Origin of the sequence: Alkalibacillus salilacus (genome assembly GCF_030812915.1) — a bacterium.
Lineage (GTDB): Bacteria > Bacillota > Bacilli > Bacillales > Alkalibacillaceae > Alkalibacillus > Alkalibacillus salilacus.
Genome location: NZ_JAUSTQ010000013.1, coordinates 1 through 57,671 on the forward strand (window position 1 = coordinate 1; position 57,671 = coordinate 57,671).

49 protein-coding genes (1 of these 49 running past the window's edge) are annotated in these 57,671 nt (G+C 36.7%); 39 read left to right on the top strand and 10 right to left on the bottom strand.

Features of this window, described 5'->3' with window-relative positions:
- Positions 1–416: 416 nt before the first annotated feature.
- The 10 genes from spoIIID to J2S77_RS12435 all read left to right on the top strand — a co-directional run bounded on the left by spoIIID (position 417) and on the right by J2S77_RS12435 (position 8,733).
- Entirely contained in the window at positions 417–674 is a 258-nt protein-coding gene (gene spoIIID / locus J2S77_RS12390; protein WP_167261951.1) for a sporulation transcriptional regulator SpoIIID, read from the top strand.
- 155 nt (positions 675–829) lie between these two features.
- Entirely contained in the window at positions 830–1,219 is a 390-nt protein-coding gene (locus tag J2S77_RS12395) for a MerR family transcriptional regulator (protein ID WP_306977807.1), read from the top strand.
- Complete coding sequence (locus J2S77_RS12400) at positions 1,216–2,730, top strand: class I adenylate-forming enzyme family protein (RefSeq protein WP_306977809.1); 1,515 nt, start codon at positions 1,216–1,218, stop codon at positions 2,728–2,730. The genes J2S77_RS12395 and J2S77_RS12400 overlap by 4 nt, the downstream gene beginning before the upstream one ends.
- On the top strand, positions 2,727–4,373 hold the full coding sequence (locus J2S77_RS12405) for an acyl-CoA dehydrogenase family protein (protein WP_306977810.1): 1,647 nt from the start codon (positions 2,727–2,729) through the stop codon (positions 4,371–4,373). The genes J2S77_RS12400 and J2S77_RS12405 overlap by 4 nt, the downstream gene beginning before the upstream one ends.
- A 426-nt stretch (positions 4,374–4,799) precedes the next feature.
- Complete coding sequence (locus tag J2S77_RS12410) at positions 4,800–5,801, top strand: rod shape-determining protein (protein ID WP_306977812.1); 1,002 nt, start codon at positions 4,800–4,802, stop codon at positions 5,799–5,801.
- 33 nt (positions 5,802–5,834) lie between these two features.
- Entirely contained in the window at positions 5,835–6,656 is an 822-nt protein-coding gene (locus J2S77_RS12415) for a flagellar hook-basal body protein (protein ID WP_306977813.1), read from the top strand.
- Between the two features lie 27 nt (positions 6,657–6,683).
- The gene (locus tag J2S77_RS12420) at positions 6,684–7,508 is read left to right on the top strand and encodes a flagellar hook-basal body protein (RefSeq protein ID WP_306977815.1); all 825 of its coding nucleotides are present in this window, start codon (positions 6,684–6,686) and stop codon (positions 7,506–7,508) included.
- Positions 7,509–7,529: 21 nt separating this feature from the next.
- Positions 7,530–7,892, top strand: a complete 363-nt coding sequence (locus tag J2S77_RS12425; RefSeq protein WP_306977817.1) for a DNA-directed RNA polymerase subunit beta — start codon at positions 7,530–7,532, stop codon at positions 7,890–7,892.
- A gap of 12 nt (positions 7,893–7,904) precedes the next feature.
- On the top strand, positions 7,905–8,345 hold the full coding sequence (fabZ, locus tag J2S77_RS12430; RefSeq protein ID WP_306977819.1) for a 3-hydroxyacyl-ACP dehydratase FabZ: 441 nt from the start codon (positions 7,905–7,907) through the stop codon (positions 8,343–8,345).
- Positions 8,346–8,469: 124 nt separating this feature from the next.
- On the top strand, positions 8,470–8,733 hold the full coding sequence (locus J2S77_RS12435; protein WP_306977821.1) for a hypothetical protein: 264 nt from the start codon (positions 8,470–8,472) through the stop codon (positions 8,731–8,733).
- 43 nt (positions 8,734–8,776) lie between these two features.
- Here J2S77_RS12435 and J2S77_RS12440 read toward each other — a convergent pair whose 3' ends face one another.
- Positions 8,777–8,962 (bottom strand): YjfB family protein, encoded by a 186-nt coding sequence (locus tag J2S77_RS12440; protein ID WP_306977823.1) that lies wholly within the window; start codon positions 8,960–8,962, stop codon positions 8,777–8,779.
- A gap of 197 nt (positions 8,963–9,159) precedes the next feature.
- Between J2S77_RS12440 and J2S77_RS12445 the strand changes: the two genes are divergently transcribed.
- From J2S77_RS12445 to wecB, 5 genes are all read left to right on the top strand, one after another.
- The gene (locus J2S77_RS12445; protein WP_306977825.1) at positions 9,160–9,648 is read left to right on the top strand and encodes a competence protein ComK; all 489 of its coding nucleotides are present in this window, start codon (positions 9,160–9,162) and stop codon (positions 9,646–9,648) included.
- A 319-nt stretch (positions 9,649–9,967) separates the two neighbouring features.
- Positions 9,968–10,798 carry a TetR/AcrR family transcriptional regulator gene (locus J2S77_RS12450; protein WP_306977827.1) on the top strand — a complete coding sequence of 277 codons (831 nt, stop codon included), beginning with the start codon at positions 9,968–9,970 and terminating at the stop codon, positions 10,796–10,798.
- A gap of 11 nt (positions 10,799–10,809) precedes the next feature.
- Positions 10,810–11,676: an efflux RND transporter periplasmic adaptor subunit gene (locus tag J2S77_RS12455; protein ID WP_306977828.1), complete on the top strand. Its 867-nt coding sequence runs from the start codon at positions 10,810–10,812 to the stop codon at positions 11,674–11,676.
- Between the two features lie 3 nt (positions 11,677–11,679).
- Positions 11,680–14,754 carry an efflux RND transporter permease subunit gene (locus J2S77_RS12460; protein ID WP_306977830.1) on the top strand — a complete coding sequence of 1,025 codons (3,075 nt, stop codon included), beginning with the start codon at positions 11,680–11,682 and terminating at the stop codon, positions 14,752–14,754.
- A gap of 227 nt (positions 14,755–14,981) precedes the next feature.
- Entirely contained in the window at positions 14,982–16,115 is a 1,134-nt protein-coding gene (wecB, locus tag J2S77_RS12465; protein WP_306977832.1) for a non-hydrolyzing UDP-N-acetylglucosamine 2-epimerase, read from the top strand.
- A 33-nt stretch (positions 16,116–16,148) separates the two neighbouring features.
- Here wecB and J2S77_RS12470 read toward each other — a convergent pair whose 3' ends face one another.
- Entirely contained in the window at positions 16,149–17,195 is a 1,047-nt protein-coding gene (locus J2S77_RS12470) for an LCP family protein (protein WP_306977834.1), read from the bottom strand.
- Positions 17,196–17,451: 256 nt separating this feature from the next.
- Between J2S77_RS12470 and J2S77_RS12475 the strand changes: the two genes are divergently transcribed.
- Entirely contained in the window at positions 17,452–18,411 is a 960-nt protein-coding gene (locus J2S77_RS12475) for an LCP family glycopolymer transferase (RefSeq protein WP_306977836.1), read from the top strand.
- 81 nt (positions 18,412–18,492) lie between these two features.
- Positions 18,493–19,593 (top strand): CDP-glycerol glycerophosphotransferase family protein, encoded by a 1,101-nt coding sequence (locus J2S77_RS12480; RefSeq protein ID WP_306977838.1) that lies wholly within the window; start codon positions 18,493–18,495, stop codon positions 19,591–19,593.
- Positions 19,594–19,690: 97 nt separating this feature from the next.
- Here J2S77_RS12480 and J2S77_RS12485 read toward each other — a convergent pair whose 3' ends face one another.
- Both J2S77_RS12485 and tagD read right to left on the bottom strand, forming a co-directional pair.
- The gene (locus tag J2S77_RS12485) at positions 19,691–20,785 is read right to left on the bottom strand and encodes a CDP-glycerol glycerophosphotransferase family protein (RefSeq protein ID WP_306977840.1); all 1,095 of its coding nucleotides are present in this window, start codon (positions 20,783–20,785) and stop codon (positions 19,691–19,693) included.
- Positions 20,786–20,913: 128 nt separating this feature from the next.
- Complete coding sequence (gene tagD, locus J2S77_RS12490) at positions 20,914–21,303, bottom strand: glycerol-3-phosphate cytidylyltransferase (RefSeq protein WP_306977842.1); 390 nt, start codon at positions 21,301–21,303, stop codon at positions 20,914–20,916.
- A gap of 159 nt (positions 21,304–21,462) precedes the next feature.
- On the opposite strand from tagD, the gene J2S77_RS12495 reads away from it, so the two are divergent.
- Entirely contained in the window at positions 21,463–24,198 is a 2,736-nt protein-coding gene (locus J2S77_RS12495) for a CDP-glycerol glycerophosphotransferase family protein (RefSeq protein WP_306977844.1), read from the top strand.
- A 44-nt stretch (positions 24,199–24,242) separates the two neighbouring features.
- Here the strand turns inward: J2S77_RS12495 and J2S77_RS12500 are convergent, their stop codons facing one another.
- Both J2S77_RS12500 and J2S77_RS12505 read right to left on the bottom strand, forming a co-directional pair.
- Positions 24,243–26,780: an SH3 domain-containing protein gene (locus J2S77_RS12500; RefSeq protein WP_306977846.1), complete on the bottom strand. Its 2,538-nt coding sequence runs from the start codon at positions 26,778–26,780 to the stop codon at positions 24,243–24,245.
- A 173-nt stretch (positions 26,781–26,953) separates the two neighbouring features.
- Positions 26,954–28,171 carry an O-antigen ligase family protein gene (locus J2S77_RS12505; RefSeq protein WP_306977848.1) on the bottom strand — a complete coding sequence of 406 codons (1,218 nt, stop codon included), beginning with the start codon at positions 28,169–28,171 and terminating at the stop codon, positions 26,954–26,956.
- Between the two features lie 121 nt (positions 28,172–28,292).
- On the opposite strand from J2S77_RS12505, the gene J2S77_RS12510 reads away from it, so the two are divergent.
- Positions 28,293–29,486 (top strand): CDP-glycerol glycerophosphotransferase family protein, encoded by a 1,194-nt coding sequence (locus J2S77_RS12510; protein ID WP_306977850.1) that lies wholly within the window; start codon positions 28,293–28,295, stop codon positions 29,484–29,486.
- 14 nt (positions 29,487–29,500) lie between these two features.
- Here J2S77_RS12510 and J2S77_RS12515 read toward each other — a convergent pair whose 3' ends face one another.
- From J2S77_RS12515 to J2S77_RS12525, 3 genes are read right to left on the bottom strand one after another with little or no spacing between them, the layout of a single operon-like run.
- A complete protein-coding gene (locus J2S77_RS12515; protein ID WP_306977852.1) occupies positions 29,501–30,655 on the bottom strand; it encodes a glycosyltransferase family 4 protein in 1,155 nt (384 codons plus the stop codon).
- A gap of 2 nt (positions 30,656–30,657) precedes the next feature.
- Complete coding sequence (murJ, locus tag J2S77_RS12520) at positions 30,658–32,148, bottom strand: murein biosynthesis integral membrane protein MurJ (RefSeq protein ID WP_306977854.1); 1,491 nt, start codon at positions 32,146–32,148, stop codon at positions 30,658–30,660.
- Positions 32,141–33,565: an O-antigen ligase family protein gene (locus tag J2S77_RS12525; RefSeq protein ID WP_306977856.1), complete on the bottom strand. Its 1,425-nt coding sequence runs from the start codon at positions 33,563–33,565 to the stop codon at positions 32,141–32,143. Before J2S77_RS12525 ends, murJ begins: the two co-directional genes overlap by 8 nt.
- A gap of 40 nt (positions 33,566–33,605) precedes the next feature.
- On the opposite strand from J2S77_RS12525, the gene J2S77_RS12530 reads away from it, so the two are divergent.
- The 9 genes from J2S77_RS12530 (at position 33,606) to cysQ (ending at position 42,912) form a co-directional block, all read left to right on the top strand.
- The gene (locus J2S77_RS12530) at positions 33,606–34,349 is read left to right on the top strand and encodes a WecB/TagA/CpsF family glycosyltransferase (RefSeq protein WP_306977858.1); all 744 of its coding nucleotides are present in this window, start codon (positions 33,606–33,608) and stop codon (positions 34,347–34,349) included.
- A gap of 6 nt (positions 34,350–34,355) precedes the next feature.
- Entirely contained in the window at positions 34,356–35,459 is a 1,104-nt protein-coding gene (locus J2S77_RS12535) for a glycosyltransferase (protein WP_306977860.1), read from the top strand.
- A gap of 123 nt (positions 35,460–35,582) precedes the next feature.
- Positions 35,583–36,641, top strand: a complete 1,059-nt coding sequence (locus tag J2S77_RS12540; protein ID WP_306977862.1) for a glycosyltransferase family 4 protein — start codon at positions 35,583–35,585, stop codon at positions 36,639–36,641.
- Positions 36,642–36,825: 184 nt separating this feature from the next.
- A complete protein-coding gene (locus tag J2S77_RS12545; protein ID WP_306977865.1) occupies positions 36,826–37,635 on the top strand; it encodes an ABC transporter permease in 810 nt (269 codons plus the stop codon).
- Positions 37,636–37,651: 16 nt separating this feature from the next.
- Positions 37,652–38,449 carry a teichoic acids export ABC transporter ATP-binding subunit TagH gene (gene tagH / locus J2S77_RS12550; protein ID WP_306977867.1) on the top strand — a complete coding sequence of 266 codons (798 nt, stop codon included), beginning with the start codon at positions 37,652–37,654 and terminating at the stop codon, positions 38,447–38,449.
- Between the two features lie 96 nt (positions 38,450–38,545).
- The gene (gene sat / locus J2S77_RS12555) at positions 38,546–39,703 is read left to right on the top strand and encodes a sulfate adenylyltransferase (RefSeq protein ID WP_306977868.1); all 1,158 of its coding nucleotides are present in this window, start codon (positions 38,546–38,548) and stop codon (positions 39,701–39,703) included.
- A gap of 16 nt (positions 39,704–39,719) precedes the next feature.
- Positions 39,720–41,504, top strand: a complete 1,785-nt coding sequence (locus J2S77_RS12560) for an SLC13 family permease (protein WP_306977869.1) — start codon at positions 39,720–39,722, stop codon at positions 41,502–41,504.
- Positions 41,505–41,514: 10 nt separating this feature from the next.
- Positions 41,515–42,120 (top strand): adenylyl-sulfate kinase, encoded by a 606-nt coding sequence (cysC, locus tag J2S77_RS12565; RefSeq protein ID WP_306977871.1) that lies wholly within the window; start codon positions 41,515–41,517, stop codon positions 42,118–42,120.
- 3 nt (positions 42,121–42,123) lie between these two features.
- On the top strand, positions 42,124–42,912 hold the full coding sequence (gene cysQ, locus J2S77_RS12570) for a 3'(2'),5'-bisphosphate nucleotidase CysQ (RefSeq protein ID WP_306977873.1): 789 nt from the start codon (positions 42,124–42,126) through the stop codon (positions 42,910–42,912).
- Between the two features lie 42 nt (positions 42,913–42,954).
- Here the strand turns inward: cysQ and J2S77_RS12575 are convergent, their stop codons facing one another.
- Complete coding sequence (locus J2S77_RS12575) at positions 42,955–43,863, bottom strand: sulfotransferase domain-containing protein (protein WP_306977874.1); 909 nt, start codon at positions 43,861–43,863, stop codon at positions 42,955–42,957.
- A gap of 383 nt (positions 43,864–44,246) precedes the next feature.
- Between J2S77_RS12575 and J2S77_RS12580 the strand changes: the two genes are divergently transcribed.
- The 11 genes from J2S77_RS12580 to J2S77_RS12630 all read left to right on the top strand — a co-directional run.
- A complete protein-coding gene (locus J2S77_RS12580; protein WP_306977875.1) occupies positions 44,247–46,382 on the top strand; it encodes a bifunctional glycosyltransferase/CDP-glycerol:glycerophosphate glycerophosphotransferase in 2,136 nt (711 codons plus the stop codon).
- Between the two features lie 170 nt (positions 46,383–46,552).
- Complete coding sequence (locus J2S77_RS12585; RefSeq protein ID WP_306977876.1) at positions 46,553–47,482, top strand: Wzz/FepE/Etk N-terminal domain-containing protein; 930 nt, start codon at positions 46,553–46,555, stop codon at positions 47,480–47,482.
- 147 nt (positions 47,483–47,629) lie between these two features.
- On the top strand, positions 47,630–49,462 hold the full coding sequence (locus J2S77_RS12590) for a nucleoside-diphosphate sugar epimerase/dehydratase (RefSeq protein ID WP_306977878.1): 1,833 nt from the start codon (positions 47,630–47,632) through the stop codon (positions 49,460–49,462).
- Between the two features lie 12 nt (positions 49,463–49,474).
- A complete protein-coding gene (gene galU / locus J2S77_RS12595; protein ID WP_306977880.1) occupies positions 49,475–50,353 on the top strand; it encodes a UTP--glucose-1-phosphate uridylyltransferase GalU in 879 nt (292 codons plus the stop codon).
- A gap of 356 nt (positions 50,354–50,709) precedes the next feature.
- A complete protein-coding gene (locus J2S77_RS12600) occupies positions 50,710–51,687 on the top strand; it encodes an ATP-grasp domain-containing protein (protein ID WP_306977882.1) in 978 nt (325 codons plus the stop codon).
- A 28-nt stretch (positions 51,688–51,715) separates the two neighbouring features.
- Entirely contained in the window at positions 51,716–52,402 is a 687-nt protein-coding gene (locus J2S77_RS12605) for an HAD-IA family hydrolase (protein WP_306977883.1), read from the top strand.
- A 13-nt stretch (positions 52,403–52,415) separates the two neighbouring features.
- Positions 52,416–53,651: a polysaccharide pyruvyl transferase family protein gene (locus tag J2S77_RS12610; RefSeq protein ID WP_306977886.1), complete on the top strand. Its 1,236-nt coding sequence runs from the start codon at positions 52,416–52,418 to the stop codon at positions 53,649–53,651.
- Between the two features lie 14 nt (positions 53,652–53,665).
- A complete protein-coding gene (locus J2S77_RS12615; RefSeq protein ID WP_306977887.1) occupies positions 53,666–54,301 on the top strand; it encodes a sugar transferase in 636 nt (211 codons plus the stop codon).
- A 79-nt stretch (positions 54,302–54,380) separates the two neighbouring features.
- Entirely contained in the window at positions 54,381–55,592 is a 1,212-nt protein-coding gene (locus tag J2S77_RS12620; RefSeq protein WP_306977888.1) for a glycosyltransferase family 4 protein, read from the top strand.
- A gap of 1 nt (position 55,593) precedes the next feature.
- Entirely contained in the window at positions 55,594–56,613 is a 1,020-nt protein-coding gene (locus J2S77_RS12625) for a nucleoside-diphosphate sugar epimerase/dehydratase (RefSeq protein WP_306977890.1), read from the top strand.
- On the top strand, positions 56,613–57,671 hold the 5' portion of the coding sequence (locus tag J2S77_RS12630; protein ID WP_306977891.1) for a capsular polysaccharide biosynthesis protein CapF. It continues 51 nt past the right edge of the window; only the first 1,059 of its 1,110 coding nucleotides appear in the window; it begins with the start codon at positions 56,613–56,615; its stop codon lies beyond the right edge, outside the window. Before J2S77_RS12625 ends, J2S77_RS12630 begins: the two co-directional genes overlap by 1 nt.

The following is a 57,671-nucleotide window of genomic DNA, read 5'->3' on the forward strand; positions in this document are numbered from 1 at the left end:
TACTCTCCTCCTGGTAATCGTTTTTGTGGTTGAAAACATTGTACCATGTGGAGAGGAAAATGACCCTTTTTACACAATTATATGGACTCTATCCCCCGATGGGAGATTTGCCATCAAGTTAAGGTGCAATACCATCGAGTTGGGCAAGTTTACCATCGAGTTAGGTTGAAATACCATCGAGTGCAAGCAGCATACCATCGAGTTCAGCACAAATACCATCGACCTACAGCTGAATACCATCGACCCGGTTCAAATCCACTCAAAATAATCATCGCCACTTAATTAAATTCACTATCCGAGTCATCCGAGTTACCTGAACCACAGACCAACATGGACCCATTAGCATAATCCCATAAATGCGTGAATAAAATGTACCATCAACACCTTAAGTGTCAACATCTCAGGAGGCGAGTGATGTGCATGATTACATCAAAGAACGAACGATCAAGATCGCTGAGCATTTATTGGAAACACGTCAAACGGTCAGAGTCATTGCGAAATCATTTGGCGTGTCAAAGAGCACCGTCCATAAAGATCTGACTGAGCGTTTACCTACGATTAATCCCGTCCTAGCCAAAGAAGTTGAATACGTGTTGCATTACCATAAGTCAATCAGGCATTTGCGGGGTGGTGAAGCGACGAAAAAGAAGTACAGCGAGAAAAGTAGTGTCTAGTTTCTTGAGCCTGCCATAGTTAGACGAGGCAGGCTCGTTTTATGTTTCATTTTAGGACAACTAGTTTTCGGAAAAATGATTGAGCTTCACGTTAACGTCAATGTTAAACTTTAAATATAAGAATATTTTGAAAACAAAAAGGGAGGGTGATAAACATGACTCGCTATTCGATCTCGGAACTTGCTAACTACTTTAATGTAACGACTAGAACGATTCGCTATTATGAAGAAATCGGTCTACTGAAACCAGAACGGAATGACAGTGGTTACCGGCAATTTACGAAAAAGGAAGTGACCCAGCTTCAGCTCATTTTTCGCGGTAAGAAATATGGTTTCAATCTAGATGAAATCAAAGAAATGGTGCTTTTATTCGACGAAGACCCGACTGGACATGAACAGTTAAAACGCACGATCGAATATGGCGAGGGGAAGATTAGCGAGGTCGACCAACGCATTCATGAACTGCAAGTGATGAAAGGTGAAATGGAATCCTTAATGCAAGTGTTTTACGACGAATTAAATCAATTGGAGGAGGATGAATTATGAATCTATCTGAACTATTGGCGTATCAAGCGCGCAAATATCCGGAGCACGAGGCTTTGGTCACGCAACAGGCTCGTTTTTCTTATGCACAGTGGGATGATTCGGTGAATGCGATTGCGAACACATTATCACAATTAGGGTTTCAATCAGGTGACAAATTAATGATTCATATGCCGAATGTTCCTGAATTTATGATGCTATACATGGCAGTTGTCCGTTTGAAAGGTATTGTGATTCCGGTTAATGCCAAACTCACCCAGCCCGAAATGCAGTATATTATCGACCATAGTGAAGCGACGTATTTTGCGACGCATGAATTATTATTTGATGAAGCGAAAGGCCTTGCGGATGATAATTCGTTAACGTGGATTAAAACGGGTGAAGCGCAAGACGAATGGATGAGTTTTGCCGAATTATTAGAAGGTGATCCAACGCCGGTAACCTGTGATGCGATGGAAGATGATCAAGCATCGATTTTGTACACTTCAGGTACCACAGGGAATCCAAAAGGGGTTGTGTTTACGCATCGTAGCATTTTAACAGTCGCAACAATGATTTGTATTGAGATGCCGATGAATAAAGACAGTCGCGTGTTGCACATGATGCCACTTAGTCATTCTGCGCCTCTTCATCTATTTATGGCGGCTGGTTTATATGTTGGAGCGACGCATGTTTTAGCGCCGACGTTTACACCAGATTTACTCTTGCAAACGGTTTCACAAGAGAAGGTGACCCATTTCTTTGGTGCGCCAGTGGCTTATCTGATGACGGCGAAACATCCTGACGTGAATCAATACGATTTATCCTCGATGGAATACTGGGTTTACGGCGGAGCGCCTCTTGGAGCAAATGAAGTACGATTCGTGCAAAAGGCGTTTGATACCGACCGGCTCATGTGCGTTTATGGCTTAACTGAAGCGGGACCGAATGGCACTTTATTATTACCTGAAGAACATGCTGAAAAATCCGGAAGTATTGGCTCGCGCGCAGCGTTAAACTGCGAGATTCGTTTAGTTGATGAAAATGGCCAAGACGTTCAGAGAGGTGAGCCAGGTGAAATTATTTTGCGCGGAGAAGGGACGATGCAGGCTTATTATAAAGCACCTGAGAAAACAGCTGAAACGCTAGTTGACGGTTGGCTTTATACAGGTGATATTGGCATGCAAGATGAGGACGGTTATTTCTGGGTGATTGACCGTAAGAAAGACGTGATTATATCAGGTGGTGTGAACGTTTTCCCAACTGAAATTGAAAAGGTGATCATGCAACATCCGAATGTCGATGATGTTGCGGTAATCGGCGTGCCTCATGCTGAATGGGGCGAAACGGTCAAAGCATTTGTCGTGACGAAGGAAGATGATCCAGCGATCGAAACGAGTCTAACCGAATTTTTACAAGCTCAAGTCGCAAGCTATAAAATACCAAAACTCTATCAAGTAGTCGAAGCAGTGCCACGTAATGCAACAGGTAAACTACTTAGACAACATTTGCGCGAGGAGGTTTCAACATCATGACCCAACCGAATTTTTACCATGACGACCCTGTCTTACAATCGATTTTACGAAAACAACTACCAGAAAAATTCTATCAATACGCAGATGAAGCGTTAGCGGAATTTGGTGAACGGGTCGCGACCGATATTGACGAACGCGCAGCACATACCGATAGAACCGGGCAGCCACAATTAATCAAATATGACAAATGGGGGAATGACGTTAGTCGGATCTGGGTGAATGAAGGCTATCGTCAAACCGTTGATGAAACTTACAGAACAGGAATCGTCGGTTATGTGCATAAACCGATTCCTGAGATTGGTCAAAATGGAAATTACGCTTATTCGTTTGCGCAAGGCTACTTGTTATCACAGGCCGAACCTGGTTTTTATTGTCCAGTCACTTTAACGCAAGCGACCGCTTATTTAATCGATCAATATGCAGATGATGACGTACGTGAGCGCTTTTTACCGCATGTGATTGCAACAAGTGACACAGAACTTTATGAGGGCGCGACATTTTTAACTGAACGTCAGGGTGGGTCGGATGTTGGCGCGAATGTCGTTGAAGCGGTTCGAGAAGGCGATCATTATCGAATTACCGGTGAAAAATATTTTGCTAGTAACGCGGGCATGTGTGGTGTGGCCATGGTGCTCGCCCGAATCGAAGGCGCTGAATATGGGACGAAGGGATTAAGTTTGTTTTGCGTGCCTTGGGAAGAAAATCGTGAAGCGGGCAGGCTGTCTGTGCGCCGCTTAAAAGACAAACTCGGTGTACGCGCGGTACCGTCAGCGGAAGTGGAATTCGACGGGGCGACAGCTTATCTGGTCGGCGATGCCTCGCAAGGTTTTAAATATATGATGGAGGCCCTAAATTTATCGCGCGTTTGTAATATGGTGGCTTCACTTGGCATCATGCGCCGTGCATACCGTGAAGCGCGAGATTATGCGTTTTCCCGAGAAGCGTTTGGCGGTAGACTCGTGGATTATCCAATGGTCCAAGAAACCCTCGTGAATTTAGCGGCAAAATGGGAAGTCGAGATGCGCGCGTCATTCGAAATGATCCAGTTATTCGACCGAGTGATGCCAAAAGGATCTGATCCGAGTGAACATGACCAAGCGATGCTCCGCCTGTATATTGCTTTATTGAAAAAAGAAACCGCTGATCAATCAATTGCTTTTGCTCATGAAGCGATTGAGATGCACGGCGGAAACGGCTATATAGAAGACTTTGTCACACCAAGATTACTGCGCGATGCCCAAGTGTTAACGGTTTGGGAAGGAACAGCGAATATTTTAGGATTAGAAGTCTTGCGTTTAATGAAAAAATACCGTGTGCACGAGACATTTTTGCGAGAGATGAGTGAACGATTAACTGCTATGACAGGTGATGTGGCAGAGGTTGCTGAACCTGTCATCAAAGCGGTAGAGCAGCTTCAAGCAAAACTTGGAACGCTTGCAGAGAGTGATGACACGCTGATGCTTAAATATCCGAAGCAAATAGCAGATGAGATGACGCGGATTTATGAAGCCGTTGTCGCGCTTGAAGCGGCGGGCGATGCGCGTGGTTTGGCTGTTGCGGAAGTTTATGTGCATAACACGTTCCAGCCTGATGACGTGACGGATCTCCATTTGCGTCATTTTAAAACAATTGTAGGTGAATGATACAGCGAATTTGACGCTCTTACAGCAATTTTCTGCTCGATTAGGCGATTAGAACAAGTATCATACAGCGAAATATTGTGCTTATACAGCGATTTAGAACCATGATACAGCGAAAATCTGTCAATATACAGCGATTTCTTTACTTCATACAGCGAAAAAGTGCCTCGATACAGCGAAAATGCGTCTCGATACAGCGAAACACGACCATCATACGGCGCAATCCCAATTTCGATTTTGATCAGAAGCACCTCCTAATCAGAGGTGCTTCTGATTATTTAATGACTGAAACGATCACCGCCAAGTAAATTGTCACAATGATACGAAAAAGGGCATGACATGATAGGAAAATAGTGATAAAATGATAAAATAGAATTATTGTATATAAAACGTGAATATATAGGATAAAAGCAGGGGGAGCGAGGTTACATGTTTGCAAGAGATATCGGGATTGACTTAGGAACGGCGAACGTATTGATTCATGTCAAAGGTAAAGGGATCGTGTTAGACGAGCCATCTGTTGTCGCAATGGACAGAAACACGGGTAAAGTCTTAGAAGTCGGTGAAGAGGCGCGTAAAATGGTCGGTCGTACACCGGGTAATATTGAAGCGATTCGTCCACTCAAAGATGGGGTGATCGCTGATTTTGACGTAACTGAAGCGATGTTACGCCACTTTATCGAAAAGATTAATGTACGCGGTATGTTCTCAAAACCGCGCATTTTAGTGTGCTGCCCAACGAACATAACGAAAGTCGAACAAAAAGCGATTAAAGAAGCTGCTGAGAAATCAGGCGGTAAGAAGATCTACTTAGAAGAAGAACCGAAAGTTGCGGCAGTTGGCTCTGGTATGGATATTTTCCAACCAAGCGGAAACATGGTCGTCGATATCGGTGGCGGTACGACGGATGTTGCAGTCCTCAGTATGGGTGATATTGTCACATCTCAGTCAATTAAGATGGCTGGTGACACATTTGACCATGAAATTTTACAGTATATCAAACGCAAATATAAATTATTAATCGGTGACCGAACTGCTGAAGATATTAAGATCAATGTAGGCACGGTTTTCCCAGGTAATCGTAATGAATCCATGGACATTCGCGGACGTGATTTAGTCTCAGGCTTACCGAGAACAATTACGGTTCACTCCGAAGAAATCGAAGAAGCGTTACGTGAATCTGTATCCATGATTGTCCAAGCAACGAAAACCGTACTTGAAACAACTCCACCAGAATTGTCAGCTGATATTATTGATCGCGGTGTCATTATTACAGGTGGTGGTGCGTTAACAGACGGTATTGACCAGCTACTAGCAGAAGAATTAAAAGTTCCTGTTTTTGTTGCGGAAGAACCAATGAACTGTGTCGCACAAGGAACAGGCATTATGCTTGAGAATATTGATAAGTTACCGAAAGACAAAATTGTTTAATCTTAATCAAGATTTTCTTAGAGGAGGAACACCATGCTAAGAGGGTTTAATGCAGCCGGAGCTGGTATGATGGCTAACCAACGTCATCAAGATTCACTAAGTAATAATATGTCAAACGCCTTGACACCTGGTTTCAAACAAGACCGCTCAACGTTTAGAGCGTTTCCAGAAATGTTAATTCAAAATGTAGAATCTCGTGATGTTCCGACTGAAAATGGCTTACAACTACCATTTCAGAATACGGTCGGCAATATTAACTCTGGCGTTTATATGCAGGAAGATGTTCCACTACAGACGCAAGGTGACATTCGTGAGACAGGTCTATCAACGGATTTAGCGATTCAAAATGGTGATATGCCAGATGAAAACGGGTCAGTCTTTTTTGAAATTCAAAACGAGGAAGGCGATGTTCGTTATACACGAAATGGTAATTTCACAGTTGATGGCGAAGGCTTTTTGACGACGAACCAAGGTCATTATGTCTTAGATGAAGATGGCGATACCATTCAAACAGGGACGGATCAATTCGAGGTAACAGAAGATGGTGAAGTGGTTTCACCTTTTGATAACACATTAATCGGTATGGCTTACCATGAGAATACGAATGATTTTGTGAAAGAAGGCGATAACCTGTTTGCCAATGAAGGTGATGTAGCAGCCGTGGAAGCTCGTGGGGCTGGAGGTGTCGGCTTTCAAATTCAACAAAACCATTTAGAAGAGTCGAATGTGGATGAACAACAAGTCATGGCTGATATGACACGAGCTCATCGTATGTTTGATATGAACCAACAAGTTGTGAAAACTTTCGATCAAAGTATGGAGTTAGCAGCGAACCAAATCGGTCGTTTACGCTAATCGCCAGTAGAGGAGGCGTTTTCAACCATGCGTAACATGTATAATGCAGCATCAACAATGAATCAGCTGCAACAACGAATGGATTTAACATCGAATAACTTAGCTAATATGGATAATACAGGTTATAAAGCACGCCAAGCCGAATTTTCATCACTCTTACATAATCAAGTTGATAACATCGCGGGTCACGATGCTGATTCACCTCGATTAACACCAGATGGCATACGTGTTGGCTCTGGTGCAGGTCTAGGCAATATCAATATGAACATGGATTCGAGTTCGATTGAAGATAGTGGTCGAGCGTTAGACGTCGCGATTCAAGACGATAACCGTTTTTTCGTTATTAACGGTCCTGGTGAAGAAGGCGGCGTGGAAGAACGCTTTACACGCGCGGGTAATTTTTATTTGTCTGAACAAGAAAACGGTGATATGATGTTAACGACAAATGCAGGTTACCCTGCGAATGGTGAAGATGGCGCCGTCGTTCTCGATGGTGGTTTTGATGATGTTTCAATTAACGAAAATGGCGAAGTTGAAGTCACACGTGATGGTGATACAGCTGTAGAAGACACAATTGAAGTAGTCGATATTGCTAATTCACGTGTGTTAGAACCTGTTGATGAGAACTCGTTTTCCATTAATGAAGCAGAACTTGGCCAACCGATTGAAGATGTCGTCGCAGCAGTCGCACCAGATGAAGCGAACTTGATGACCCGTTCTTTAGAAACATCAAATGTCAATATGGGTCAGGAAATGACACAAATGCTTGAGGCGCAGCGAGCTTATCAGTTTAACGCAAAATCACTGACGATTGGTGATCAAATGATGAGTTCGATTAGTAATATGAGATAGAGTGAGAATTGAGGTAGGCTTATGGCTTCAGAAGAAAAAGATCAACAACAGTCCAGGCAAATTAAAGGGACTAAAAAGTATAATCCTAAACCTAAACAGACGAATGAAGATCAGCATGTGAAAGAAGATCAAACGAATAATCAAGAAAAGTCACAACGCAAAGCAGCCAAAGAAGAAAAAAAGAAAAACAAGAAGAAACGTAAAGGCCGTGTACGTTACTTACCTGTCTGGCTTCGCTTTTTACTTGTGATTATCTTAGCGATTGTTGCGACGATTTTAGGCCTTATGGTAGGTTATGGCGTAGTTGGTGAAGGTGATGACCCAAGCAGCGTCCTAGATCCAGACTTATGGCAGAACATGTATGATTACATTCGCGGAAAGTAAGAGGAGGCCATTATGTTAGATATTGAACAAATTAAACGTATTCTCCCGCATCGTTACCCTTTTTTATTAGTCGACCAAGTGACTGAACTGTCTGAAGGTGAACGAGCTGTTGGGTATAAAAATGTGACTGCAAACGAACCATTTTTCCAAGGACATTTTCCGAATTACATGGTCATGCCAGGTGTGTTAGTCGTTGAAGCACTAGCCCAAGTTGGTGCTGTTGCGATTTTAAATCTTGAGCAAAACCAAGGTAAACTCGGTATGTTTACAGGCATCGATAAATGCCGTTTTAAGCGTCAAGTTAAACCAGGTGATACGCTGAAATTGGAAGTTGATCTTGTGAAATTGAAAGGCCCAGTCGGAAAAGGAAAAGCCGTCGCATCAGTTGACGGTGAAGTCGCTTGTGAAGCGGAAATTATGTTTGCGATTGTCGATCCAGAAGAAGAATCGTAATTTTAATGACTTAAACCACCATGATGAGCATGGTGGTTTTTAATTTAACAAAAATCCTTATTTTATAAATAATTTCCTATCGTTTACACATACTACCCTTAAAATGTTTATGGGAGGTTTATGTATGGAAAAACAATGGAAGCTATTATTGGTTTGTATCATGTCGATTTTTCTATTTACGGCGTGTGGAGAGTCAGAAGATGAACAAAATGGTGGAACAGATGCACCTGAAGAAGAGTCAGACATGCAGCAAGAAGGCGAAAATGATGACGAGAATAAGGATCAAAATGAAAATGGAAACGGAAATGGTCAGGATAACCAAAATGGTGGACAAGATGAATCTGATCAAATGCAAGACGAGATGGATGGAGAAGACGAAGAAGAATAAACGAAAAGGTCCGAAGCTAATGCTCCGGACCTTTTCTACTTCATTAACCTTTTAAGTCAATACTCTGACCTAAATTAGGGTGAGAAGGGACTTGGCTTGACTCAACCAGCTTGTTGAACGCTTCACCTTGTTGTTCCATCTGGTCTTTCATTTTACCAGCCAATCCAACGTCAAATTGTTGTTTTGCTTGCATCGTGCTCATTGCAATTGATGCTCCAGCTACATCCATAAACTCACCTCACATTTCTTATACATAATATCGGACAATTTGTAGAAAAATTGAAGTCGACAAAATAATTGTTTTATTTTGACAACTTTCGTCGAAAAACTTCATTTTTTAAAATAGTATAGTAATATAAGGTTGTTTTTACCATTTGTTATCGTTTTTTGCTTAACAAGTCGAAATAAACCATGAAGGGAACAAGCATGATGAATAATATCAAAAAATTGAATCAATACATTATTAACGAAAATACTATGGTTATAAAACATTTCGCTGACCAAACTTATAAAAGTTGGATATACGAGAGCAATGCCGAATACCTATGTCAGCAATCGCCTGAGGATATCTTAGATGAATCGTGCATACGTAAAGGTCTTACAACCTATGAAGGTCGCAAAAGAGCAGTCGCAGAGCTCTTACATAAGAAGACCCGCCTTCCCATTCCAATTGAAACCGATTTACGTAGCATTTTTGTACCAACAACGATGAAGAAACGGGAACGCGCTGATTGGTTTTCTTATCATTACGCCTTAGACATCAAATCAAGCGCAAAAGGTGACTTTTTCAAGACCATCACCCTAACTAACCGAAAGCAAGTCGACTTAGAAATCACACCAGCCATCTATCACAAACAAATGCTTTATGCCAGCTTTTTAATCGGTTATTTTATCAAAAAAGACGACATTAACTAATATTAATTTAAGACGAATTAAACAAAAACGATAACAATATTATGAAATGCGACGGATTGTAGAGCAACCGTCGCGTTTTTAATTGTTGATACTTTTATGAATAGAGTAAGCCGAAATAAATGATCGAGTCACAGCATAAATGAGCGCTCTCCAAACTAATTGAGCGAGCACCCACCCAATTAAATGAATGCCATCCCAAACAACAACTCTCGTTCAATTGTCATAATTTAATCAAGACTTTAGTCTTGTTTCTATATCATGTATTTGGTAAAGTGAAGAGGTGACTGACTGGTCATTCTATAGTAAAAGGGATGATAGGATGCAAGAGAAAAAGAGGTTGATTATTGAGGCGAGTATTGATCTGTTCGCGGAACGTGGCTTTCATGAGACGTCTGTGCAGCAGATTGTTGACGAGGCTCAGGTTGCGAAAGGTTCGTTTTATAATTATTTCACATCCAAAAATGATTTATTACGTGCGATTTATGATTATTATTATACTCAAATTGAGGAAGCTATGGCTGAGGAAACAAGGCAAGCTCAGACGGCAATGGATTCTTTTACATACCAATTGGACGTTGTGTTTCACTTTTTGCTGAATCATAAAGCGTTGATTCAAATGGTCCTAAAAGAACAGGTCCCAATTGATCGTGATATGGAATGGTTTATGACGGAGATGAAACAACAGCATTATCACTGGCTCGAACAAAATATTTCAGCCATTAATGGTGAAGCGATTAAACCATATTTATACGATGTTGTTGTCATGACGGACGGATTAATTCATAGTTATATGAATTGGTTGCTCATTGACGAGGACGCGATTGATCTGAAGCAACTCCCAAGCTATTTGACGAAACGGATCTATAAAATTTGCCAAGATGTTATGAGTGAAGGGGAGCCGACGCCGATTAAGCAGACACCGCAGTTTTTAACTGACGAATCTCTACTGGTCGCAACGGTTCGGCAATACATTTTAAACCTTGATCCAAAAGACCGGCCAGAAGCGTCACGTGTTTTAACAGCTATTGAAAATGAACTAAGCAAACCAGAACCAGAATCAGTCGTCATTGATTCGTTATTAATTAATCTGGAACAATACGACGTGATTCGTGATAATATTCAAGAACTTCGAGATCAACGAAAGGGATAGAGGTGTTCAATATGAAAAAATGGATGATGATGCTTGTCGCGGCGCTTATGGTGTTGGCGGCATGTAATGGCGAAAGCCAAGATGAAGAAGAAAATGTTGAAACAGAAACGCCAGTTGAAACGGTGGCGGTGAAACAAGAAGATTTTACAGAAACCCGTTCGTTCTCAAGCCGTATCATGCCAAATGACCAATCACCAGTTATGGCTCAGGCAGCTGGTGAAGTAGAAGAAGTCATGGCAGAGCGCGGCGAAACAGTGGAAGAAGACGATGTGTTATTAGAATACCAAACACAACGAGGATTACTGGAGTTAGTAGCGCCAATGGACGGTTTACTAACGGATTTTAATTATGCAGAAGGTGACATGCTGACAACGGAAGAACCTGCAGGAATGGTGATCGATCGTGATCCGATGATTTTCCAATTCCAGGTCACCCAATCAAACCGTAATCTCTTCTCTGAAGGGGACACGGTAACTTATGACGTGTCACAAGCTAATGCCACAGGTGAAGCGGAAGTCACATATGTAGCGAGTAGTACAAGTGATAACGGCATGTTCAGTGTTGAAGCAGAAGCTGATCAACCCGATGACACAATTCCGTCTGGCTTAACTGGACAAATTCAACTCGATCATGTTGTAGCGGAAAATGCTTTAGTTGTCCCGACTGAAGCGGTGATTGAACGTAGTGGGCAAACATTTGTCTTTATTATGGAAGATGGGCAAGCAAAAGAAGTTAACGTTTCAATTATTCAAAAACAATCTGCCGAAACAGCGATTGAAGTAGAAGATGAACAACTCGCAGCAGACGATGCGGTTATTTCAAGTGGTCAATTAACGATTGAAGATGGCTCGAATGTCCGTGTCGTTGAGGAGGAATAACGTATGCGATTAGTTAATACATCGATTAAACGACCAGTCGGCGTCATTATGATCGTCTTGGCGATTTTAGCGATGGGTTTTATTTCATTCCGGAGTTTACCTGTTGATTTGTATCCAGATATTGAATTACCAATCGCTGTGGTCGCGACATCATATGACGATGCGGCTCCTCAAGAAGTAGAAGAACTCGTGACGAAACCAGTGGAAGACTCTGTCGGCACGATTGAAGGTGTCGAAACATTACAAGCTCAATCTCAACAAGGATCATCTATGGTTATGATCCAGTTCTCGATGGATACCGACCTGGATCAGGCAATGCTAGATGTCCGTGAGTCGGTCGACCAAGTCCGAGGCTTTTTACCTGACGGAGCGAATGATCCGAGCGTGCTTCGTTTTGACCCGCAACAAATGCCTGTTATGTGGGTAGGTCTAACAGGGTCTGACCAAGCGACACTGAATGATTTAGCTGAAAATGAATTGGAACCACTCTTAAGTCGTCAATCTGGCGTTGGTTCCGTCAACATTGAAGGTGGTCAATCAGAAGAAGTGCAAGTCGTCTTAGATGATGCACGCCTCAGTCAATTTGGCTTAACGACACAAGATGTGATGGAAAGTGTGCAAGGAGCTAATCAATCAGCTTCACTTGGCGTGGTTGACCGTGGTACGCAAGAATTACAGTTACGAATGCCAGGTGATTATGGGTCGATTGATGAAATTCGTGAAACCTTGATCCAAACGGGCGAAGGCGATTTCCTACAACTATCAGATGTCGCCACTATTGAACGAACTACGACGGATCAAAATCAGCGCACACTCGTTAATGGTGATCAAGCTGTCGTGACGAATATTTTAAAACAGACAGATGCGAATACGGTTTCGGTTTCAGATGAAGTGATCGCATCACTAGACGATGTTAGATCAAATTTACCTGAAGCGGTTGATGTTAGCGTCGTGTTCGATACGGCTGAATTCATTCGCCAGTCGATTGACTCTGTTTTCCAGAATATCATTATTGGTGCAGCATTTGCCGTCATGATTCTCTTATTATTCCTGAAGAGTTTCCGTGCAACGCTAGTCATTGGTTTATCGATTCCGATTGCGGTCATTACCGCGTTTTCACTCATGTACTTCTCCGGTGAAACGGTGAATATCTTAACGATGGGTGGACTCGCGCTCGGAATCGGTATGATGGTCGACTCCTCGATTGTCATACTGGAGCATATTTACACCTACAGGGAGAGGGGCTACCCGATTAAGGAAGCGGCCCGGCTCGGTGCATCCGAAATCGCATCTGCCGTTGTAGCTTCGACGACCACAACCTTAGTAGTGTTCTTACCGATTGTGTTCGTTGAAGGAATTGCATCCGAAATATTTACGCCGCTCGCCTTAACGGTAGCTTTTGCTCTGATTGCGTCACTCGCAGCTTCCGTGACCTTGATTCCGATGCTTTCGTCGAAATTACTGACGAAAGCCGTTGATCAAGGCGGTCGCCGTTACTGGTTTGATCGTTTCTTAGATGGCGTTGTAAGCGTCTATCAAAAAGCCTTACGCGGTGTGCTACGCTTCCGTAAGACGACGATTTTTGGTACTCTCGCGATTATTATTGGTAGTTTACTACTCGTGCCACAGCTCGGTGCGGCCTTTATTCCTGAAGCCGACCAAGGTCAAATTGAGATTTCAGTAGAAACCCCAAGTGGCACGAACTTTGATACAACGAATGAGGTCGTTGATCGCGTGAATAACGTCTTAGATCAAGATCAAGACGTGATTGAGTCCAACTTCGTCACAGTTGGTGGCGGTGGTGGCGCTGCTGGTGGTATGGGCATGGGAGGCTCGAATAATACAGCTTCCTACATGGTTCAATTAATCCCATCAGGTGAACGCGACCGAACGACACAACAAGTGATGCAAGACTGGAATGACCAGACTGAAGACATTGCTGGTGCTGATATTACTGTTAATGCCATGGGTGCTAGTATTAGTGGTGGCAGTCCTGTCCAAATTCAAATCACAGGCGATGACTATGATACCCTACAACAACTAGGTGATCAGTTTATCAATATCATTTCTGAAGTTGACGGCGTGCATAATCCAACGACATCAGCTGAAGAAAGTCGTCCAGAGATGCAAATTACGTTAAATGACAATGTAGCTAGTGAATATGGCCTGACTCAGCAACAAGTCATGGGCCAACTTCAGTCAGAAATGATGGGGCAAGTTGCCACTCAATACAGAAGTGGTGGTGAAGAATTAGATGTTCGCATCATGACACCTGAAGATAGTCGTGATTCGATTGAGGATATTCGTAATATGTCACTTCAAGCGCCAACCGGAGCGCAATTGACGCTTCAAGAGATTGCGGAGTTAGAACAAGTGCAAGGCCCGACGACATTAACGCGTCAAAACCAAGAACGCCAAATTAACGTCACTAGCGACGTAGTAGACCGTGACTTAGGTAGTGTGACAAGTGATATTCAAGCAGAGCTTTCAAACCTTGAAATGCCTGACGGTTATGACTATTCCATGGGCGGTGAAGCGCAAGATATGCAAGACGCATTTGGCGACTTAGCCGTAGCGCTCATCTTCTCGATTTTCCTTGTTTACGCCGTCATGGCTGTTCAGTTTGAGAACTTCTTACATCCATTTACGATCATGTTCTCATTACCTGCGACAGTAGTCGGGATTATCGGCGGTCTATTTATCACTGGTTTACCGTTCAGTATCCCAGCCTTTATCGGGGTCATCATGCTCGCCGGGATTGTCGTGAACAATGCGATCGTGCTGGTTGACTATATTAATATTTTACGTGAGAAAGGTAAAGAGCGCTTTGAAGCGGTACTCGAAGCCGGCGCCAATCGTCTTCGTCCGATTCTAATGACGACATTGACGACCGTGCTCGGTATGATCCCGCTTTCAATCGGACTCGGTCAAGGTGCAGAAGCACAACAGCCACTTGCTGTGGTCATCATCTTCGGCCTAACCGTCTCGATGCTCTTTACGCTACTCTTAATTCCAGTTGTCTACACGTTGTTTGATGACTTATCGGCTAAATTTACGAAACGTCGTAAGAAGGAATAGTGTTCTTGAAAAAAGAATTCTAAGATCATGAAAAATGCGCTACCGAGATTGAGGTAGCGCATTTTTTATTATTTGTAAGTCAAGGAAAGAGCGAAAAAAGAATTTACTTAGACAGGATTACTTTTTGGTTATATTTAGTATAATGGGAATAAAAGTGTTAAACATGAATGCTGACCATAATTATTCCATCAACAAGTCATAAATGATGGTTAACTGGAGTGAAAAACGTGAATCGAAAAATTAAAGTAATGACAGTATTTGGCACTAGGCCAGAAGCCATTAAGATGGCTCCACTAGTCCTTGAACTTAACAAGCGAAACGAGCAGTTTGAAACAATCGTAACCGTCACGGCCCAGCATCGTGAAATGCTCGATCAAGTATTGTCGATTTTCGATATTGAGCCAGACTATGACCTCAATATTATGAAAGCTAAACAAACGTTAGCTCAAGTGACGAATCGTGCACTAGAAGGACTTGATCAAGTGATTAAAGAAGCCCAGCCTGATATCGTCCTTGTACATGGTGATACGACAACGACTTTTGCGGCCTCTCTTGCAGCCTACTATAACCAGACGGCTGTAGGACATGTTGAAGCGGGTCTGCGTACGTGGAATAAGCATTCACCATTTCCAGAAGAATTGAATCGTCAACTAACAGGCGTGATGGCTGATATGCACTTCGCTCCAACAGATCAAGCAAAAGCCAATCTACTAAATGAAAACAAAGATGAAAATTCGATTGTGATAACAGGGAACACAGCGATTGATGCGTTAAAAACGACTGTCGATCACAATTACAGCAGTCCAATACTAGATGAAGTAGGTGATAAACGCTTAGTGTTGGTAACAGCTCATCGTCGTGAGAACTTAGGTCAGAATATGGAGCAAATGTTTCGCGCAATCAAACGAATGGTTGAAACGCATGATGATTTGCATGTTGTTTATCCTGTTCACTTAAATCCAGTCGTTCAAGAGACGGCAAACGCAATTTTAGGTGATGATGAACGCATTAACTTAATCGAACCACTTGGTGTGATTGACTTTCATAATTTTGCGGCCCAATCACATCTTATTTTAACGGATTCAGGTGGTGTGCAAGAAGAAGCACCTTCGCTTGGTGTGCCAGTCCTTGTATTACGCGACACAACTGAACGACCAGAAGGCGTGGCAGCTGGAACATTAAAACTAGCTGGTACTGATGAAGATGAAATTGTGCAATTAGCTAATGAATTATTGTCGGATGATACAAAATATGCCGAAATGGCCAGAGCTTCCAACCCATATGGAGATGGAACTGCTTCACAACAAATTGCAGATGCTATTGTCGATTACTTTAAAAATGATAACAATTCTAATTCATAGAAAAAGCAGCCACATTATATGGCTGCTTTTTCTCTATGAGGCTTCATCGTCATGAATTTCCTCATCATCTTCATTTTTAACGGTTTCGACTTGATCATCTACCTGACCTAAGAAGTCGTTCAATTCTCTTGTGTTTTCAGCAAAGTCAACTTCTAATGCTAAGCCAGCATGACTATAGCGTTCATTGGAATAACTGCCTTCAACAGGAATTCTTAGCGTTTCGATTTCGCCAGGTGTGTTTCGAAGGTAACTTGTCATGGTCGAAATCATTTTTCCTGTATCCATGTTTGTATCGACATAAGGCTCAAGTGTTCCAACAGCACGTGGTAATTTCGAAACACCAGTAAATGACATCATTTGATCTTTTAATACTGACATGACTTGTTGCTGGCGGCGAACACGACCGAAATCATTTTCGTTGTCAGCTCGGAAACGCGCATACTCTAACACTTCTTCACCAGTTAAGTCCTGGACGCCTTCCTGTAAATCGATATCAACTAGGCCATCGCCACTTTCATATTGCATGTCTTTCTCTACATCAATGGTTAGTCCGTCAGGCGCAATCGTGTTAACAATGCCTTCGAATCCATCAAAGTTAACCATGGCATAATAATCAATATCAACATCAAAATTCTCTTTAATCGTCTGGCGTAAGAGTTCAGGTCCGCCTAAAGCAAATGCAGCATTGATCTTATTGTTGCTATGTCCAGGAATTTCAACATACATGTCTCGCATAACCGAAACGAGCTTTGCTGATTCTTCCTCGGGATCATACTGTCCAATCATGATTGTATCAGTATTCTCAGATTTTCCACCGCTTGAATCTTTACCAATTAGTAAAACGTTAGTTATGGAATCTTCTGTGTTATCCCCTTGGAATTCCTCTTTATATTGTTCACTTTGTTCTTCATTTTGAGCATCTGCCATTTCTTCTTCAGCTGCTTGTTGACCAGCTTGGTACTCGAAGTAAGTATATGCAGTTCCACTAATCACAGCAATCGCAATCACCGTAAAAAATATTAATATCCGACGCTTTAAACGTTTGCGTCGTCTTTCTTTTCTTTCTTGTATTCTAACCATAATGAAATCCATCCTACTTATATATTTTTACTCTATACCATTAGACGTCATAAGATAATTTTAGGTGACGCAATTCTATAAAATTCTACTTTATAAATTATACTGATTTTCACATCATTTGTACATGAATTTAACGAAAAATAGATGGAAATTTTTATCTCATTGAATTCATCAATATTAAACTCGAAATATTTCATTTGTAAAAGCAATAAGGTATAATAAAAATTATAGGTTTATTATTGAAAGGAATTTGTATATGGAATCCCGTAAAGAAAGACGAGAACAAAAACAAGGTAAAAGAAGTAAAAAGAAAATAATCTGGACCATAGTAATCCTATTATTGGTCGGGATTATTAGTTACGGTGTTTATCTGTACATGAAATTAAATGATACAGTTGATACAATGTACACGCCATTAGAATCCGATACGGAGAAAAAGGAAGAAGTTCAAACACGATTGGATGATAAGGATACAGTCAATGTTTTATTGCTTGGGGTAGACGAACGTGAGAACGATGTCGGACGTTCGGATACGATGATTTTGTTATCACTTAATCCCGATACTGAAGAGATGTTAATGTTTAATATCCCACGTGATACGCGAGTGAGTATTCCAGGACACGATAAAGATAAAATCAATCACGCCTATGCCTTTGGGGGTTCAGAATTAGCTGTACAAACGGCAGAGAATTTCTTGGATACCACAGTACATTTTTATGCACGAATTAATATGGAAGGCTTAAAGGATGGCGTTGATGCCATTGGTGGTGTAACTGTTAATAACGATCAAGCATTCAGTCATGGTGGCCACGACTTCCCGACAGGTGAAATCACTTTAAACGGTGAAGAAGCCTTAATTTATTCTCGGATGCGTAAAGAAGACCCTCGTGGTGATTTAGGTCGTAATACAAGACAACAACAAATCATTAATCAATTGATTAATGAGGCGATGTCCTTTGAATCATTTACAAGAGTAGACAATATTCTAGGTGCAGTTGGTTCCAATGTCCAGACGAATACGGACATGGAAGAAATGCGTCAGTTATTCCTTGATTACCGGGGGACAAGAGAAGAAACAATTCAGGTTGAAATTGATGGCACTGGGCAACGTTTATGGTCACCTAATGTGCAACAAGAGCTTTACTATTATGTAGTTTCTGATCAGGAAAAAAGTCGGATTCGGAATTTGTTAGAAGAGCATATGAATGAGGAATAAGTCAGCGGGCATCCGCTGGCTTTTTTCTTAATTATAGAATATCCATCTGTCGGTTAGTTAACAATGTTTTTAGGTGATCACATGAAAAATTTAATATATGTTGTAGTAAAATGGCTTTGTTCCATGAAATCGATTAATAAAGGAACGATTCTAATCATTGAGTCCTCATTTCCCTCGGGATCAAATACGAGACCGCTTGTTCAACCATTGCAACAAGATTACGTCGTTGATGTTTACCCATCAGAAGAGATCTATTTCGATAGACATACAATCATAGACTATATCAAATATATATCGGCGTTATTGAACATGTCGTCTTACGAATTAATAATTTCTAGTCATGGAGTAAAAAAACTAAATCCTAAGCAAACATTGATCCAATTATGGCACGGGATTCCACTTAAGAGCATGATGTATATGGAAAATGATTCTCGAATATACGATGCTGATGGGTTTAATATAGATTATCTGATTACATCGTCCAAGCTTGAATCAACATTATTAGCTGCCTGCATGCACATTCCTTTTGCAAATCATCAAATATTGGGGAGCCCTCGAACGGATTATTTGTTTCAACAAAAAGACAATGACATAACTGATCAATTTCATGACTTTGATAAAGTGCTGCTATACGTTCCCACTTACAGATCAGGCTATCAGAATCGAGTGGAAGGAGAAGATGCACTAGATCTAATACTGAATGAGCAATTCATTCAATTTCTCGAGGAGAACTCGTACTTACTTATTGTTAAATTACACCCACTTGCGGAAAAAGAAATTCAAACAATCCATACGCGACATATTATGTTTTTGACAAACGAAAAGTTACAAGAATCTGATTTGGATTTTTACCAAGTACTTCCCCACACTAATTTGTTAATAACAGATTACTCGAGTATCTATTTTGATTACTTATTAACAAATAACCCAATAGTGTTTATTAACCAGGATTTAGAGCATTACAGTAAGGTAAGAGGTTTTCTGTTAGAACCTTATGAAGATTGGACACCAGGTGACCATGTTGCATCTACAGAGGAAGTTATACAAGCTATTCAACAGGCATTTGATCAAGATGATTATACATCCGAGCGAGAAAGATTGAAGGAAATGTTTATCTATCATCAAGATGGTCGATCGGTGCAGAGAGTAGTTAATTTAGTAGAAGAGATAATGAAGAAGTAAAGCGATGGTGGATTTTCTAATAAGTTATTTTATAAGCTAAAAAATAATGAGGTGTTGAAGTAACTTCAACACCTCAATTACTTAAATATATTAAATGTTAACTGTCATTTGAGACAGGCTGATAACTTGGATCTTCCTGTTCACCCGAAGGAATAAGAGAATCGATTTCATAGATTGAATTAACGAGTTTTTGAGTTGCGAACCCATCATTATACTTGTTCCAGATTTGAGAAAACTCACGAACCTGAGATAAGTTAAATTGATTGTCTTTAATTAGCTGAGCAATATCCTGCGTATCAATAGCAATAGGCCCAGGTACTAGTTTTTCATAAGCTTCCCAAAAACCACGTTCTTGCCGATATGATTCAAGGTCATAAGGGTAGAAAATCATCGGCTTTTCTAGTAATGAGAACTCAAAAGGGATCGATGAATAATCACTGATCAGAATATCCGTCACTAATAATAAATGATTTAAGTCACTGTAATCAGATACATCAATGACAAAACCCGAATATTTACCATCATATTGATGCTTAACTGCCGGGTGTAATCGTAACAATAAGATATAATTATCACTTAGTGTTTGATATAAATGATCAAGATCTAGATGTATATCTGGATCATTTAATTCTTGTTCTCGGTAAGTTGGCGCATACATGATGACTTGTTTATCGTTAATTTGTGGATATAAATCTTCTAATTTAGCTTTAATAGATTCTACATTCGCTTCATCAAAAAATAAATCCGTTCTGGGCACACCTGTCTTAAGCACGACTTCATTATTAGTGTTAAATGCCTCTTTAAAGATATCTGCCATTTCATTTGATCCAACAGTTATATGAGTGAAGCGGTTATAGACTGTTTGGAAACGTTCATTGGCGCGATTTGATCGATGTGAAATACTAGGATCACGCATGCCGAATTGTTTAATGGCTCCATTCGCATGCCATAACTGAACGCACTCGACATTGCTGTGAAAAGGTGTTCCTGCAAGCAAACCAACATAATTATCAACAAAAACGACCTTAGACGTTGCAAGATGATAGATTCCTTTCACAAATCCAATATATGACTTGCTGAGATCAAATGAAATAATGGTCGTTTGTTCATCTTCATAGAATTCGCCTTGACTGTTAGGGATTTGTAAAATGATCGTATCCTGATCAGTTTCTTGTCTTACTTTATTCCACACAAAAAAAATATTTTCCCCAAAAGTACTGATGAAAACAGTTTTTTTCTTTTGAGGAAATTGTTTGAAGAGGGAAAACCAGAACTTAACATGAAGTAGGTAAAGAGAAACGAAAAACTCTCTTAACATCATTATATCTGGTTCAAATCCTCTTTAATTTTTGTTGTGGAAATCCCTTCAGTACGAGGGAGGTAGACAACTTCACAATGGTCTTTTAGAAAATCAAACTCGCCTTCCCAGTCATGCCCCATGACAAAGGTATCAACATTGTGTGTTACAACATCATCAATTTTCTGTTCCCATTGATTCTCAGGTATGACCTCATCGACATATTCAATTGCTTCTAATATAACTTTTCGATCCTCATAGCAATAATAAGCTTGCTTTCCTTTTAGATCGTTAAACTCATCAGTTGAAATCGCAACGATTAAATAATCGCCTAATTCTTTCGCGCGTCTTAATATATTTATATGGCCTACATGTAACAAATCAAATGTTCCGTAGGTAATTATTTTTTTCATGGTTGTTCCTCCTAAAACTATCTAAAACTATCTCCTATAATGCATATAGACAATTTATATTGTAAACTGTTAGTTAGAAATAATCAATTATAACAAGATTAAAATGAAGTTACAATTAGATGAGTGATTATAGAGAAATAGTGAGAGGAGTACTTTTAAATGGATCAGAATGTTGTTATTTCAGAGGATTTTTGTCAGTTAATTGACATATATATGGAAGAAATTGATCAAGTTACAGTGAAACTCCAGGGGTCTAGAGAAGATTTACATAAATCAAGTTTAACGTTTTTAGAAGAACGAACAGAAAAGGAAATTACTCTATCTTCATTATATATGATAAAAGAGAATGAATATAAAGCCACTTTCTTATTAAGCGAACTAAAGAAAAAAGGGACTTTTTATATTAAAACGGAAAATAATAATTACCATATCCAAATTAGTAATAGTTTAAATGACAGGATTCAAGGATTCCAGTTTAAAAAAGTTCAAAAATCAACTCTTTTAGAATTAACTTCAAAGAGTAATGCTCTCAAAGCGATTACGAATAAATTTATTAAAAATAATACTCTAGAAATATTACCGAGTTATGTTTATGCAAATGAAGTGATTAACGGGATGTTGCAACTGCATGGTTATATAAGTGAAGAATTAATATCATCTAACTACTTTAGATTATTAGCAACAGAAAGAGGCAGTGATAATGACTATTTCTATACAGAAATAGAACAACTTGAAAACAATGAATGGACTTCTTATCTAGAATTAGAAAAACTTACTGAGGGAGTATGGGATCTATATATTGAACTGGATGATGGTAATAGTTATCGACTGAAATCTTGGCATAGTGCAATTAAAATGGATCATGGTTTATTGAATGGTTCCAATGATTTTATAAATGTAGGACCATACCAAACAGTAAAAGGTTCGTATTCATTAGAAGTCTTAAGTCAAACCATTACACTACAAGATATTAATTTCCACCATAGCGATATTAATTTTGGGGTTGAAATGCAAGGTAAGTTGGTTACGAATCTACAAAAAGACCAGATTGATTCTTTAATAGTAAAAGAAAACGGGCAAGAAGTACACTATGAAATACCAGTTAAAGTTTTAGAAATGGCTGCTGATACCCTTAAAATAACTGCAAGTATAAAGTATGACGAAATTGACGATGAGAACTTAAACATGAATAAGTGGCATTGTTACATAAAAACAAATCAATCAGATGATTTATTAAGAATTAAAATCAATAAAGAACTTGAACCTAAAGAATCTATAATTAATTTTGATGATGAGCCTTACAAAACGTATATGTATCAAACAATTAATGGTAACTTATCTATAATTAAAGATCGAATTTCATTAGAAAGAGATGTTTCTTATGGAGGTTTTGAAGGGAAGAGTTTATTACTGATTGGTTATTTAAACATCCCAGATTTCAAAAACATTGAGAACTTTACTAAACAGATTATTATAAGAACTCGCAGCGGCAATAATGAAATTTTTAGAGAGTTAAATATAAATAGAGATGGCTCATTTCGACAAAAAATTAATTTAAAAGAATTATTATCTGATGACCTGCAAAGGCATAACACGATTGACTTTTATATTCAGCTTCATAACGGGCATTTCACGTTAGAAAGGAAGTTAGGGAAAGAAGATTTTGACTTTAAAAAAGATAGTGTTATGACTCGAAAAATAATTTATGATGGTGATTTTAAGTATTATTATTTATCCATCACCCCGTATGGAAATCTTAAAATTGATATCTTCAAAGTACCAGTAATTAAGCATTTGTATTTAAAGTATTTTCAGTATTTCGATAGATTGCTATTTAAATCAAAGGATATATGGCTAGTTGGAGAAAGAGAAGATACAGCACAAGACACAGGTTATCATTTTTTTAAATACTGTAGAGAACAATACCCAGAAAAGGCTGTTTACTATGTCATTCATCCTAACTCAAAGGATAGAAAGAATTTAGAGGGATATGAAAATATTGTCGAGCTCGGTTCTTTAAAACACTATCGATTGAGTGCAATTGCGAACAAATTCATTGCATCTCATGAAGTTGAATATTTCTTACCGACGAAAGCGGTTGATTATCCTTCATATAAACAAGGAAAGAGAGTATTCTTACAGCATGGGATTCTAGGAAGAAGAAAAGTGGAGTATTACAAAGAAGATTATCAATATCCTTACCATTTATTCTGTGTAAGTTCAGAAGATGAAAAGAGTTTGGTAATTAATGAAATGGGATATTCAGAAAGTGAGGTAAAAGTAACTGGATTATCAAGGTTTGATGGGTTAATTGATCAATCGGAGCAAAATTGTCAAATATTATTGATCCCTACATGGAGACCATGGCTTACTAATGACGATAATTTCCTGCAATCTGAATTTTACCAAAAATATTCTAGCTTGTTAGATAATAAATCATTGCATAATTTGTTGAATGATTACAATGTTCAACTTAATGTTTATCTTCACTATCGATTACAGCCATATATAAAATATTTTAATCAATTGAACCATTCAAAAATTAATATCATTTCATTAGGTACAAAGAACATACAAGACTTAATAACGGAACATAACTTAATGATTACTGATTATTCATCAGTATCAATGGATTTTAACTATTTGAATAAACCAGTTATCTTTTATCATTTTGATTATAACAAGTTCTTTCAAAATGGTATTTTAAGACATCCAAATAAAACTTTTATTGGTGATATATCAAGTGATGAAGAAGAGATCATTCACTACATTAGAAAATATACTTATAATAATTTTGAAGTATCAGAAACACAAGGACAAAACTTAAATTATTTATTCAAATATCAAGATCAAAATAATAGTAAACGTATCTTTGATGAAGTAGAGAAATTATGAATGAAAAACTCCGAAGCAAAAAATTGCTTCGGAGTTTATTAATACTATTTGATTTCTTTGATATAGTCTCCACTTACCCAACCTGTTTCTGAACTGTCCGGTAGATGAACTTTATACCAACCATTGTCTTTAACTAATGAACCATTATCAATGACTGCGTTCGCATAAGATTCTCTAGGTAAAGAACCTATTTTATCACCATTCGGTTCATTTCTAACGTTTAGAGGATCTTCCTCTGTTTGTACTTGTAATAAATTATCTAACTCTACGTGATTACTATGAACCCATCCTGTGTTTCCGTTGTGTTTAATTTGATACCATATATCGTTACCACTTACTTCTTGTCCTGAAGCAAAACCTAATACATCAATAGATGTACCGTTTGATAACTGGCCGATGACAGAATCGGATGTAGATGGACCGCTACGGAAGTTTAGAGAACTAGCAGTCGTTTCTCCAGTTGTCTGATTAGGATATTTCGCTACTTCTCCAGTTGAACTGCTAGGGTCACCTGTGTATTCTGGTATATCGAAGAATAAAGTATAATTATCAACTAAATCATACAATTCTGCGATGCGATGTGTTTGTCCTAGCGCCCAGTTAACGTCAGTAGCATATTGATGTACGCCGGGATCTGCAGGGTTCCATCTCATCTTGTAAAGTGTATCCTGTCCTCGATCGATGAAATCCTCCCTAATATATTGTGCACCTCCGATGATGGCTTTCTCTGGTGTAGTCCAACCATTTTCATATGCATGTTCAGCACCACATTCTACTGCACAATCATCATAGGCTCCAATACCGTATACGTTATAGACGGTTTCACCATTATATTCTACACCTTTTGCAAGAGTTGAATCACCGTTACCAGTTTCATGCAAAGCATGAGCTAATAAATAGATTTCATTGATGTCATATCTATTTGCTGCATCGACAAACGATTGACCAGTACCTGTTAATGTTCCTTTATTATAAAGGATTTTGTTATTCAGTTCTTTGGCGTTTAATCCAGCTGGTTTTGATAATGATAAGTACTGATAGAAGCTACTAGCATTGTGATCATCAAAGTTATCTGGATTTGCATAATAGATAACTTCTTCACGTGTTGCATCTTTAAAGCCGCCATCTGCCCAAATTTGTGGGTTTTTACTCATCCATTTGTCAACAGCGGCGTTAAAGTCTTGGTCATAGTTAGTTGTTTCTTCAATACGTTTGCTCGTATCAACATCATTGGCGTGAATATATCCAGTTCGACGCTCACCGTTCACATATACAATTGCTTCATACCACGAGTCAGAGAAGGTCTTGAATAGTAAAGTTGTATTTTTAGAATAGGATTTTAATGTTTTAGCATCTCTAGAAGCTCTACTATATATATTAGTAGGCTTTTTGGTAGCTGCACCTTGCAGACTTTCTTGTGAACTGTAAGCATTTTCAACGTCATTGACATGGATGTAACCAGTTTGTCGTTGTCCATCGTTGAATACAATAGCCTCATGCCAATTTTCAGATAAAGTTCGATACATTAATACAGATCCTGATGCATAAGACTTCAAAGTACTAGATTCTTTAGAAAGGCCTGAGTGTATAGCAGTACGATTTTTAGTCGCAATACCTCTTAAACTAGTTTGTTCATCAAGCTTAGTATCGACATCACTATGGTGGATATAACCAGTTTTCCGTTGTCCGTTAACAAACACGATAGCTTCATACCACTTGGAGGAGAAAGTTTTATAGATTAGTGCGGATCCTGTACCATAGGATTTGAGTGCACTAGAATTTCTTGAAGCACGACTATAAACACGAGTAGTCTCCTTGGCAATACCTTCTTTAGTTACTTGATTATTTACTAAATTGTCAACATCATCACGATGGATGTAGACGGTTTGACGCTCACCATTTCTGTAAATAAAGGCTTCATACCAATTGGAAGTAAACGTCTTGTAGTAGAGAACCTTACCTTGAGCGTATGAGCGTAAAGAATTCGAATCCCGACTAGCCCTACTGTACACGTGAGTTCGATCTGCTAATGCTACACCTTGTAGTGAGTTTTGGTCATTAACTTTTGTTTCAATATCATTTGCATGTATGTAGACTGTCTCACGTTTTCCATTATTAATAATAAAGGCTTTATACCATTCAGAAGTATATTCCTTGTAATAGAGTAATGACCCTTTAGCATAAGACCTTGGTGAGCTAGAATCTCTAGATGCTTCTTTATAGACATGAGTTCTATCCTTTAAAGCAATACCTTTAAGAGATGCTGGATTGTTGGTAGCTGTTTCAACATCATTAGCGTTAATGTATCCTGTTTGACTATCCCCATTTTTAATGACAATGGCTTTATACCAATTATCTGAATGAGGTTTATACAAAAGGATGCTTCCCTCTTCGTAACTTTTCAAGGAATTTGAATTCTTGCTCGTAGACTCATAGACATGGGTTCGGTCTTTTTGAGCCACACCTTCTAGTAATGAGCTATCAGCATTAACTGTATTTTGACCATATTCACCAAAGTTAATCACAGAGATTAATAAGGCTATGATGGCTACTTGCATAATGCGATTATTAAGTTTATACAAATCGCGTTCCCTCCAATAATATTTTATTGGATGGACATAGTGTAGAGTTATTTAATTCAAATATAAGACTTCTAAAACCGCTCCTTTCTACTAAAATATGAAACATAGACATCTAACTTTGCTAGAATTATAACATAAAATGTCGAAATTCCGACTTTTTTTTGGTATGAATTTCAATTTAATTCTTTATGATTAGTTCTCTTGTCTGATTCAGTAAATGTAATTCCGATACAGATAATCAGCCATTGGATGATACTATACCACGGATTATTAATAAAAAGACTGTGTTCTAACGACTGATAAATTAAAATGCCAATAAAAAAGCTCATAGACCATTTAGTAACGTAATTATTAGCGTTTGATATCAATAGTTTCCAAAGAGTATATAAGAGAGCGCATAAAAGAACTAAGCCAATCAACCCAGTTTCTAACATGAACTGTAAATATTGATTATGAGCGGGAAGAGAAAATGGTGTAACCTCACTGGCACTTGTCCCTATTCCGTGCCCCCATATTAAAGAAGTTTGGATAGCGCCCCAGAGTTCTGACCACAACTCACTTCTCCCAGAAAAGAAATTTTTAGAAAATAGACTATGAGATAGACTATTTAACCAATTTCCAAGCGTGGTATTGTACAATTGAGTGTAAAGAAAAACAGACACGAATATTAACCCTAAAGCTATTGGGAAGATATACTTAATATGTTTAGGGAAAGTTTTGATACAAACCCAAGTAATCATGACGATAAAGAGAGAAAGCCATACCGCTCTAGAAGTGGTAGCATAAAGCATTATTATGTTAAGAATAATGGTTAAACCCAAAAGTAATTTATAAATTAAATCAACATATTTTAAGGCAATTATTTGGAAGTATAATAGACAGAATGTAATAATTCCTAATCCATTAGGGTTCCAGAATACACTTTGAAATCGATTAGTTGGTTGATCAAGTATTTGCCAATGTATAACGAGTACCATTATAATCATGCTTGCACCATAGCCAATGAATGTAATCATTTTTGGATTCCATCTGACTTTAGCAAAAGTTAATAACGTTGTGAGTGTTAAAATAAAAGTTAATAGCGTTGAGAATTGGGTTTGATCTTGATGGTTTAGATAGCTAATCGTGTATAATACGATTAATGAACCAATGACAGCGTATAAAAACCCATATTTTTGAGTGATTGATTTAATAGACTGTTTTTGTAAAAAGAAAAATGTCACTAAGAAAATTACACTTAGATAAAAAGTTAAGTCAGTTGTGGTCTCACCAATTTTTTGAATATCATTAGCAAGGTCTGTAACACTCAATAAGTTTATAGGCATAAAAGTTAGAATTAATATTAAAACTAGTTTATTTAAATGTTGTATATGTAAGTTGACGTTCATCATAAATCTTCCTCTTAAATATAATGTATAGATATCTAATTTTATATTATAAATTCTAATTGATATTATAGAAAGAAGAAAGTGAATAAATATGGGCATGTGATGGGAAATGGAGGATTAAAAGTTGAAGATTTTAAGGCGAATCGTAAATAGTAAGCATACTTTAAGGATATTTCGATTGATATTTAAATTATTAAGTTTATTACCAAAAAAATCAAATACTATTATATTTGAGAGTTTCCATGGTAAACAATATAGTGATAACCCAAGAGCAATTTATGAATATATCATTAACAATGATTTAGGATATAAGGTTTATTGGAGTGTTGATAGACGTTACGAACACGTCTTTGAAGGGAGAGGAGTACTTTACTTAAAACGTTTTTCACTTAAGTGGTTTATTCTGATGGCTAGGGCAGAATATTGGGTAGTAAATACTCGTTTACCCTTATGGTTACCCAAACCTAATCACACTAAATATGTTCAAACTTGGCACGGGACTCCTTTGAAACGTCTCGCTATGGACATGGAAGATGTCCATATGCCAAATACTAACATTGAGAAATATAAGCGCAATTTTTTAAAGGAATCTAGTAAGTGGGATTATTTATTATCACCTAACCAATATTCAACTAACATTTTCAAAAGAGCGTTTGGTTTTCATGGTGAGGTTGTTGAAACTGGATATCCTCGGAATGATTTTTTAACAAATAGTAATGAACTTAACACTATAAATGAAATTAAGTCTAAATGTGGTGTCCCAAATGATAAGAAAGTTATCCTATACGCACCAACTTGGAGAGATAATCAATATTATTCTGTAGGTAGATATAAGTTTAAACTTGAACTGGATTTAAAACAAATGGAGCAAGAACTAGGTGATGATTATGTCATTATATTGCGATTACATTATTTAATTGCTGAACAAATGGACTTATCTGAATACAATCAATTTATAATTAATCTTTCTAACCATGAAGATATTAGAGAGTTGTATTTAATATCTGATATGTTGATTACTGATTACTCATCTGTCTTTTTTGATTATGCCATTCTAAAGCGACCGATTATTTTCTTCACTTATGACTTAGAAGAATATCAAGATGTACTGCGTGGTTTTTATCTAGATTTAGAGGAAGACGCGCCTGGTCCTGTTGTGAGAACTACAGAACAAGTAATTCAAGAAATTATTGAACTCAGCCATAACCCTGCTAAAACAGATCATTATTTATCTGATTTTCATCACCGTTTTTGTTATTTAGAAGATGGAAATGCGAGTAAACGAGTCATTGAATCAGTTTTAAACAATGAAAAGTAATGAAGTTATATTTATCAGCTACTATAAATCTCTAAAATAGTTCTAGCACTAGCTAAATGAGAGTGGTTTCTCTCGACATAGTGCTGGGCGTTTTTTGCTAGAGCATGGCTGAGCTCTGAATTATTTAATAGAGATAAGACTTGTTCTGCTAAATCATGCTCGTTTTTGTTTTCAAACAACAACCCATTCTCTTGGTGCTGGATCAGTTCTTTTAAGCCTCCAACAGCACCAGCGATGACAGGTTTTCCTGCCGTCATCCCTTCTAATGCAGCGATGGATGTTGCTTCTTCAACACCTTTTGCGTGAATGCTCGGGATTAATACTATATCAGTTAACTTATATAAACCAATCATATCTGAATGCGGAACAGAGCCAAGAAAAGCAATATGAGAGCTTGCGTTTAATTTACTAGCGACTTGTTTTAATGTGTCGATTAGCTCGCCACTTCCGGCGTAAACCAATAATGTGTTCGGAAATTGTTTTAAAATTTTAGGTAATGCGAGAATGGGGTAAATCACCCCATTCTTTTCTGTTAAACGACGTGGAACTAAAAGAATCGACTGATCTTTAGGTAATTGATAGGTTTGTCGTACTTGGTCGATCTCCTCAGAACTGATATTAAACAAGCTAGAGTCCACAGAGTTATGAATCATATGGGCTTCTCTACCTGATTCAGCTCGAACATATTCTTTTAGGCGTTGGTCGACACAGACAATGTCATCAGCGCTTGTGTAGGCTTCTTGTTCGTATCGTTTCGCTTGATGAGCTTCAGGTGATTGGTTTTGTATGGCCCCTCGACTCGTTGCTTCGTAGGTATAGTATCCATGAACAGTTTGTACGGTTTTGATGTTGAGATCTTTAGCAGCAAGTGTTGCGAAGATATCTTGTGTATTAACAACATCATATTCCTGATATATTTTTGCAAGTTTTCTTTTTAACCAGTTCATACGTTGTCGGTCACCAAATAATTGTCCTTTGCCTTTGTTCATTCGTTTGATTGAAAAAGTTAATCCCCGAATGAATAACCTATGCCTCTTCGAACAGTCAGACCAAGATAAGATATCTACTTCATGACCATGTTCAATCAAGCCTTTTTTGAGCGTTGTTATATGCGTTGAAAGGCCACCTTCATGTGGATAATCGAAAATCGTTGAAATTAATATTTTCATATTTATAACCCTTTCAAGTAATGCCAAGTTTTGTGGATTGTTTGTTTCATCACGCCATAAAACAAAGCAAAAGTAATTACAGATGTAATGGAAATTGTGATAAAGTCGCCATTTTGATAGTAAGGTCTAGTCAAATAAATAACAAAAGTTATGATAATAAAGCTTAAAACCACTCGTATTAGTATAGGCCAATTCAATAAGCCATAACCTCTTGAAATTAAATAATAAAAATAACTAGCCTGAAACAACATCGAAAGCGTTGTTGCCAAAGCAATTCCATTAATCGATAGAATCGGTGCTAAACAGATACTTCCTAAGATATTAATCAGCACGCCTATGACACTGACTTGAGCGATGGTCTTATAATCCTTCACAATATAAAAATGCTGAGTAAAGTATTCTCTTAAAGCAATAAATAATAACCCTAACGTGTAAAAGATAAAAGCATAGCTTGTTCGCTCAGTAGCTTTGGCATCAAAAGCCCCTCGTTCGTAAACCATACTCACAAGATGAGATGCATCGAATAGCATCACAATCATAAATGGTATTGAAGTAAGTAAAATGAGTTTGAAACCTGTTGCTATAAATGTCTCGTAGTTGGCCTGATTATGCTGAAATGCCTGTGTTAGTTTTGGGAAAATGATTGTGGTAATTGGGATCAATAAAATGCTTAATGGAATCCAAAGTAAACGGTAACTATAGTTTAAAGCCGCTATGCTTCCTTCTTCTAAAAATGAAGCGACTAAACGGTCAATTAAGGTATTCAGTTGTAATGCCAAGGTCGCGATTAATATTGGAACCATCGGCTTTAATAATTTGAAGCTACTAACTAATTGTTGCTTGTCCCACTTTCTAAAATATAAACGTTTGTTTGGAATGTTGATCCATTGGATGGCGAACTGTGAAATGCCTCCGATTAGAACGGAAACCGCAAGACTATATAAACCTAGGTAGGGATGTAAAAGCATAATCATTAAGATGACTAAAAAATTATTAACGACAGGGCCGACCGCCGGAATCGTGAATGATTCGTGCGCATGGTAGATAATTTGTGAAATAGAAGCCATTGTTAAAATAATGACTAATGGTGATAAGATTGATGTAAGATAAGTTGCTGACCTTATTTCACTATTACTAAAACCAGGTGCAATAATCTGAATCAGCGGCTGACTACCAACTAAAATAAACACAGTGATGATACAGGCGATAATCAGAAATAGCTGGATAAACCCTTGAAGTATTTTGTGTGCTTGATCAGGTGATTGTTGCATGTTCTCAATCGTTAAGGGTAGGACTCGTCCTCTGGCTGTTGAACCAATAACCGTAAAGGCAATCGTTGGAATTATGAAAGCTACATAGAATAGATCAGCAGCAATTGATGTTCCAAAGTAATTGGCGATGATTGCTTCACGGACGAAACCGAGTAGCTTGCTCACAATGGACAATGAAGCCACTAACCCAAAAGCCTGAAATAATGAATGACGTCTAAACATAATGCATCACTCGTATACGCGACAACATAATTCCTAACAGACTGTAAAAGTACAGCATAAAGGACTTGTCTTCTAATAAATTGTAATAAAGGCAGCCTGTTAATAGTGTTGCTACCATTGAAATCATCAATGCTTTCTCGTTTTTACTTAAGTTAGGCAAAGTCTGTCTTAATAAGCTGATGATAAACCATAACAATAATAGGGTCCCAACAATCCCAGTTGCGACTAAAATATGAATATATTGATTATCTGTATAAATATCGTCTGGAATATCATAGTCATCATATATTGGCGATGAATAGAGAAGAGTTGCGGCATCGCCGAAAGTCCCAAGTCCTGTGCCAAACAGATGTTGATCTTTAAAAATTTCTAATCCCTTTATCACAATATAAATCCGCCCCCATTCAGTACTTGCCTCGACCGTTTCACTTGAAAACATGGATTTAAAACGACTGATAAAACTTAAACCATCTTGATTACCTTCTTCAATTTCTTCTGTGCCTTGCTCATGGGTCGTCTCATTTTCGTAATTTAATTGTTGGTCTACATAAGACATGATTGGACCAAATAAGAAAAGACTTAGCAAAACGGCTAACCCTACTCGTTTAATAAATTGAAGGTTTCTTGATATGATGACATAAATTAGGAAACCAATGATCATAGCAAGAAATGCCCCACGAGATCCAGTCAAGGTTCCTGTATAGAATATAATTACTTGAGCGCTTACTAAACTGATTTTCCCTGTTTTGGTTTGAGGTTTAACTAAAAATGATAAGAAAAACACAATTAATAAGTAATTAGCTAAGACATTTGGATTTGCCAATGTTCCATATACACGATCAATATTCACACTAGACAAATTCCATTCTTGCCATTCGGATGGAATTAAGATTGTTCTTGAATACAATTTTTCAATAATTCCGTGGAGACTAATTAAGACCGACGTGATAATTGACCATGTTATAATGGAATGGAAATCTTCGCGTTTCCATATTTGTATGGCGAATATCGCGACTAATAAGGTAAGCACACCCAGTGCTCTTAATTCAATGGCAATAGCAGTATATGTAACGTTATGTATTAAAGCTACTATACTTCCCAATAACAGAAATACGAAGAAGTAGATGAATGGTTGTAATGGTTTTAACTTCCGCCATATATGATCCCTGTTAACCACTAGAACCTTTATGAATGCCGTGATGATAATCGCATCACCCAATAACATTAGCCCTGAATTGAACATGGTTAAAAGTGGTCGCAATGGATAATAAATGAATAGGAAGGCGATCATGATTTTGTCACGAAAAATCGTTGCAATTACAGCAATCGACGTATAAACTACGCCTAAGATAGGATTAGATACGAAATAGCTGAGTGAAAGAAGAATTATAAATATAATATAGTAGTTAAACCGCATATTAAACACTCCACTGCACAATACATGAAAGGAAATGACTATGAGTACAGACCAATATGTCCATATATTAGACATTCCGTTTATAAACACAACAAAAGAACAGTTTATTGCTCAACAAGTATTGCCGGCATTAAGCCAAAATATACCTTTACATATTGTGACGGCCAACCCTGAGATTGTGATGGAAGCACATCAGAATCCGCGCTACCATCAGATTGTTAAGGAAGCGGATTATGTGGTTCCAGATGGTATTGGAGTCATTATGGCTTCAAAACTGGTTAATAATCGTTTGAGTGAAAGAATACCAGGTATTGAATTATTCGAGCGAATGTTGGAAATTGCTCACGATCATAATAAGTCAGTTTATTTTTTAGGGGCAAAAGAAGAGGTCGTTGAACAAGCCGTGACCAATATTCAATATCAGTATCCAGGATTAGATGTAGCGGGATATCATCATGGCTATATTGATATCCATGATCAGGCTGTTTTCGATGAGATACAAACTGAAGAACCAGATTTTATTTTCGTAGCACTTGGTTTTCCGAAACAAGATGAATGGATTCATCACTATAAGGGAATAGTAGGGAAAGGTATACTAATGGGAGTTGGAGGCAGCTTTGATGTCATGGCTGGTGAATCAAAGCGAGCGCCTAAAGCATGGATCAAGTTAAATCTCGAATGGTTATATCGCTTAATCAAACAACCATCGAGGTTGATTAGAGTGCTTAAGTTACCGTTATTTCTAATCAAGGTCTTATGGGGGAAATATATCAAAAAAGGTTGATCCCCATTGCGTATCCTTCATTTAAATGCAGGGAATGAAACAGGTGGAGGCATGCATCATATCTTATCCCTTTTATCACAATTTAACCGAGGTGAAGTCGTGTTAGGTGTGTTTGAAGAGGGGGAGATGTTAAGACGTGCCCAAGAATTAAATATTGAAACGGTGCTGTTTAAGCAAAGCAAGCAACATGATTTTAAAGTATTGCCTGATTTAGTGAAATTCATTAATCGTAATAGCTTCTCCTTCGTGCACACTCACGGACCGCGGGCAACGTTTTTAATGGCTTTAATTAAGTGGGCCATTAAGTCACCAATCTTAACAACGATCCATAGTGATCCTCGTCACGACTTTTTAGCGCAAGGCTTAAAAGGGAGAATATGTTACTACTTGAATCGACTGTCATTTAAAGTAGTCGATCATTTTGTCGTGGTCTCGTCCAAATTTTCTGAGCTTATGCAGAATCAATATAAAATCCCCAAAACAAAAATTTCCACCATCCTAAACGGCATAAATTTCAACGTTCAATACGAACCTTATAGTAAAGAGGAAATGGGTTTTGATAAAAAGTCTATTTTAATCGCGATGGTGGCAAGGATTGAGCCTGTTAAACAGCCATTATTAGCCATTAAAATGATTGAAGAGGTTATTAAAGAACATTCTAATGTACGTTTAATGATGATTGGAACGGGTATATACAAAGGAAAAGTCGAACATTACATTAAGCAACACAATTTGACAGAGCATGTTCATTTATTAGGCCATCGAGATGATGTGCAACGATTGATTGTTTCATCTGATTTACTATTGCTCACGTCTAAAAGCGAAAGTTTTCCATTAGTTTTATTAGAAGCGGCTCGCGCAAAAGTGCCGATTATCACAACAGATGTTGGCGATGTAAAAAAATTAATTCCTAGTTCGGAATATGGTTGGGTTGTCAATCAAGATAATCAAGCGATTACTGACATAGTGCAACAAGCTATTAAGTCAACAACAGATGGTACAGGTAAGAAGAAAGCGAAACAATTGTATCAATTTGCTTCGTCCAAATATTCATTGAAACAATTCAGTGACTCCGTACGTCAAATATATGAAAACGTTAAGATTTTATAGACCCAAAAACATTTCTAACGAATGACTTGCAAAAAATGTTATAATAAGGACTATTAGTCAAACGTACAAATATGTTAAAATGATGTTCGGTATTTTTATGTTAAAGACAAGAAGGTGACCACAGTGACGCAAGAATTAATAATTATATTCCTATCAACGTTTGTATTAGCGGTGATAGTGACACCTTTAATTATAAAATTAGCTAAGAAATATAATCTCGTCGATTGCCCGAATGATCGGAAGAAACACAATGGTTCAATTCCATTAATGGGTGGGTTGGCGATTATTATCCCTGTCTTAATTATGGGGATCATATTGCAACCTGAAAGTGAACACATGTTAGGAATCGTTATAGGTGGCTCGCTAATTATCATAGCTGGTGTCTTAGATGACCTATTATCATTAAAACCACTCACGAAGCTAGTCATCCAAGTTGCAGCTGCTGTCATTGTCATGTCTTCTGGATTAATGATTGAAGCATTGACAGTTCCATTTATGGGCCACGTCGATCTAGGAATTCTAAGTTATGCAGTAACATTGTTATGGATTATCGGTGTAACAAATGCGCTTAATTTAATTGACGGATTAGACGGTTTAGCTAGTGGGGTTGCCGCCATTGCTTTTGGCAGCATTTTAGTCATGGCTATTAGTGATGGGACAACAGTTGTGATTTACCTGAGCATCTTATATGTCGCAAGTTTGTTAGGTTTTTTAGTTTACAACTTTTACCCAGCGAAGATCTTCTTAGGAGACACAGGTTCACTATTTATTGGTTATTCACTAGCCGTTATTTCAATGCTCGGTTTATTTAAGAATGTAACAGTATTCAGTTTTATCGTACCAATTATGGTATTGATGATTCCGATATTTGATACATTATTTGCGATTATTAGACGGACAATTAATAAGCAACACATTATGACCGCTGACCGTATGCATATTCACTATGTATTGTTGGGGTTAGGTTTCGGGCATCGGAATACCGTTTTAATCATTTATGCATTTAGCATCATGTTTGGTGCTTTAGCGATTGTCTTTACGAACGCAACCATGATTTTGTCGTTAATCATTATGGCATTCTTAGTTATTGCATTACACTTTTTGGCTGAACTGACAGGACTCGTTTATGGTGGACGAATGCCGATTATTCGACGGCTTAAGAAATTGGTGAATTTAAAATAATGTGTTATGAACTTCGTGCTTTAAGAAAGATGGTACACTAGTATCATCTTTTTTATGTGTAATACGACATTTAAAATTGTGGGTTGAGCAGTATGATTCTAAAAACATATTGCGTTACATGCGAATTTATAAGATAATACACATTGTTTGTAGTACTTTGTGATGTAGGAAAGTGGGAATCGTTATGCGATCGGCAATCACTGTTTTATTTGAACAGATAAAATATTTTTATTTAGTGCGTCGACTATCATTATATGAAATAAAGAGTAATACATCTTCAAATTATTTGGGGATGGCATGGGAACTCATTCAACCAGCGATCCAAATCACAATCTTTTGGTTTGTGTTTGGTTTTGGAATTAGAGGACGAGCACCAATAGGAGATGTTCCTTTCTTCCATTGGATGTTAGCTGGAATTGTCGTTTGGTTCATGATAAGCCAAAGTATTCTCAAAGGAACGAAATCGATCTATTCCAATGTACGGATCCTGTCCAAAATGAACTTCCCGATGAGTGTGATTCCAAATTATCACATCTTTGCGCAGTTATATCCACATCTTGTGTTACTAGGGTGTGTGTTAGTGCTCATGCAATTTTTAGGTTATGGGGCTAGTCTTCATTATCTCCAATTGCCTTATTATTTATTTGGCACATTAGCGATTTTGTTTAGTTTAACCTTAATCACGTCGACACTCGCTACCATTGCGCAGGATGTTCATAAGTTTATTCAATCAATCATGAGAATGTTATTATATTTATCACCAATCTTGTGGCCGCCACAAACGCTTGACCAAGATTGGATCGTTACAATTATGAAGTTAAATCCGTTTTACTATATCATTGAAGGTTATCGTCAAGCGATATTAGGTAATGGTTGGTATTTCATTGACCAATGGGAGTATACACTTTATTTTTGGGCTATAACAATCATCCTATTTATTATGGGATCCTACTTGCATGTGAAATTCAGAAGACATTTCGTAGACTTTATTTAAAATTGGATGTGTCAATATGAGTAAAACCGTAAAGGTGAATAATGTATCAAAACGTTATAAATTATATGGTCGTAAATTAGATAGGCTGCGCGACTTAATCGTCCCAGGCAAATCTTACGGGAAAGACTTTTACGCCTTGAATGGTGTTAGCTTTGAGGCGGAACATGGCGATATCATTGGATTTGTTGGGGTAAACGGCTCAGGGAAATCAACGCTCTCGAATATTATTGCAGGTGTAATCCCACAAACGTCTGGTGAAGTAGAAGTCAATGGCCAAGCAGCTTTAATCGCCGTTAATATTGGCTTAGACCGTAAGCTGACAGGTCGAGAAAACATCGAGTTGAAATTGTTAATGTTAGGATTTAATAAGAAACAAATCAGAGAGCTTGAACCTGATATCATTGAATTCTCTGAATTAGGTCAGTTCATCGACCAGCCTGTTAAATCTTATTCCAGTGGTATGAAATCACGGTTAGGCTTCTCAATTTCGGTTAATATTGATCCAGATATTCTTATCATTGATGAGGCACTTTCAGTCGGAGATAAAGCATTCGCAGAAAAAAGCTTAGCGAAGATGAAAGAATTCAAAGAAGCAGGGAAGACGATGTTCTTTGTCAGTCACTCAATCGGACAAATGCGCTCTTTTTGTGAGAAAGTATTATGGTTAGAATATGGACAAGTGAAGAGATATGGGCCTGTTGATGAAGTGTTGAATGAATATGAACAGTTTTTGGATCAGTATAAACACATGACCAAGAAAGAGAAAAATAAACACCGAAAAGCAGCATTAAAACGACAAAATCTGGTTGAATAATTGTAGAATCCTGTTGTTTATATTCGATTCTCTTATGTTATAATTTATAAGAGTGTATGCATCAAAATCAATTCGGTAACTAAGTAGGAGGTAACTATGACACAATTAATTGCAGCCCATGGGGGCGAATTAGTGAATCGAGAATTACCAGCTAATGAGCGCGAACAAGCGTTGAAGGAAGCTGCTGATTTGAAGGTTTTAGAAGTGAATGATTGGGAAGTATCGGATATTGAATTAATTGGTATTGGTGGTTTTAGTCCATTAACTGGATTTATGGGCAAAGAAGACTACGAAAATGTTGTGCGTCAGACGCGTTTAGCTGATGGCACAGTATGGAGTATTCCAATTACTTTATCTGTCACAACTGAAGAAGCTGATAAATATTCAATTGGAGAAACTGTTGCGCTTAAAGGTGCAGACGGTGTGATTTACGGAACATTAACAGTTGAAGAAAAGTATGAAGCTGATAAACAAGTAGAAGCACAGAATGTTTATGGGACAACTGACGATGGCCATCCAGGCGTTAAGAAATTATTCGAACGTGGTGATGTATACATAGGTGGTCCGATTACGTTATTAAATCGACCAGATCACGGCGAGTTTGAAAAGTTTTATATGGATCCAGCTGAAACGCGTCAAATGTTCAAGGATTTGGGTTGGAAGACGATTGTAGGATTCCAAACACGTAATCCAGTTCACCGTGCGCATGAACATATTCAGAAAACGGCTTTAGAAGCTGTTGATGGACTTCTATTAAATCCATTAGTTGGTGAAACGAAGTCAGATGATATTCCAGCAGATGTTCGAATGGAAAGCTATCAAGTCATTCTAGATAACTATTATGTAGATGAGCGTGTGCGGTTAGTTATTTATCCAGCTGCCATGCGCTATGCTGGACCGAAAGAAGCGATTTTACACGCGATTGTACGTAAGAACTTTGGTTGCACGCACTTTATTGTGGGCCGTGATCATGCTGGTGTCGGCGACTACTATGGCACATACGATGCTCAACGATTCATTGAACAATTCGAAGACGAATTAGGCATGACGATTTTTAAATTTGAACATGCTTTCTATTGCACGGTTTGTGAGAACATGGCTTCAGCTAAGACATGCCCTCATGATAAAGAAAACCATGTGCATTTAAGTGGTACAAAAGTTCGCGAGTTACTCCGTAATGGCGAGCGGCCACCAAAAGAATTTTCAAGACCAGAAGTAGCAGATGTACTTATTAAAGGTATGAAGCAAGTATAAAAGGGGAACTATCCCAATGACTTTGGAAATGGTCTTAGTATTAATGATCACTATAGCCATGTTTGTCGGGTTACTATTTGAAGTAGCCCGACCAGACATGGTTGTTTTTACAGCATTAGGTATTTTATTGTTAACAGGGATTTTAACACCTGACGAAGCTCTTAAAGGGTTTTCAAACGAAGGCATGTTAACGATTGCCTTATTGTTTATTGTGGCTGGGGCTGTGCAGAAAAGTGGCGTCACAGATCGACTGGTGAGTAAGTGGCTGCAAAACACACGATCCATGGCAGGTGTCACGGGTAAATTTTTCGCACCGTTATCGTTGTTTTCGGCATTCTTGAACAATACACCAATCGTAGTTACATTCACGCCTGTGTTACGTAAATGGTGTCATGATAAGGGGATTGCCCCGTCTAAATTGTTGATACCATTGTCTTATGTGACGATTCTTGGTGGTACGATTACCTTGATGGGGACATCAACAAACTTAGTGGTTCACGGGATGTTGAAGGATTACGGATTTGGAGGGTTTTCATTTTTCCAATTAGCGATTGTTGGTGTGCCAGTGACAGTGATTGGTTTGGTATATGTGACTTTAATCGCGCCCAAGATTTTGCCGTCATATAAGAGTTTTCAAGATAAGATGCGGGAAAATACGCGGGAATACATAGCTGAATTAACTGTGGGCAGTGATTTCCCTTATACGAATCAATCAGTTGTTGAGGCTGGCTTGCGTGATTTGGAAGGATTGTTTTTAATCGAGATCCTGCGTGATAATGAGATTATCTCCCCTGTTAGTTCACATACTGTGATTCGTGCTAACGACCGTTTGATTTTCACAGGCTTAATTTCAACGATTGCTGACTTAGAGAAAATAAAAGGGCTGTATCTGGAGACAGGGACGGATCTGAAGTTAGAGGATCTTAAAAATGGTGATGGTCAGACGCAGCTGTTAGAAGCTGTGGTATCACATGATTCATCATTACTGAATAAAACGATTAAACAATCACAATTTCGCTCACGGTATGATGCTGGTGTCATTGCTGTTCACCGCAATAATGAGCGAATTCAAAGTAAAATTGGTGATATTGTCTTAAAGCCTGGGGATACGTTGTTGTTACTCACAGGCGATCATTTTATCGATAATCATCAGCATTCCGATGATTTTTATGTCATCTCAAGTTTAGGAACGCCGAAGAAATTAAATGAAGACCCAGTCAAAGGCTGGTTCTCGATCATCGTGTTAATTGCGATGGTAATGTTAGTGGCGGTAGGCTTATTAAGTATGTTTAAGGCGATGTTGTTGGCCGTGTTATTATTATTGATTGGACGAGTAGTAACACCTAATGAAGCGGCGGGGTATATGCAATTCCATGTGCTTCTATTAATAGCAAGTGCCATAGGAGTTGGAACCGCCATGACTAAGACAGGTCTAGCGGATTACATAGCACAACAAACGTTGAGTTTAGTTGAACCATTAGGGCTATTGGCTATTGTTGTGTTAGTCTATCTATTAACGAATCTATTTACTGAATTGATCACCAATGCTGCGGCAGCTGTATTAATGCTTCCAATTGCGATTGAAATGGCTGGGCAGTTGAACATTGACCCGATTGGATTAGCTGTTACTGTAGCGATTGCAGCTTCTGCTAGTTTTGTCACGCCAATTGGCTATCAAACGAATTTAATTGTTTATGGACCAGGTGGCTATAAGTTTAGCGATTATATTAAAGTAGGATTACCATTATCATTAATCGTCATGATTGTTACAACAATGATTATTTCACAAGTATGGATTTAGGAGGATTATAATGACAAAATCAGAGAATATCGTTTGGCATGATTCAAAAGTAGTTAAAGAAGAACGCCAAAAACAAAAAGGTCAGAAAAGTGCTGTTGTGTGGTTCACAGGTTTATCTGGAGCAGGGAAATCAACTATTTCAGTTGAGGTTGAGAATGAGCTCTATCGCCAAGGCTTACACACGTTCCGTTTAGACGGTGATAATGTCCGTCATGGATTGAATAACAACTTAGGATTCAGCGCTGAGGACCGTGCTGAAAACATTCGTCGTGTCGGTGAAGTAGCTAAATTAATGTCTGATGCTGGCTTATTAACGTTAACAGCTTTTATTTCTCCATATCGAGAAGACCGTGATAAAGTTCGCGAAATTATGGATGACGACGAATTCATCGAAGTCTATGTGGCTTGTGATTTAGAAGTTTGTGAATCACGCGACCCTAAAGGCTTGTATCAAAAGGCAAGAGCTGGTGAAATTAAAGGATTTACAGGTATCGATGACCCGTATGAAGAACCTAAGAATCCTGAGTTAGTGGTTCATTCTGATCAGAACTCATTAGAAGAATGTGTTCAGCAAGTTGTTGATTACTTAAGACAAAATGGTTATTTTGAGGCGTAAATGATGATTAAGGAATTAGCGAACATTGCACTTGATGCTGGTAGGGAGATTATGGAGATTTACAAGAAAGACTTTGATGTCGCATATAAAGAAGATGAATCCCCATTAACGATTGCGGATGAACAGGCTCATGCTGTTATTGAAAAAGGATTACGCCACCATTTTCCGATGACGCCTATTTTAAGTGAAGAAGGCGATGACATTACTTATAGTGAACGAAAGGAATGGGATCAATTCTTTCTAGTTGATCCACTTGATGGCACAAAAGAATTCATCAAGAAAAACGGTGAGTTCACGGTTAATATCGCGCTTGTTGATGGCGATTACCCTTCTGTTGGCGTTATTTATGCGCCTGCGTTAGACATTTTATACGTAGGGATTATTGGTGAAGGAACTTATAAATTAAGCCAAGCTTCAGAAGCCAATATTGAAACAAAAGATGATATGAAGAATCTTAGTCAAACGCTTCCGTTAGAACTAACAAGAGATTCGGTTCGTGTTGTGGCGAGTCGTTCGCATATGTCTGAAGAAACAGAGGCGTTTATCGAGGAGCTCAAAGCAGAAAATGGCGAAGTTGAGACTGTTTCATCAGGTAGTTCATTGAAGTTCTGTTTAGTGGCTGAAGGTGAAGCGGATTATTATCCACGATATGCACCAACGATGGAATGGGATACAGGTGCAGGGCAAGCGATTGTCGAAGCTGTTGGTAAGACGGTTGTGAGATATGAAGACGATGAGCGGTTTTATTATAATCGAGAAAATTTAACTAATGGTTGGTTTTTGGTGAAATAGAAGAAGAGCTTATTCCTTTAGGTAGGAATAAGCTCTTTTTGTTTAATAAAGGTAGTTACTTGGTAAACTAACGTTCTCGCGTTCGCTTAATTTAATATTATCTTCTTTGTATCGCTCTTGTAATTGCCGTTGCATCTCTTCAGGTAGAGTGTAGCGTTTGTAATGTATCTTATAACTTATTTTATTTTGTAAAAAGGTTCGTGGCCAAAGTAACCCGAAACGTTTGGTTTTTTTGGGTTCAAATTTACCCTCAGGGTTTTGCTTTGTTTTAAAGAAATAATTTAATCGTCTTGCTAAACGGGCCTGTAAAACACCATAGCTTTTATTTGTTGGATAATCATCATATTCTGGTATTTTCTTAACACCTAGGTAATTTAATAATTTTAATAAATAACCATCAGGATCTTTTTTCAGATTCTCGTAAATGAATAAGTAATAATCATCTCCGAAAATGTCTTCGACCAAATTAAGATACTCATTGTATTTATATTGATCTAAGACATCGTGATCTTCTAATTTTTGTAAGTAATCGTCTGCTTGTTTGTACCCACCCATATGTAAGTATTGGATGTACAAAGAAGTCATCATTTGTACTTGTTCACGAATACCGATAATTAATTTAACATCATATTGATCTTCCGGGAAAACACGTCTTAGATCTTTTAGTATACTAGTGTGTTTTTTAGGCTTTTTTTGCTTAAATGGACTGCCAGATAGACCTTCATAAGAAATTAAAGTAGGTTTTCCTTCTTTTCCTAATTCATCAAAACGATTTCTGATTTCTAGAATATCTTCATCATTTAACTTACGGACACGTAAGCGGTACAGTTCATCTTTGATTTTCTTATTTTTGATATGTCTTACCTTTTTCAAATTGGGGAATATATTTTTTTGAAGAAAGGTGGTAGCCGTTTTATGATATCCAATATGTAAATAAATTGTTTTTCTCATTTTTAATTTACACCCACTTTTTATTGATTACATGCAATTAAATTTTAAAGCAAAAATTTTTAAGTAGCAAGGTTATAATACAAGTTATAGTTAATCATGCTATAACTATTTAATTTAAAATGGAGTATGACTGAGAATTTTAATTAATTCGATATTTTAAATAAGAATCATGAAACCAATTAATCATAATAATCGTCTAATAAGTGAATGACTGATTCAAATTGATTAAGCGCCACTTATCATAATATGTTAAAATACATATTAGTAAAAATTTATTTGTTGAAATTTGTTTAAGCTTAGTAAGGGAATTAGAATACAAAAATGTGAAGCACTCAGTTAGGATTATACTTAAATATTGATTTATAAGTAAGGTGTGAAGTGTCATGAAAGTATCAGTCATCGTACCTGTTTTTAATACAGAAGATTATGTAAAAGATTGTATAAAATCAATCCAAGACCAATCACATTATGACATAGAGATTATTGTTGTAGATGATGGTTCGGTTGATAAAAGCATGGTTTATGTAAAAGAATTAGCAAATGAGGATCCTAGAATTAAAATTGTAGAGTTATCAGAACAAAGCGGAGTTGGTTACGCTAGAAATGTTGGAATTGAGCATGCCGCTGGTGCGTATTTATATTTTGTAGACAGTGACGATGTCATTCATCATCATGCGATCAAAACATTAATAGACCATGTTGATGAGAATGATGCCATTATTTCTGGCAGTATTTCTACTATACGATCATTGGATGAGATGGACCAATTTGTACAAAATGAAGTCCCAAAAATAAAAGTACGAAAAACTTCGAGTATTTATACAAGTAGAACGGTTCAAAAAGTATTATACTCGAGAACATTTGTTGAAGACAATGACATCAAGTTCTTAGAAAACACTAAAATGTATTCTGATTATGCATTTGTATACGATGTTATCTCATTACAACCCTACACGAAATATACAAGAGATAGTCGGTATTTTAGACGTAAACGGAATGACTTAATACAAAATCCCAACATTGAAGAAACGAGTTACTATGAAAAATGCTTAAACTATTTTGATATGTATTTAACCCTAGAGCCAAGATATCGTGAAAATGATGCCATGAAATATCGATTAGATGTCGATTTAATGAATTTCTATCGTAAGACATTTTTGAATTATATGCGAGAACAAGATGATTTCGATCAGGTTTTTCGTAGGTTATCTGAAGTGTTCAATCAACTTTCACATAGAGTTTATAAAAAGCAGAACCCATTAGTGAAACGAGAAATAAAGGCCATTCAAGAATTAAATCAATATCGATTTGTAAAACTTATTCGGTCTCATCACTTACTAAGTGATTTGAAAAGAAGTGTCACTAAACGAACCAATCTAAAAAAATTCATATACAATCGAGTTTTTCAACGAATGTCTGTTAAACCAGATTATATTGTGTTCGAAAGCTTTATGGGGAAAGGCTACTCTTGTAACCCGAAAGCCATTTATGAGTATATGTACAAACTTCACCCCGAGTATAAATTCATTTGGGTGAATAATGGTAATCACTTATCAATCCCGGATAATCCTAAGCAAGTTAAAAGATATTCATTAGCTTATTATTACTATATGGCACGTTCGAAATATTGGGTGTTTAACACAAGGCTGCCGAAACATGTAAAGAAACGAGATGAAACCGTTTATCTCCAAACATGGCATGGTACACCTTTAAAGCGATTAGGTTTGGACATTGAAGAGGTTCAAATGCCAGGTACTGATACTGGACGTTATAAGAAGAACTTCACCCAAGAAAGCAGTCGTTGGGATTATTTGATTTCACCCAATCAATATTCTTCTGAAATATTCAAACGTGCGTTTGATTTCAATAATCAATTATTGGAGTTTGGTTATCCACGAAATGATATCTTGTATCAAGCGAGTCAATCCTACATTGATCAAATTAAAAAGAAAGCTGGAATTCCTGTCAATAAAAAGGTGGTTTTGTATGCCCCTACTTGGCGTGACAATCAATTTATTGAGAAGGGTAAATACTCGTTTGAATTACCATTAAACTTGGATCATTTTAGAGAAGAACTATCAGATGAATATGTTCTTGTATTACGACTTCATTATCTAGTAGCCAATCAGTTAGACCTAACTGGTTATGAAGATTTTGCGTATGATTTATCAGCGTTTGATGACATTGCCGAGCTATATTTAATTTCTGATATCTTAGTAACCGATTATTCCTCAGTATTCTTTGATTACGCTAATCTTAAGCGCCCAATTCTGTTCTATACTTATGACTTAGACGATTATAAAGGCAAAATTCGCGGATTGTACTTTGATATTGAATCAGAAGTGCCAAGTCCGTTGTTGATGACATCCGAAGAAGTGATTGATGCCATTCAAAATATTGAAGACATTAATGAGAGATATCAAGCCAAATATGATGAGTTTTATCAACGGTTTTGTAGTTGGGAAGATGGTGAAGCTGCAGAAAATGTTGTTAAGACAGTGTTTGGGAAAGAAGCTTAGAGGCTTAATATTATTAAGCCTCTTGATAAAATTTGATAAGCAATTTAAATATATGGTTTGCAATGGCTAATCGCTCTATTTCTCGATAAATATTCCCATTTATCGAAACTATTGATATAATGTCGATTATGAAATTATAAATTCAGATAATAGAATAAAGGGTGAATGTGTTGGAAGAAGAAATTAGTTTGAGAGAAATTATAAATCGATTATGGGAAGGTAAGTGGATTATTGCAGGTGTTACAGTTGTCGCTATTTTAATTAGTTTTATTGTTAGTTATTTTATTATGAGTCCAACATATCAAGCTGACACAACCGTAAGAGTGAGTCAACCAAATTATCAACTCGGAACGGCATCTGATTATGTTAGTGGAGTGGTTGGAACTGATATATTTGTTCGAACGGCAGAATCGCCAGAAGTGTTATCGGCAGTCCTTGAAGAAGAAACTCAAGGAAATCGTTCAGTTAATAGTTTGAACAGTAGTCTGACATTTGAAGTGGGGGAAGCTGAAAATCCATCGATTATTGATATTAAGATATCAGGTGGCGACAAACAGCAAATCACAAATCTATTACATAGCGTGATCACAAAAACAACTAATAACTTATCAACTTCAGTTCAAGATCAATTAAGTCGATTAGAAGAACAATATAGTCAACAAGCTGAAGAAAAAGGAAAAGAGTTACAAACTAAAATCAATGAGTATAGTGATATGCAAACCGGAAGTGGACTTCCGTCATTAGTTTTATTTGAAGATATCGCAAGCAGTTCACAATTCTTATTAGAAGCAAACGAAGAAATGATGAGTGAGCTACGAGATCTTGATAAAGTCGCGCAAATAGAGTTTGAACAAATTAACGATGAGATTGATCGGTTATATGAAGATCACAACACGTATGTTCAATATCTCGAAGACGTGCAATCGGCTCAATCACTTAATGTTGTGGAAGAATCAATTCATATGATATCTGAACCGTATGCAGGTGATGCTCCGGTTAGTCCTAACAAAATACTTAATTTAGCTATTAGTTTAGTTCTAGGACTAATGGTTGGTGTATTCGTGGTGTTTATCAGAGCTTATATGAAAGAAACAAAATAATGATTAAGGTGGCACGTTAAATGTGCTGCCTTTTTAATACGGGTGTTAGCTATTGTCAGATGCGGTTGGAAATTGTTAATTCTTGTGTTATATTTAAATAGGTAAATAATCTAGTAGATTAATGGTTTATCGTTCGGAGGGACGATTATGACGTACAGAAATCGAATAGCAATATTAATGCTTTTAGATTCATTAATTGTATTATCGGCAATTTTCCTTAGTTCCTATATTCTTTATGATACATTCGCGATGAGAGAAGATGTGCTGTTAATTTCAGCTATTGTATTATTTGTGGCACATCATGTGTTTGCAGTATTTTATGGACTTTATCAGAAAGCATGGGAATATGCGAGTATTGGTGAACTTTTCATCATTTTTAATACCGTAACATTGTCAATTTTATTTGCAGCGCTTACTCAATATGTTCTACAAGGCAGTATTATGCTGCGCGCATTACTTGTTACATGGATGTTGCATATGTTGATGATAGGTGGTTCACGATTTGCTTGGCGAATGTTTCGTGATAATTGGTTCCAAACTATTAAAGGTAAGAGACGAACTTTAATTGTTGGAGCTGGTTCTGCTGGGACTATGGTAGCTAGACAGTTATTGTCGAGTCATGAAACTGAACTTCACCCTGTGGTTTTTCTTGATGACGATCCTAAAAAGGAAAAGATACAATTCCTAGGGATTCCTGTAAAAGGTACAGTAAAAGATGTAGTAGACATAGTTAAACAAGAAAAAATCGAACATATAATTATTGCAGCGCCTTCAATGCCACAAAGTAATTTAAATACAGTGTTTGAACAGTGTTCTGAAACTAAAGTGCACACTCAAATCATGCCCAAAATGGAAGATATCTTAACTGGTAAAGTATCCATTAACCAATTCCGTGATGTAGAAGTAGAAGATCTACTCGGGCGTGAACCAGTAGAATTAGACACGGTTAGTGTATCCAGTTACATAACAAATAAAACAGCCCTAATCACAGGAGCTGGCGGGTCCATTGGATCAGAAATATGTCGACAAATCGCTGAGTTTTCCCCTGAAAAACTTATCTTATTAGGTCACGGTGAAAACAGTATATACAAAATAGAACGTGAGCTACAAAACCAGAAAAAAGGCAATATCGAAATCATACCTTTAATTGCTGATATTAAAGATCGCGCCCGAATGTTTGAGATTATGTCGTTTTACCAACCTGATGTAATCTATCATGCGGCTGCTCATAAACATGTACCGTTAATGGAAAGCAATCCATTTGAAGCTGTAAAAAATAATGTTTTCGGAACTAAAAACGTAGCTGATGCAGCAAATGAAGCAAAAATTGGCACCTTCGTGCTTGTTTCTTCAGATAAAGCGGTAAAACCAACTAATGTGATGGGATCGACTAAACGGATAGCCGAAATGGTTGTGCAGCAATTAAATGAAAAAAGCAACACTAATTTTGTTGCAGTTCGATTTGGAAATGTGTTAGGCAGTCGAGGTAGTGTGATCCCATTATTTAAAGAACAGATATCTCAAGGTGGTCCGGTTACTGTGACGGATCCGGAAATGACACGATATTTCATGACCATTCCAGAGGCTAGTCGTCTAGTAATTCAAGCTGGAGCCCTAGCAAGAGGTGGAGAAATATTCGTGCTAGACATGGGTCAGCCTGTTAAGATTGTGGATTTGGCTAAGAACCTTATCAAACTTTCAGGTTTTACTGAGGAGGAAATTGGCATTGTCTTTTCAGGGATACGACCAGGTGAAAAAATGTATGAAGAATTACTAAATAAAACCGAAAAAACAGAACGACAGGTATTCCCGAAAATTTACATCGGAAGAAGTGTGATGGATGATCAACCATCTATTAATCTCATAACCAAAGATTTAGAAACTATCAATCAAAATGATGTTTCAAACTATGTGATAAAACTAGCAAACGGTCAGTATGATGAAGTGAAAAAGTTTTCATATTTGAAAACATTATCCTAAGGAGAATTTGATGTGAGTAGAGTCAAAAAAGCCATTATTCCTGCAGCTGGTCTCGGAACTCGTTTCCTGCCAGCAACTAAAGCTTTACCTAAAGAAATGCTACCAATTGTAGATAAGCCGACAATACAGTATATCGTTGAGGAAGCGATTGATTCAGGTATTGAAGATATTATTATCGTAACAGGTAAAGGTAAACGCGCGATTGAAGACCATTTTGATAATTCATATGAATTAGAAGATACATTGATTGAAAAAGAAAAGTACGATTTACTAGAAAAGGTAAGGAAGTCTTCTAATGTAGACCTGCACTACATAAGACAAAAAGAACCTAAAGGTTTAGGGCATGCAGTATGGTGCGCCCGTAAGTTTATCGGTGACGATCCATTTGCAGTTTTATTAGGCGATGATATCGTCCGCGCTGAAACACCTGGATTAAAGCAACTAATAAACGAATACGATCGAACTGATAGATCTATTATTGGGGTTCAATCTATGCCTGATGGTGAAACCAATCGTTATGGCATAATTGATCCATTAGAGCAGAATGGTCGTTTATACGGTGTTAATAATTTCGTAGAAAAGCCTGATTTGGGCCAAGAACCTTCTAATCTAGCCATCATGGGTCGTTATGTTCTGAACCCTGAAGTGATGGATTATTTAGGTGAACACAAAGTTGGAGCTGGTAATGAGATTCAATTAACAGATGCGATTCAAGCATTAAATGAAAAAGAATCTGTTTATGCTTATGACTTCGAAGGTCGACGTTATGATGTTGGTGAAATTAAAGGCTTTTTAAAGACAACGATCGAGATGTCGTTAGAGCGTGATGATGTGAAAGAAGAAATGCTAGATTTTATGGATGAAATCACTAATTTTTATAAAATGAATTAATATGAACAAAATTGCTCCGACCTTCTATAATTTAATGGACAGATGAATCAGAAGGAATGATAAGTGAAATTTTATATGATTAGATCCACCTAGTTCACGTCAATTATAAAAACTAATTAGCATCTATTAAAAATTAAATTTTAATAGAACCACAGCGTTTTGAATAAATTGTGATTTGCAGTAATTCTTTCATCACAGAAGCAATATATTGTAAATCGACTGTTTATTAAAATAATTATTATAATGGACTTCTAAATCTTTACGTTCGTTAAAGGTACTAGAAATGAAATTGATTGGATAGGTAGAATTTTAACATAATTCAATTATTGTTTATGACTAAAAGGATGATTCAAATAATGAATAGAATAAATGTTTTAGTATTAAGCTCTGGCAGAAGAGTTGAGTTAGTAGAACAATTCAAAAAAGCAGGCAAAGCCCTAGGGATAAACTGTGAAATTATAGCAGGAGATAACTCTGAATTAGCTCCGGCCCTGTATTATGCAGATAAATCTATTATAACTCCCAGAATTGATGAACCAAACTATATCTCATTTTTAATTGAAGTTTCAAAAAAAGAAAACATCTCGCTGATTGTACCTACAATAGATACCGATTTATTACTTTTAGCAAAAAATAAAGAATGGATAGAAAAAAGTGCTGGTGTAAAAGTGTTAATTTCTGATTACAACGTAATCGATATTTGTAGGGATAAGTTTAACACCCACAATTTTTTATTATCCAATGGATTTAAAGTCCCTAAAATGTATTCTGAAGTAGAAATCAATGATAAAGTTTATCCATTATTTATTAAACCAAAATCAGGCAGTTCAAGCATTAACACATTTAAAGTTAGTAGTGAGAAAGAACTAAAAAATTATAAACCAATGATTGATGAACCAATCATTCAAGAGTGTTTGGCTGGAGATGAATACACTGTTGATGTTTTTTTAGATTTTGAAAGTAATGTGATCTCTATCGTGCCTCGATTGAGAATAGCTACTAGAAGTGGTGAAATATCTAAGGGAAAAATTGTAAAGGATCAAGACATAATTAGAGATGTCCATTCATTAATGAAGACTTTAAAACCTATTGGCCATATTACAGTGCAACTGTTCAAAACAAAAGATGGTATCAAGTATATTGAAATAAATCCGAGGTTTGGTGGTGGCGCGCCAATGAGTATTCAAAGCGGAGCTGATTCATGCGAATACCTATTTAAGTTGTTGAGTGGTCAAGAACTTAAATATACAGAAGATTATAAAAACGGAATGATCTTTTTAAGATTTGACAGAAGTATTGCACTTGACGAAAACTTAAACATTTATAATGATTAGGGATTTTAAAGGGTGGGGCTTTTTTATAATGGATAATATAAAAGTTGTAATATTTGATTTAGACGATACGCTTATATCTGAAAAGCAGTTTGTGAGAAGTGGGTTTAAACATGTTTCTAAAATAATAAGTAACGAATATAATTTGGATAACGAATATGTATATTCATACCTTTTAGAGTTATTTAATCATAATTCTAAGAATATTTTTAATAGGCTATTAGATAAAATAGGATTTTCATACTCTGATGAGCTCATTTCTTTTTTAGTATATGAATACAGAACACATAAACCTGATATCTATTTTTATGAAGATGTGGTTCATAATATAAAAAAATTAAGAAACAATAATGTGAAAGTTGGAATGATTACAGACGGTTTTCACGAAACGCAAAGACAGAAAATTGAAGTAATCAACGCTAAAACGTATTTCGATGAGATAATTGTTACAGATGAGTTGGGTGAAGGTTTCTGGAAGCCTCACCCAAAAGCCTTTGAAATAATGAAAGAATTATTTGAAGTTGATTTTGAAGAAATGTTATACGTCGGTGATAACCCTGACAAAGATTTCTTTATATCTAAAATTCACCCAATTACTACTATGCGAATTCTGAGATCAGAGGGGGTTTATATGGATGATAATTATTTAAAAAATGTCAGGGAAGATGTCAGAATAAAAAACTTAAATGAGCTTACAAGCTGTATTATAAAAGAATAAGGAGTATCTTTTTATGGAAAAAAAAAGAGTTGCTATGACTGGTCCTTTTGCTGATGTAAATTTTGGTGACTATGCTATGCTCGTAAATAATCTATTTGATCTATATGTTGAAGATGTATTGTTATTTACATATGATGATAAATTTCTTAACAAGATAAAAGAAGACTATTTAATGGATTTTAATTTAGAAATTAGAAGTGTTTTACTAGCCGAGGAGTTTAAAAATTATACTAATACAAATTATGCATTCACTCCAATTGAAATTATTTCAATGATTAATAATTACGATGAATTACTAAATGAGATGAGGAATGTAGATGTTTTAATAGTTAATGGCGGGGGCTATTTTAATAGTTTATGGAGTAAGCCGCATAGGTTGGAACGTTTAGTGAAGATTATTGCACCAATACTAATTGCTAATCAATTAGGAAAAGAAATCGCCTTTACTGGTAATAGTTATGGGCCTTTTGAAGATGATGTTAATTTCTTTTCTTCCATATTAGGATCTTTGAATAACGTTACTTTCGGTTGTCGAGATGATTTATATTCTCCTATCTGGGCTCGTCAAGCAGGCATAGTGGATAAGAATATAAAAAAAATACCTGATGATTTATTGTTTATAAATAATAACTTAAAAAAGTGGCCTAAGAATTATAACATTGAATGTGACAATTATATTGTTATGGAAACATATTTACCTTTGGATTATCTTGAAGAAAATATTGAAAAGTTTAGAACCTTCACCACATTAATGTACAATAAATATGGTGTAAAAACCGTATTTTTGCCTCTTCATCTAGGAAATGGTGGATTGGAGCAAGCCGAATTTCTTAGTAAGCATCTTGATTACTTCGAATATGTAGATATTAGCGAAAAAGGATATCTCCCTATACAGGATTCTATAGAAATAATACAAAACGCGACATTCTTAGTTTGTTCACGTTACCATTCCTTTGTTCTTGCTTTAGAAAATGAAACTCCAACAATGAGTGTCTTAAAAGAAGTGATGGGAGATAAGCGATACTATTATAATAAGAATGCAGGTGTATTAAATCTTGTTCTTAATAATACTGGGTTTGATGAAAGATATTATTTAGGAACCGACTTTATTAGAACGTTAAAATATATTGAGAAAGACTTTATTCAAATTGTTAACGAACAAAAATCCAAGTATAATTTACAATATCTTAATAATAAAAAAAACTTGTATAGCATAAGAGAAAATTATTTAAGTCAAATAGTAAATTGATAGGTGAGTTAAAAATGATTTATAGAAGGTATTTTAAGCGTTTAATAGATATTGTTTGTAGTATGATAGCTTTAGTTCTTTTATCCCCACTTTTTCTAATTATTGGCCTAATAATAAAGATAGAATCTAAAGGAAAAACCTATTTTACTCAAACAAGAATCGGTATGAATAAAAAACCATTTAAAATTTATAAATTTCGAACTATGTTAAGGTTTGAAGATAGTTATTATTTAGATGGAAGACCAATTGAGAATTACGATCGGATAACTAAATTTGGTAACTTTTTAAGAAAAACTAGTTTAGATGAGTTACCACAAATTATTAATATATTTAAAGGTGATATGTCATTAGTTGGACCCAGACCCACATTGTTGTACCAGGTAGAGAAATATGATAAAACGCAAGAAAAGAGATTGAATGTAAAGCCTGGACTTACAGGATTAGCGCAAGTGAGTGGGCGAAACAGTCTATCCTGGGAAGAAAAGATAAAGTGTGATTTAGATTATGTTAACCGCTTAACTTTCTTTAGAGATATTGGTATTATTTTTAAAACATTTCTAGTGGTTTTAAAATCGGAAAAAGTAGAATTTACTAATCATGATGAAATAAGTAGTCATTCTAACGATGTAAGGAAAGACGTTGAAGGGTGACTACATCTTTAATTTACAGATAATCGAACTTATTATTTCTATTAATTACTTTATAAAAATTATGATATGGGTGTCTATTATGCAATATAATATACTTTTCTTAACTTTAGGAAACATTGATTTGAATGAAAGGAATCTTTATACAGAATTTATTAATGCTATTTCAAAAAATAACATTAATATTTTCATTGTTTCTCCTAATGAAAAACGCAAAGGTTTACCTGATGATTTGATAGAACATAAAAACATTAAAATTCTTAAGGTGAAAACAGGTAATATTACGAAATCCTCTAATATTATTGAAAAAGGGATATCAACACTTAAGTTACAAAGACAATATATAAAAGCAATCAAAAAATATTTTAGTGATATTGATTTTGATATGGTTGTCTATTCGACACCCCCAATAACATTCGATAAAGTAATTAAGTACATGAAAAGAAAACATAATAGCTCTTCATATCTCATGCTAAAAGACATTTTTCCACAAAATGCTGTGGATTTAGGTATGTTTAGTAAGAAGTCTTTAGTCTATAAATATTTCCGTAAAAAAGAAAAAATACTCTATGAACACTCAGACTTTATAGGTTGTATGTCACAAGGTAACATCAATTACTTACTTGAAAACAATAATATTAATCCTAATAAAGTGGAGTTATTTCCGAATGCTATTATTCCTAAAGACATCTGCAAAACTAGTGGTCGATCTTATCTATTAAAATATGGCGTCCCAGAAGGAAAAACGCTGTTTGTTTATGGTGGTAATATTGGAGTACCTCAGGGGATTGAATATATTAAAGAGGTTGTTTCTAAATTTAATCAAGTACATAGTTCATTCTTATTAATTGTTGGCTCAGGTGCGAAATTTAATGAACTTAAAGACACTATTGAAATGAACGATATTAGAAATGTAAAGGTGTTAAACCGTCTTCCAAAGGATGAATATGATGAACTACTCAAAGTTGCAGATGTCGGCCTTGTTTTCCTTGATTACAGATTTACAATACCGAATATTCCATCAAGGCTTACTGCTTACATGGAGCACTCTTTACCTACATTAGCAGCAACTGATCCAAACACAGATTTAAAAGATATATTATATGAATCTGGTAGTGGATATTGGACAGAAAGTAATAATGTTGAAAAGTTTATAACGCTAGCAAATACATTAGCTTCTGATAAACAAAAAAGAATAGAGATGGGTAAGCTAGGTAGATCATATCTAGAGAAAAATTATGATGTTAGAAAAAATGTAAAAACTATACTAGCTCATCTTAAAAAGGACGATTAATATGTTTCATAATAAAACAATCTTAATAACAGGTGGTACTGGTTCCTTTGGTAATGCCGTTATGCAACGCTTTTTAGATACGGACATTAAAGAAATTCGTATTTTATCACGAGATGAAAAAAAACAAGATGATATGCGAAAGCAGTACCGCAATAACAAATTAAAATTTTACATAGGTGATGTGCGTGATAAGCAAAGTGTTAAAGATGCTATGTATGGTGTTGATTACATTTTCCATGCTGCGGCTTTAAAGCAAGTCCCGTCATGTGAGTTTTTCCCGATGGAAGCTGTGAAAACAAACGTACAAGGTACAGAAAATGTGTTGCAGGCAGCAATTGAAACCGGCATTAAAAAAGTCGTTTGTTTATCTACGGATAAAGCCGCTTACCCAATTAATGCGATGGGCATTTCGAAAGCAATGATGGAGAAAGTGTTCGTCGCAAAATCGAAAACCGTTGATCCCAATCAGACGTTAATCAGTGGTACACGATATGGTAATGTCATGGCTTCACGGGGTTCGGTAATTCCGCTGTTTATTGATCAAATAATGAATGGAAAACCGATAACTATAACTGACCCCAATATGACTAGATTCCTTATGACACTTGAGGAAGCTGTTGAACTTGTAGTTTTTGCCTATGAAAATGCTGAAGCCGGGGATATTATGGTTCAAAAAGCTCCTGCTTCAACGATTGGAGACTTAGCACAAGCATTAAAAGAACTCTTTAATGTCGATAACGAAATAAAAGTAATTGGGACAAGACATGGCGAGAAGTTATATGAAACACTTCTTACCAAGGAAGAGCATGTTGTAGCAGATGATTTAGGTGGATTTTACCGTGTACCAGCAGACACGAGAGACCTCAATTATGATAAATACTTTGTCGAAGGTAACGAACAATTATCAACAGAAGACGAGTATAATTCGCATAATACTGAGCGGTTAACGATCGAACAGGTTAAACAGAAATTATTGACTTTGGATGTGGTCCAAGAAGCACTGAAAGGTTGGCAATCATAATGAAAATCTTGATAACAGGATCAAATGGTTTTATTGCCAAAAATTTAATAGCTGAATTACAAAGCCAAGGTTATGATGATTTATTATTATTTAATCGTTGCAATACACTTAATGAACTAGATAACTATTGTAAAGATGCTGATTTTGTATTTCATTTAGCTGGTGTAAACAGGCCAAAGCGTGATGAAGAGTTCATGGAGGGTAACTACAACTTAACTAAAGAATTGCTTGATAGATTAGAGTTTTATAATAATCGAAGCCCAATATTAATTACATCATCTATACAAGCTGAACAAGATAATCCCTATGGTAAAAGTAAAAAAGCTGGGGAAGATATAGTATTTGATTATGGTGAAATAAATAATATCGAAACATACATTTATCGGCTACCTAATGTGTTCGGTAAATGGTGTAAACCTAATTACAATAGTGTTGTCGCTACATTTTGCTATAATATCGCCAATAATTTACCCATTCAAGTGAATGATTCAACTGTTGAAATGGAACTTGTTTACATTGATGATGTGATAAGGGAATTTATACAAGCTTTAAAAGGTACCCCTAATGTAATCAATCAATTTTGCGAAGTGCCAACTGTTCATTACGTTACATTAGGTCATATCGTGGAATTAATTCAATCGTTTAAAGACGGTCGAGAGGATAAGAGGATTCCTGATATGTCTGATGAATTCACGAAGAAACTATATAGTACATATTTAAGCTATTTAGACAGAGATAACTTTAGCTATCCATTAAAAATGAATGTTGATCACCGTGGTTCATTCACTGAAATTCTAAAAACACCTGACCGCGGGCAAGTATCTGTCAATGTTAGCAAACCAGGAATTACAAAAGGTAACCATTGGCATCATACAAAAAATGAAAAATTCATAGTGGTTTCAGGTGAAGGTGTGATACGTTTCCGCCGTTATGGATGCGACGAAATAATAGAATACTACGTTTCTGGTGAAAAACTTGAAGTAATCGATATTCCTGTGGGATATACACATAACATTGAAAACCTAGGTGATACGGATATGGTGACACTTATGTGGGCA

Excerpts from the sequence above, each read along its gene's own strand:
- J2S77_RS12395 (WP_306977807.1), top strand. The coding sequence starts at position 830 with ATGACTCGCTATTCGATCTCGGAACTTGCTAACTACTTTAATGTAACG.
- J2S77_RS12400 (WP_306977809.1), top strand. The coding sequence starts at position 1,216 with ATGAATCTATCTGAACTATTGGCGTATCAAGCGCGCAAATATCCGGAG.
- J2S77_RS12405 (WP_306977810.1), top strand. The coding sequence starts at position 2,727 with ATGACCCAACCGAATTTTTACCATGACGACCCTGTCTTACAATCGATT.
- J2S77_RS12410 (WP_306977812.1), top strand. The coding sequence starts at position 4,800 with ATGTTTGCAAGAGATATCGGGATTGACTTAGGAACGGCGAACGTATTG.
- J2S77_RS12415 (WP_306977813.1), top strand. The coding sequence starts at position 5,835 with ATGCTAAGAGGGTTTAATGCAGCCGGAGCTGGTATGATGGCTAACCAA.
- J2S77_RS12420 (WP_306977815.1), top strand. The coding sequence starts at position 6,684 with ATGCGTAACATGTATAATGCAGCATCAACAATGAATCAGCTGCAACAA.
- J2S77_RS12425 (WP_306977817.1), top strand. The coding sequence starts at position 7,530 with ATGGCTTCAGAAGAAAAAGATCAACAACAGTCCAGGCAAATTAAAGGG.
- fabZ (WP_306977819.1), top strand. The coding sequence starts at position 7,905 with ATGTTAGATATTGAACAAATTAAACGTATTCTCCCGCATCGTTACCCT.
- J2S77_RS12435 (WP_306977821.1), top strand. The coding sequence starts at position 8,470 with ATGGAAAAACAATGGAAGCTATTATTGGTTTGTATCATGTCGATTTTT.
- J2S77_RS12440 (WP_306977823.1), bottom strand. The coding sequence starts at position 8,962 with ATGGATGTAGCTGGAGCATCAATTGCAATGAGCACGATGCAAGCAAAA.
- J2S77_RS12445 (WP_306977825.1), top strand. The coding sequence starts at position 9,160 with ATGATGAATAATATCAAAAAATTGAATCAATACATTATTAACGAAAAT.
- J2S77_RS12450 (WP_306977827.1), top strand. The coding sequence starts at position 9,968 with ATGCAAGAGAAAAAGAGGTTGATTATTGAGGCGAGTATTGATCTGTTC.
- J2S77_RS12455 (WP_306977828.1), top strand. The coding sequence starts at position 10,810 with ATGAAAAAATGGATGATGATGCTTGTCGCGGCGCTTATGGTGTTGGCG.
- J2S77_RS12460 (WP_306977830.1), top strand. The coding sequence starts at position 11,680 with ATGCGATTAGTTAATACATCGATTAAACGACCAGTCGGCGTCATTATG.
- J2S77_RS12470 (WP_306977834.1), bottom strand. The coding sequence starts at position 17,195 with ATGGTTAGAATACAAGAAAGAAAAGAAAGACGACGCAAACGTTTAAAG.
- J2S77_RS12475 (WP_306977836.1), top strand. The coding sequence starts at position 17,452 with ATGGAATCCCGTAAAGAAAGACGAGAACAAAAACAAGGTAAAAGAAGT.
- J2S77_RS12480 (WP_306977838.1), top strand. The coding sequence starts at position 18,493 with ATGAAAAATTTAATATATGTTGTAGTAAAATGGCTTTGTTCCATGAAA.
- tagD (WP_306977842.1), bottom strand. The coding sequence starts at position 21,303 with ATGAAAAAAATAATTACCTACGGAACATTTGATTTGTTACATGTAGGC.
- J2S77_RS12495 (WP_306977844.1), top strand. The coding sequence starts at position 21,463 with ATGGATCAGAATGTTGTTATTTCAGAGGATTTTTGTCAGTTAATTGAC.
- J2S77_RS12505 (WP_306977848.1), bottom strand. The coding sequence starts at position 28,171 with ATGATGAACGTCAACTTACATATACAACATTTAAATAAACTAGTTTTA.
- J2S77_RS12515 (WP_306977852.1), bottom strand. The coding sequence starts at position 30,655 with ATGAAAATATTAATTTCAACGATTTTCGATTATCCACATGAAGGTGGC.
- murJ (WP_306977854.1), bottom strand. The coding sequence starts at position 32,148 with ATGTTTAGACGTCATTCATTATTTCAGGCTTTTGGGTTAGTGGCTTCA.
- J2S77_RS12525 (WP_306977856.1), bottom strand. The coding sequence starts at position 33,565 with ATGCGGTTTAACTACTATATTATATTTATAATTCTTCTTTCACTCAGC.
- J2S77_RS12530 (WP_306977858.1), top strand. The coding sequence starts at position 33,606 with ATGAGTACAGACCAATATGTCCATATATTAGACATTCCGTTTATAAAC.
- J2S77_RS12545 (WP_306977865.1), top strand. The coding sequence starts at position 36,826 with ATGCGATCGGCAATCACTGTTTTATTTGAACAGATAAAATATTTTTAT.
- tagH (WP_306977867.1), top strand. The coding sequence starts at position 37,652 with ATGAGTAAAACCGTAAAGGTGAATAATGTATCAAAACGTTATAAATTA.
- sat (WP_306977868.1), top strand. The coding sequence starts at position 38,546 with ATGACACAATTAATTGCAGCCCATGGGGGCGAATTAGTGAATCGAGAA.
- J2S77_RS12560 (WP_306977869.1), top strand. The coding sequence starts at position 39,720 with ATGACTTTGGAAATGGTCTTAGTATTAATGATCACTATAGCCATGTTT.
- cysC (WP_306977871.1), top strand. The coding sequence starts at position 41,515 with ATGACAAAATCAGAGAATATCGTTTGGCATGATTCAAAAGTAGTTAAA.
- cysQ (WP_306977873.1), top strand. The coding sequence starts at position 42,124 with ATGATTAAGGAATTAGCGAACATTGCACTTGATGCTGGTAGGGAGATT.
- J2S77_RS12575 (WP_306977874.1), bottom strand. The coding sequence starts at position 43,863 with ATGAGAAAAACAATTTATTTACATATTGGATATCATAAAACGGCTACC.
- J2S77_RS12580 (WP_306977875.1), top strand. The coding sequence starts at position 44,247 with ATGAAAGTATCAGTCATCGTACCTGTTTTTAATACAGAAGATTATGTA.
- J2S77_RS12590 (WP_306977878.1), top strand. The coding sequence starts at position 47,630 with ATGACGTACAGAAATCGAATAGCAATATTAATGCTTTTAGATTCATTA.
- J2S77_RS12600 (WP_306977882.1), top strand. The coding sequence starts at position 50,710 with ATGAATAGAATAAATGTTTTAGTATTAAGCTCTGGCAGAAGAGTTGAG.
- J2S77_RS12605 (WP_306977883.1), top strand. The coding sequence starts at position 51,716 with ATGGATAATATAAAAGTTGTAATATTTGATTTAGACGATACGCTTATA.
- J2S77_RS12610 (WP_306977886.1), top strand. The coding sequence starts at position 52,416 with ATGGAAAAAAAAAGAGTTGCTATGACTGGTCCTTTTGCTGATGTAAAT.
- J2S77_RS12615 (WP_306977887.1), top strand. The coding sequence starts at position 53,666 with ATGATTTATAGAAGGTATTTTAAGCGTTTAATAGATATTGTTTGTAGT.
- J2S77_RS12620 (WP_306977888.1), top strand. The coding sequence starts at position 54,381 with ATGCAATATAATATACTTTTCTTAACTTTAGGAAACATTGATTTGAAT.
- J2S77_RS12625 (WP_306977890.1), top strand. The coding sequence starts at position 55,594 with ATGTTTCATAATAAAACAATCTTAATAACAGGTGGTACTGGTTCCTTT.